The organism is Vibrio sabulosilitoris (assembly GCF_055391395.1).
Window position 1 is genome coordinate 57,672 of the sequence record NZ_AP029599.1, and the last position, 53,229, is coordinate 110,900.

The 53,229-nt window shown below is 48.9% G+C and carries 65 protein-coding genes and 12 tRNA genes (2 of these 77 running past the window's edge); 42 read left to right on the forward strand and 35 right to left on the reverse strand.

The genetic code is table 11. The features are described 5' to 3' along the window. The 15 genes from mutY to ACZ5R2_RS00360 form a co-directional block, all read left to right on the forward strand. Window positions 1-514: the end of an A/G-specific adenine glycosylase gene (mutY, locus tag ACZ5R2_RS00290; RefSeq protein ID WP_464900319.1), read on the forward strand. It extends 554 nt beyond the left edge of the window; only the last 514 of its 1,068 coding nucleotides appear in the window; its start codon lies beyond the left edge, outside the window; its stop codon occupies window positions 512-514. After that, window positions 511-783: an oxidative damage protection protein gene (locus tag ACZ5R2_RS00295; RefSeq protein WP_438460475.1), complete on the forward strand. Its 273-nt coding sequence runs from the start codon at window positions 511-513 to the stop codon at window positions 781-783. The genes mutY and ACZ5R2_RS00295 overlap by 4 nt, the downstream gene beginning before the upstream one ends. Window positions 784-852: 69 nt before the next feature. Then, a complete protein-coding gene (gene mltC, locus ACZ5R2_RS00300; protein WP_464900320.1) occupies window positions 853-1,992 on the forward strand; it encodes a membrane-bound lytic murein transglycosylase MltC in 1,140 nt (379 codons plus the stop codon). A 101-nt stretch (window positions 1,993-2,093) separates the two neighbouring features. After that, window positions 2,094-2,169: transfer RNA gene (locus ACZ5R2_RS00305), tRNA-Phe, on the forward strand. Window positions 2,170-2,225: 56 nt separating this feature from the next. Then, window positions 2,226-2,301, forward strand: a tRNA-Thr gene (locus ACZ5R2_RS00310). A gap of 7 nt (window positions 2,302-2,308) precedes the next feature. After that, window positions 2,309-2,384, forward strand: a tRNA-Phe gene (locus tag ACZ5R2_RS00315). 54 nt (window positions 2,385-2,438) lie between these two features. Then, a tRNA-Asn gene (locus ACZ5R2_RS00320) sits at window positions 2,439-2,514 on the forward strand. 154 nt (window positions 2,515-2,668) lie between these two features. Then, window positions 2,669-2,744: transfer RNA gene (locus ACZ5R2_RS00325), tRNA-Thr, on the forward strand. A 7-nt stretch (window positions 2,745-2,751) separates the two neighbouring features. Next, window positions 2,752-2,827 (forward strand) — tRNA-Phe (locus ACZ5R2_RS00330). Window positions 2,828-2,881: 54 nt separating this feature from the next. Beyond that, window positions 2,882-2,957: transfer RNA gene (locus tag ACZ5R2_RS00335), tRNA-Asn, on the forward strand. Window positions 2,958-3,488: 531 nt separating this feature from the next. After that, window positions 3,489-3,564: transfer RNA gene (locus tag ACZ5R2_RS00340), tRNA-Phe, on the forward strand. A gap of 54 nt (window positions 3,565-3,618) precedes the next feature. Further along, window positions 3,619-3,694: transfer RNA gene (locus tag ACZ5R2_RS00345), tRNA-Thr, on the forward strand. An 8-nt stretch (window positions 3,695-3,702) separates the two neighbouring features. Further along, a tRNA-Asn gene (locus ACZ5R2_RS00350) sits at window positions 3,703-3,778 on the forward strand. Between the two features lie 165 nt (window positions 3,779-3,943). Continuing rightward, window positions 3,944-4,019: transfer RNA gene (locus tag ACZ5R2_RS00355), tRNA-Thr, on the forward strand. Window positions 4,020-4,024: 5 nt separating this feature from the next. Further along, window positions 4,025-4,100, forward strand: a tRNA-Asn gene (locus ACZ5R2_RS00360). Window positions 4,101-4,533: 433 nt separating this feature from the next. Here the strand turns inward: ACZ5R2_RS00360 and ACZ5R2_RS00365 are convergent. The 8 genes from ACZ5R2_RS00365 to ACZ5R2_RS00400 form a co-directional block, all read right to left on the reverse strand. Beyond that, on the reverse strand, window positions 4,534-5,280 hold the full coding sequence (locus ACZ5R2_RS00365) for a 1-acylglycerol-3-phosphate O-acyltransferase (RefSeq protein WP_464900321.1): 747 nt from the start codon (window positions 5,278-5,280) through the stop codon (window positions 4,534-4,536). Between the two features lie 62 nt (window positions 5,281-5,342). Next, the gene (gene murA, locus ACZ5R2_RS00370) at window positions 5,343-6,614 is read right to left on the reverse strand and encodes a UDP-N-acetylglucosamine 1-carboxyvinyltransferase (RefSeq protein WP_464900322.1); all 1,272 of its coding nucleotides are present in this window, start codon (window positions 6,612-6,614) and stop codon (window positions 5,343-5,345) included. Between the two features lie 8 nt (window positions 6,615-6,622). Next, complete coding sequence (gene ibaG / locus ACZ5R2_RS00375) at window positions 6,623-6,877, reverse strand: BolA family iron metabolism protein IbaG (RefSeq protein ID WP_438460479.1); 255 nt, start codon at window positions 6,875-6,877, stop codon at window positions 6,623-6,625. A 16-nt stretch (window positions 6,878-6,893) separates the two neighbouring features. Next, the gene (locus tag ACZ5R2_RS00380) at window positions 6,894-7,193 is read right to left on the reverse strand and encodes an STAS domain-containing protein (protein WP_464900323.1); all 300 of its coding nucleotides are present in this window, start codon (window positions 7,191-7,193) and stop codon (window positions 6,894-6,896) included. Further along, the gene (locus tag ACZ5R2_RS00385) at window positions 7,193-7,825 is read right to left on the reverse strand and encodes an ABC transporter substrate-binding protein (RefSeq protein WP_464900324.1); all 633 of its coding nucleotides are present in this window, start codon (window positions 7,823-7,825) and stop codon (window positions 7,193-7,195) included. Before ACZ5R2_RS00385 ends, ACZ5R2_RS00380 begins: the two co-directional genes overlap by 1 nt. A 12-nt stretch (window positions 7,826-7,837) precedes the next feature. Beyond that, complete coding sequence (gene mlaD, locus ACZ5R2_RS00390; RefSeq protein ID WP_464900325.1) at window positions 7,838-8,311, reverse strand: outer membrane lipid asymmetry maintenance protein MlaD; 474 nt, start codon at window positions 8,309-8,311, stop codon at window positions 7,838-7,840. A 4-nt stretch (window positions 8,312-8,315) separates the two neighbouring features. Beyond that, window positions 8,316-9,107 (reverse strand): lipid asymmetry maintenance ABC transporter permease subunit MlaE, encoded by a 792-nt coding sequence (mlaE, locus tag ACZ5R2_RS00395; RefSeq protein WP_464900326.1) that lies wholly within the window; start codon window positions 9,105-9,107, stop codon window positions 8,316-8,318. Next, complete coding sequence (locus ACZ5R2_RS00400; protein ID WP_464902393.1) at window positions 9,100-9,900, reverse strand: ATP-binding cassette domain-containing protein; 801 nt, start codon at window positions 9,898-9,900, stop codon at window positions 9,100-9,102. Before ACZ5R2_RS00400 ends, mlaE begins: the two co-directional genes overlap by 8 nt. A 189-nt stretch (window positions 9,901-10,089) precedes the next feature. Here ACZ5R2_RS00400 and ACZ5R2_RS00405 point away from each other — a divergent pair, with 189 nt between their 5' ends. From ACZ5R2_RS00405 to mgtE, 12 genes are all read left to right on the forward strand, one after another. Beyond that, entirely contained in the window at window positions 10,090-11,055 is a 966-nt protein-coding gene (locus ACZ5R2_RS00405; protein WP_464900327.1) for a calcium/sodium antiporter, read from the forward strand. A 16-nt stretch (window positions 11,056-11,071) separates the two neighbouring features. Further along, window positions 11,072-12,043: a KpsF/GutQ family sugar-phosphate isomerase gene (locus ACZ5R2_RS00410; protein WP_464900328.1), complete on the forward strand. Its 972-nt coding sequence runs from the start codon at window positions 11,072-11,074 to the stop codon at window positions 12,041-12,043. Beyond that, window positions 12,043-12,600, forward strand: a complete 558-nt coding sequence (kdsC, locus tag ACZ5R2_RS00415) for a 3-deoxy-manno-octulosonate-8-phosphatase KdsC (protein WP_464900329.1) — start codon at window positions 12,043-12,045, stop codon at window positions 12,598-12,600. The genes ACZ5R2_RS00410 and kdsC overlap by 1 nt, the downstream gene beginning before the upstream one ends. Continuing rightward, window positions 12,597-13,160 carry an LPS export ABC transporter periplasmic protein LptC gene (gene lptC, locus ACZ5R2_RS00420; protein ID WP_464900330.1) on the forward strand — a complete coding sequence of 188 codons (564 nt, stop codon included), beginning with the start codon at window positions 12,597-12,599 and terminating at the stop codon, window positions 13,158-13,160. Before kdsC ends, lptC begins: the two co-directional genes overlap by 4 nt. After that, window positions 13,141-13,650, forward strand: a complete 510-nt coding sequence (gene lptA, locus ACZ5R2_RS00425) for a lipopolysaccharide transport periplasmic protein LptA (RefSeq protein ID WP_464900331.1) — start codon at window positions 13,141-13,143, stop codon at window positions 13,648-13,650. Before lptC ends, lptA begins: the two co-directional genes overlap by 20 nt. A 3-nt stretch (window positions 13,651-13,653) precedes the next feature. Continuing rightward, entirely contained in the window at window positions 13,654-14,379 is a 726-nt protein-coding gene (gene lptB, locus ACZ5R2_RS00430; RefSeq protein ID WP_438460489.1) for an LPS export ABC transporter ATP-binding protein, read from the forward strand. Between the two features lie 46 nt (window positions 14,380-14,425). Beyond that, entirely contained in the window at window positions 14,426-15,919 is a 1,494-nt protein-coding gene (locus ACZ5R2_RS00435) for an RNA polymerase factor sigma-54 (RefSeq protein WP_464900332.1), read from the forward strand. Between the two features lie 23 nt (window positions 15,920-15,942). Further along, window positions 15,943-16,230 (forward strand): ribosome hibernation promoting factor, encoded by a 288-nt coding sequence (hpf, locus tag ACZ5R2_RS00440; protein WP_438460490.1) that lies wholly within the window; start codon window positions 15,943-15,945, stop codon window positions 16,228-16,230. Between the two features lie 2 nt (window positions 16,231-16,232). Beyond that, entirely contained in the window at window positions 16,233-16,679 is a 447-nt protein-coding gene (ptsN, locus tag ACZ5R2_RS00445; protein WP_464900333.1) for a PTS IIA-like nitrogen regulatory protein PtsN, read from the forward strand. A 9-nt stretch (window positions 16,680-16,688) separates the two neighbouring features. Next, a complete protein-coding gene (rapZ, locus tag ACZ5R2_RS00450) occupies window positions 16,689-17,549 on the forward strand; it encodes an RNase adapter RapZ (RefSeq protein WP_464900334.1) in 861 nt (286 codons plus the stop codon). Between the two features lie 3 nt (window positions 17,550-17,552). Next, window positions 17,553-17,828: an HPr family phosphocarrier protein gene (locus tag ACZ5R2_RS00455; RefSeq protein ID WP_464900335.1), complete on the forward strand. Its 276-nt coding sequence runs from the start codon at window positions 17,553-17,555 to the stop codon at window positions 17,826-17,828. A gap of 61 nt (window positions 17,829-17,889) precedes the next feature. Next, window positions 17,890-19,245 (forward strand): magnesium transporter, encoded by a 1,356-nt coding sequence (gene mgtE / locus ACZ5R2_RS00460; RefSeq protein WP_464900336.1) that lies wholly within the window; start codon window positions 17,890-17,892, stop codon window positions 19,243-19,245. A gap of 79 nt (window positions 19,246-19,324) precedes the next feature. Here the strand turns inward: mgtE and pmbA are convergent, their stop codons facing one another. Further along, on the reverse strand, window positions 19,325-20,668 hold the full coding sequence (gene pmbA / locus ACZ5R2_RS00465) for a metalloprotease PmbA (protein WP_464900337.1): 1,344 nt from the start codon (window positions 20,666-20,668) through the stop codon (window positions 19,325-19,327). Between the two features lie 107 nt (window positions 20,669-20,775). Between pmbA and yjgA the strand changes: the two genes are divergently transcribed. Next, window positions 20,776-21,303, forward strand: coding sequence for a ribosome biogenesis factor YjgA (gene yjgA, locus ACZ5R2_RS00470; protein WP_438460496.1), 528 nt, complete (start codon window positions 20,776-20,778; stop codon window positions 21,301-21,303). Between the two features lie 205 nt (window positions 21,304-21,508). Here yjgA and ACZ5R2_RS00475 read toward each other — a convergent pair whose 3' ends face one another. Beyond that, on the reverse strand, window positions 21,509-22,144 hold the full coding sequence (locus ACZ5R2_RS00475) for a flavin prenyltransferase UbiX (RefSeq protein ID WP_464900338.1): 636 nt from the start codon (window positions 22,142-22,144) through the stop codon (window positions 21,509-21,511). A gap of 3 nt (window positions 22,145-22,147) precedes the next feature. Continuing rightward, complete coding sequence (mpl, locus tag ACZ5R2_RS00480; protein ID WP_464900339.1) at window positions 22,148-23,506, reverse strand: UDP-N-acetylmuramate:L-alanyl-gamma-D-glutamyl-meso-diaminopimelate ligase; 1,359 nt, start codon at window positions 23,504-23,506, stop codon at window positions 22,148-22,150. A 307-nt stretch (window positions 23,507-23,813) separates the two neighbouring features. Between mpl and fbp the strand changes: the two genes are divergently transcribed. Continuing rightward, a complete protein-coding gene (gene fbp, locus ACZ5R2_RS00485) occupies window positions 23,814-24,827 on the forward strand; it encodes a class 1 fructose-bisphosphatase (protein ID WP_464900340.1) in 1,014 nt (337 codons plus the stop codon). A 160-nt stretch (window positions 24,828-24,987) separates the two neighbouring features. Beyond that, window positions 24,988-25,518 carry an inorganic diphosphatase gene (ppa, locus tag ACZ5R2_RS00490; RefSeq protein WP_464900341.1) on the forward strand — a complete coding sequence of 177 codons (531 nt, stop codon included), beginning with the start codon at window positions 24,988-24,990 and terminating at the stop codon, window positions 25,516-25,518. A 21-nt stretch (window positions 25,519-25,539) separates the two neighbouring features. On the opposite strand, the gene ACZ5R2_RS00495 is transcribed toward ppa, so the two are convergent. The 3 genes from ACZ5R2_RS00495 to tamA form a co-directional block, all read right to left on the reverse strand. Further along, window positions 25,540-25,887, reverse strand: a complete 348-nt coding sequence (locus ACZ5R2_RS00495; RefSeq protein WP_464900342.1) for a gamma-glutamylcyclotransferase family protein — start codon at window positions 25,885-25,887, stop codon at window positions 25,540-25,542. Window positions 25,888-25,981: 94 nt separating this feature from the next. Continuing rightward, a complete protein-coding gene (tamB, locus tag ACZ5R2_RS00500; protein ID WP_464900343.1) occupies window positions 25,982-29,746 on the reverse strand; it encodes an autotransporter assembly complex protein TamB in 3,765 nt (1,254 codons plus the stop codon). Further along, on the reverse strand, window positions 29,743-31,458 hold the full coding sequence (gene tamA, locus ACZ5R2_RS00505; protein ID WP_464900344.1) for an autotransporter assembly complex protein TamA: 1,716 nt from the start codon (window positions 31,456-31,458) through the stop codon (window positions 29,743-29,745). Before tamA ends, tamB begins: the two co-directional genes overlap by 4 nt. Window positions 31,459-31,687: 229 nt before the next feature. Between tamA and msrA the strand changes: the two genes are divergently transcribed. Beyond that, window positions 31,688-32,326, forward strand: coding sequence for a peptide-methionine (S)-S-oxide reductase MsrA (gene msrA / locus ACZ5R2_RS00510; RefSeq protein ID WP_464900345.1), 639 nt, complete (start codon window positions 31,688-31,690; stop codon window positions 32,324-32,326). Between the two features lie 17 nt (window positions 32,327-32,343). On the opposite strand, the gene ACZ5R2_RS00515 is transcribed toward msrA, so the two are convergent. After that, entirely contained in the window at window positions 32,344-32,538 is a 195-nt protein-coding gene (locus ACZ5R2_RS00515) for a DUF1107 family protein (protein ID WP_464902394.1), read from the reverse strand. A 221-nt stretch (window positions 32,539-32,759) separates the two neighbouring features. Between ACZ5R2_RS00515 and ACZ5R2_RS00520 the strand changes: the two genes are divergently transcribed. The 7 genes from ACZ5R2_RS00520 to ACZ5R2_RS00550 all read left to right on the forward strand — a co-directional run bounded on the left by ACZ5R2_RS00520 (window position 32,760) and on the right by ACZ5R2_RS00550 (window position 38,569). After that, window positions 32,760-33,317 carry a YtfJ family protein gene (locus ACZ5R2_RS00520; protein WP_464900346.1) on the forward strand — a complete coding sequence of 186 codons (558 nt, stop codon included), beginning with the start codon at window positions 32,760-32,762 and terminating at the stop codon, window positions 33,315-33,317. A 111-nt stretch (window positions 33,318-33,428) separates the two neighbouring features. Continuing rightward, on the forward strand, window positions 33,429-33,851 hold the full coding sequence (locus ACZ5R2_RS00525; protein ID WP_464900347.1) for a hypothetical protein: 423 nt from the start codon (window positions 33,429-33,431) through the stop codon (window positions 33,849-33,851). A gap of 36 nt (window positions 33,852-33,887) precedes the next feature. Then, window positions 33,888-34,670: a zinc uptake protein ZrgA gene (gene zrgA / locus ACZ5R2_RS00530; RefSeq protein WP_464900348.1), complete on the forward strand. Its 783-nt coding sequence runs from the start codon at window positions 33,888-33,890 to the stop codon at window positions 34,668-34,670. A gap of 67 nt (window positions 34,671-34,737) precedes the next feature. Next, window positions 34,738-35,451, forward strand: coding sequence for an ABC transporter ATP-binding protein (locus ACZ5R2_RS00535; protein ID WP_464900349.1), 714 nt, complete (start codon window positions 34,738-34,740; stop codon window positions 35,449-35,451). After that, window positions 35,448-36,707: an ABC transporter permease gene (locus tag ACZ5R2_RS00540; RefSeq protein ID WP_464900350.1), complete on the forward strand. Its 1,260-nt coding sequence runs from the start codon at window positions 35,448-35,450 to the stop codon at window positions 36,705-36,707. The genes ACZ5R2_RS00535 and ACZ5R2_RS00540 overlap by 4 nt, the downstream gene beginning before the upstream one ends. Window positions 36,708-36,747: 40 nt before the next feature. Then, a complete protein-coding gene (locus ACZ5R2_RS00545) occupies window positions 36,748-37,227 on the forward strand; it encodes a DUF3299 domain-containing protein (protein WP_464902395.1) in 480 nt (159 codons plus the stop codon). Between the two features lie 436 nt (window positions 37,228-37,663). Beyond that, complete coding sequence (locus ACZ5R2_RS00550; RefSeq protein WP_464900351.1) at window positions 37,664-38,569, forward strand: TIGR03899 family protein; 906 nt, start codon at window positions 37,664-37,666, stop codon at window positions 38,567-38,569. Window positions 38,570-38,604: 35 nt separating this feature from the next. Here ACZ5R2_RS00550 and cobA read toward each other — a convergent pair whose 3' ends face one another. Further along, window positions 38,605-39,462, reverse strand: coding sequence for a uroporphyrinogen-III C-methyltransferase (cobA, locus tag ACZ5R2_RS00555; RefSeq protein WP_464900352.1), 858 nt, complete (start codon window positions 39,460-39,462; stop codon window positions 38,605-38,607). A 229-nt stretch (window positions 39,463-39,691) separates the two neighbouring features. Between cobA and ACZ5R2_RS00560 the strand changes: the two genes are divergently transcribed. Both ACZ5R2_RS00560 and ACZ5R2_RS00565 read left to right on the forward strand, forming a co-directional pair. After that, window positions 39,692-41,650 (forward strand): bifunctional 2',3'-cyclic-nucleotide 2'-phosphodiesterase/3'-nucleotidase, encoded by a 1,959-nt coding sequence (locus tag ACZ5R2_RS00560; RefSeq protein ID WP_464900353.1) that lies wholly within the window; start codon window positions 39,692-39,694, stop codon window positions 41,648-41,650. Between the two features lie 84 nt (window positions 41,651-41,734). Further along, window positions 41,735-42,211, forward strand: a complete 477-nt coding sequence (locus ACZ5R2_RS00565) for a GNAT family N-acetyltransferase (protein WP_464900354.1) — start codon at window positions 41,735-41,737, stop codon at window positions 42,209-42,211. A gap of 6 nt (window positions 42,212-42,217) precedes the next feature. Here ACZ5R2_RS00565 and ACZ5R2_RS00570 read toward each other — a convergent pair whose 3' ends face one another. After that, on the reverse strand, window positions 42,218-42,796 hold the full coding sequence (locus ACZ5R2_RS00570; RefSeq protein ID WP_464900355.1) for a LysM-like peptidoglycan-binding domain-containing protein: 579 nt from the start codon (window positions 42,794-42,796) through the stop codon (window positions 42,218-42,220). Between the two features lie 171 nt (window positions 42,797-42,967). Here ACZ5R2_RS00570 and ACZ5R2_RS00575 point away from each other — a divergent pair, with 171 nt between their 5' ends. Further along, a complete protein-coding gene (locus ACZ5R2_RS00575) occupies window positions 42,968-43,588 on the forward strand; it encodes an FKBP-type peptidyl-prolyl cis-trans isomerase (RefSeq protein ID WP_264874013.1) in 621 nt (206 codons plus the stop codon). A 133-nt stretch (window positions 43,589-43,721) separates the two neighbouring features. Then, window positions 43,722-44,201, forward strand: coding sequence for a DUF2780 domain-containing protein (locus tag ACZ5R2_RS00580; RefSeq protein ID WP_464900356.1), 480 nt, complete (start codon window positions 43,722-43,724; stop codon window positions 44,199-44,201). A 77-nt stretch (window positions 44,202-44,278) separates the two neighbouring features. Here ACZ5R2_RS00580 and rplQ read toward each other — a convergent pair whose 3' ends face one another. The 18 genes from rplQ to rpsQ form a co-directional block, all read right to left on the reverse strand. After that, the gene (gene rplQ, locus ACZ5R2_RS00585) at window positions 44,279-44,665 is read right to left on the reverse strand and encodes a 50S ribosomal protein L17 (protein WP_031493230.1); all 387 of its coding nucleotides are present in this window, start codon (window positions 44,663-44,665) and stop codon (window positions 44,279-44,281) included. 26 nt (window positions 44,666-44,691) lie between these two features. Continuing rightward, a complete protein-coding gene (locus ACZ5R2_RS00590; protein WP_164647232.1) occupies window positions 44,692-45,684 on the reverse strand; it encodes a DNA-directed RNA polymerase subunit alpha in 993 nt (330 codons plus the stop codon). Between the two features lie 24 nt (window positions 45,685-45,708). After that, window positions 45,709-46,329: a 30S ribosomal protein S4 gene (gene rpsD, locus ACZ5R2_RS00595; RefSeq protein ID WP_164647231.1), complete on the reverse strand. Its 621-nt coding sequence runs from the start codon at window positions 46,327-46,329 to the stop codon at window positions 45,709-45,711. Window positions 46,330-46,356: 27 nt separating this feature from the next. Next, window positions 46,357-46,746: a 30S ribosomal protein S11 gene (gene rpsK / locus ACZ5R2_RS00600; protein WP_001118870.1), complete on the reverse strand. Its 390-nt coding sequence runs from the start codon at window positions 46,744-46,746 to the stop codon at window positions 46,357-46,359. 18 nt (window positions 46,747-46,764) lie between these two features. Then, complete coding sequence (gene rpsM / locus ACZ5R2_RS00605; RefSeq protein ID WP_438460518.1) at window positions 46,765-47,121, reverse strand: 30S ribosomal protein S13; 357 nt, start codon at window positions 47,119-47,121, stop codon at window positions 46,765-46,767. A gap of 146 nt (window positions 47,122-47,267) precedes the next feature. Then, window positions 47,268-47,381, reverse strand: coding sequence for a 50S ribosomal protein L36 (gene rpmJ, locus ACZ5R2_RS00610; RefSeq protein WP_000868186.1), 114 nt, complete (start codon window positions 47,379-47,381; stop codon window positions 47,268-47,270). A 37-nt stretch (window positions 47,382-47,418) separates the two neighbouring features. Next, the gene (secY, locus tag ACZ5R2_RS00615; RefSeq protein ID WP_438460519.1) at window positions 47,419-48,753 is read right to left on the reverse strand and encodes a preprotein translocase subunit SecY; all 1,335 of its coding nucleotides are present in this window, start codon (window positions 48,751-48,753) and stop codon (window positions 47,419-47,421) included. Window positions 48,754-48,773: 20 nt separating this feature from the next. Next, a complete protein-coding gene (rplO, locus tag ACZ5R2_RS00620) occupies window positions 48,774-49,208 on the reverse strand; it encodes a 50S ribosomal protein L15 (RefSeq protein ID WP_438460520.1) in 435 nt (144 codons plus the stop codon). A gap of 5 nt (window positions 49,209-49,213) precedes the next feature. Beyond that, window positions 49,214-49,390, reverse strand: coding sequence for a 50S ribosomal protein L30 (gene rpmD, locus ACZ5R2_RS00625; protein WP_004410429.1), 177 nt, complete (start codon window positions 49,388-49,390; stop codon window positions 49,214-49,216). A 7-nt stretch (window positions 49,391-49,397) separates the two neighbouring features. Continuing rightward, window positions 49,398-49,901, reverse strand: coding sequence for a 30S ribosomal protein S5 (rpsE, locus tag ACZ5R2_RS00630; protein WP_004745894.1), 504 nt, complete (start codon window positions 49,899-49,901; stop codon window positions 49,398-49,400). 14 nt (window positions 49,902-49,915) lie between these two features. Then, on the reverse strand, window positions 49,916-50,269 hold the full coding sequence (gene rplR / locus ACZ5R2_RS00635) for a 50S ribosomal protein L18 (RefSeq protein WP_164647227.1): 354 nt from the start codon (window positions 50,267-50,269) through the stop codon (window positions 49,916-49,918). A gap of 9 nt (window positions 50,270-50,278) precedes the next feature. Further along, window positions 50,279-50,812: a 50S ribosomal protein L6 gene (rplF, locus tag ACZ5R2_RS00640; RefSeq protein ID WP_464900357.1), complete on the reverse strand. Its 534-nt coding sequence runs from the start codon at window positions 50,810-50,812 to the stop codon at window positions 50,279-50,281. Between the two features lie 12 nt (window positions 50,813-50,824). Continuing rightward, on the reverse strand, window positions 50,825-51,217 hold the full coding sequence (gene rpsH / locus ACZ5R2_RS00645) for a 30S ribosomal protein S8 (protein ID WP_464900358.1): 393 nt from the start codon (window positions 51,215-51,217) through the stop codon (window positions 50,825-50,827). A 29-nt stretch (window positions 51,218-51,246) separates the two neighbouring features. After that, window positions 51,247-51,552 (reverse strand): 30S ribosomal protein S14, encoded by a 306-nt coding sequence (gene rpsN / locus ACZ5R2_RS00650; RefSeq protein WP_464900359.1) that lies wholly within the window; start codon window positions 51,550-51,552, stop codon window positions 51,247-51,249. A 17-nt stretch (window positions 51,553-51,569) separates the two neighbouring features. Beyond that, window positions 51,570-52,109 (reverse strand): 50S ribosomal protein L5, encoded by a 540-nt coding sequence (gene rplE, locus ACZ5R2_RS00655; RefSeq protein WP_464900360.1) that lies wholly within the window; start codon window positions 52,107-52,109, stop codon window positions 51,570-51,572. A gap of 26 nt (window positions 52,110-52,135) precedes the next feature. Further along, window positions 52,136-52,453, reverse strand: a complete 318-nt coding sequence (gene rplX / locus ACZ5R2_RS00660) for a 50S ribosomal protein L24 (RefSeq protein ID WP_438460524.1) — start codon at window positions 52,451-52,453, stop codon at window positions 52,136-52,138. An 11-nt stretch (window positions 52,454-52,464) separates the two neighbouring features. Then, window positions 52,465-52,836 (reverse strand): 50S ribosomal protein L14, encoded by a 372-nt coding sequence (rplN, locus tag ACZ5R2_RS00665; protein WP_006075569.1) that lies wholly within the window; start codon window positions 52,834-52,836, stop codon window positions 52,465-52,467. Window positions 52,837-52,997: 161 nt separating this feature from the next. Continuing rightward, on the reverse strand, window positions 52,998-53,229 hold the 3' portion of the coding sequence (rpsQ, locus tag ACZ5R2_RS00670) for a 30S ribosomal protein S17 (protein WP_464900361.1). It continues 23 nt past the right edge of the window; 232 of the gene's 255 nt are visible here — the last part of the coding sequence; the start codon falls outside the window, past its right edge — the gene reads right to left on this strand; the stop codon is at window positions 52,998-53,000.

Here is a 53,229-nt window from a genome sequence, read left to right on the forward strand (position 1 = left end):
GGGGGCAATGGTTTGCACCCGCTCAAAACCAAAATGCGGCCTGTGTCCGATTGCAAATTTATGTAAGGCCAACGCTCAGGGCAGCCCACTGGATTATCCAGGCAAAAAACCGAAAAAAGACAAGCCCGTCAAACAGACTTGGTTTGTGATGATCCATTATAAAAACCAAGTCTGGCTAGAGCAGCGCCCACAAAGTGGTATTTGGGGCGGGCTGTTTTGCTTCCCTCAATCAGAGACAGCTGAGACAGAGACAACCCTTGATCGCCTAGCGGTAAGATCAAAACAGATTGTCTCGCAACAAACCTTGATCGCCTTTCGCCACACGTTTAGCCATTATCACCTCGATATTACCCCTGTGTTGATAGAGATCGACCAGCCACCGAGTATGATCATGGAAGCCGAGCTTGGTCTTTGGTATAACTTATCTCAACCACCACAAATTGGTTTGGCCGCGCCAGTAAAGCAGTTACTTGAGAGCCTGCCATATGAACTGACTAACAAGGAGTCACTATGAGCCGCACTGTTTTTTGTGCTCGACTAAAGCAAGAACTGGAAGGAATGGACTTTCAACTCTATCCAGGAGAGCTTGGAAAGCGCATCTTTGACAACATTTCCAAGCAAGCGTGGGGCGAGTGGCAGAGCAAGCAGACCATGCTAATCAACGAAAAAAAACTCAACATGATGGATCCTGAACATCGTAAACTGCTCGAGACTGAGATGGTCAACTTCTTGTTTGAGGGTAAGGACGTGCATATTGAGGGTTACACCCCGCCATCGGAATAAATCAATTTAAATTGATTGTTTTCAATGACATCATGTTGCAAGACTGATGTCATTGTTGTTTAGAGAGCTATGAAAAAGACCGCTGTTTTCCTGCTTGCCCTGTTATCGGCTGGCTGTAGTCGTGAGTTTATCGAGAGCCTGTATGAGGTTAACTACGAGCCAACCAATCGCTTTGCCATCAATTTGGCCGAGCTGCCAGGTCAGTTTGAAAAAGACACCCGCGCACTCGATGTACTGATTTCGAGCTTTTCCGGCAATATCGAAAAGCGCTGGGGGCGCAATGAGGTCAAATACGCCGGTAAGAGTAACTACGTCAAATACATCGACAACTACCTCAGTCGCGCCGAAGTCAACTTTGACCGCGGCACAATTATTATCGAGACGGTGTCACCCAAAGAGCCCGAGCAACACCTAAAAAACGCTATCATTACCACCCTGCTGACCCCGGATGATCCCGCGAGTGTCGACCTGTTCTCATCACGAGAGATCAAACTCGAGGGCCAGCCCTTTCTTTACCGTCAGGTGCTTGACCACGAGGGTCAGGCAATCCAGTGGAACTGGCGAGCCAATCGCTTTGCCGATTACTTGATCGCCAATCAGATGAAAACCAAGCAGGTGGACTTTAAGAAAGCCCACTACGTTGAGATCCCGATGGTAGAGAACCAGGTTGAGATCCGCAGCTACAAGTATGCTGATATTGTTCGTCGCGCCTCGAACAAATACGACATACCGGAAGACCTGATCTACGCCATTATCAAGACGGAAAGCAGCTTTAACCCATACGCGGTCAGTTGGGCTAATGCCTATGGCCTGATGCAGGTGGTTCCCAAAACGGCTGGGCGAGATGTGTTTAACCTAGTGAAAAAGAAGCCCGGCGACCCAAGTCCGGAGTATTTATTTGACCCAGAGAAGAACATTGATACCGGTACTGCTTATTTCTATCTATTAAAAAACCGCTACCTAAAGGATGTTAAGCACCCACTATCGCTCGAGTACAGCATGATCTCGGCTTACAACGGTGGTACTGGTGGTGTTTTGAACACCTTTGACCGCAACAGTCGCTCCAATGCGATGAGACAACTCAACTCTCTGCAACCCAATCAGGTTTATTGGGCATTAACCAATAACCACTCCAATGCAGAAGCGCGTAGATACCTAGAAAAAGTGACAAATTTCAAAAAGGAATTTAACGCCGGTAAAAACATTTAGTCACACGCCGCTGTTTTTTTATCCAAAAGCACACTTTTTTCAGATTTATTGAAAAAAGTGGTTGACGCAAAGCAGCAAAATCCGTTTAATAGCGCTCCGTCGCCCGGATAGCTCAGTTGGTAGAGCAGCGGATTGAAAATCCGCGTGTCGGTGGTTCGACTCCGCCTCCGGGCACCACAGTTTATTAATTGTTGGTGCTCAGCATGGACAATTTAGTTAAAAAGATATAGTGTGCCGACTTAGCTCAGTAGGTAGAGCAACTGACTTGTAATCAGTAGGTCACCAGTTCGATTCCGGTAGTCGGCACCATTCTTTTGCCTCGATAGCTCAGTTGGTAGAGCAGCGGATTGAAAATCCGCGTGTCGGTGGTTCGACTCCGCCTCGAGGCACCATTATTTGGTGTTTACAAATAATGGTCGTTAAGACCAGTTGTTATCACAAATAATTCCCCCTTAGTTCAGTTGGTAGAACGGCGGACTGTTAATCCGTATGTCGCAGGTTCGAGTCCCGCAGGGGGAGCCACTTTTAAAAAGAGTGATAGTAAGTCATTCTTTATTGTTCCTCCGTGAACGGTGATATGTCACAGCCGGATGGCCGGCCCGTTACAAGTCCCGCAGGGGGAGCCACTTTACAATGAATAGCTTTTTAGCTGTTCTATATTAAAAAGATATAGTGTGCCGACTTAGCTCAGTAGGTAGAGCAACTGACTTGTAATCAGTAGGTCACCAGTTCGATTCCGGTAGTCGGCACCATTCTTTTGCCTCGATAGCTCAGTTGGTAGAGCAGCGGATTGAAAATCCGCGTGTCGGTGGTTCGACTCCGCCTCGAGGCACCATTATTTGGTGTTTACAAATAATGGTCATTAAGACCAGTTGTTAACACAAATAATTCCCCCTTAGTTCAGTTGGTAGAACGGCGGACTGTTAATCCGTATGTCGCAGGTTCGAGTCCCGCAGGGGGAGCCACTTTCAGAGAAAGCCGTGTCCTTGGACGCGGCTTTTTCGTATCTGATTGATAATCCTTACTCCCTTCTAGCTCCGTGAACGGTAGATATGTCACAGCCGGATGGTTGGGTGGCACACCGTCGGCCCGATCGAGTCCCGCAGGGGGCGGGCGGCGAGCTGAGCCACTTTCAGAGAAAGCCGTGTCTTAGGACGCGGCTTTTTCGTATCTGTCCTTCACTGAACACCGTACTTTCCTCTAGACTCTATCTCTAGTGAGCTTTAGAAGCAAAATATCCCTAGCGTAAGCCTCACCTCCAAACTGGAATTAATTTCACATCTATATAAGAAAAAAGCCCAAATCATAGCGAAGTAAAATGTACTTTTTCTTACCTAGTTTGTGGCTTCACCCCTTACCAACAAAACGACCCTTGAGCACTTTTAGGTACAAAATGACTAAAAATGACCCTCTAAGTACACTTATTCATCAAACGAGACTTTTTTTGCATTTTGTTGTTGACCTGATGCGCTAAAATTCGTTTAATACACCCCGTCGCCCGGATAGCTCAGTTGGTAGAGCAGCGGATTGAAAATCCGCGTGTCGGTGGTTCGACTCCGCCTCCGGGCACCACAGTTATATAATTGTTGGTGCCTAGCACAGACAATTTATTAAAGAATAAAGCGTGCCGACTTAGCTCAGTAGGTAGAGCAACTGACTTGTAATCAGTAGGTCACCAGTTCGATTCCGGTAGTCGGCACCATTCTTTGTTCCCCCTTAGTTCAGTTGGTAGAACGGCGGACTGTTAATCCGTATGTCGCAGGTTCGAGTCCCGCAGGGGGAGCCACTTTTAAGAAGAGTGATATTGAATCATTCTTTATTGTTCCTCCGTGAACGGTGATATGTCACAGCCGGTTGGCCGGCCGCTACAAGTCCCGCATGGGGAGCCATTATTTAGAGATAAGACGTAATCTTGTTTCAACATCATAAGCGTAACTGCTTATAACAAGGCGCCGACTTAGCTCAGTAGGTAGAGCAACTGACTTGTAATCAGTAGGTCACCAGTTCGACTCCGGTAGTCGGCACCATTTATTCCCCCTTAGTTCAGTTGGTAGAACGGCGGACTGTTAATCCGTATGTCGCAGGTTCGAGTCCCGCAGGGGGAGCCACTTTCAGAGAAAGCCGTGTCTTAGGACGCGGCTTTTTCGTTTCTGAACTAAACTGATATTCCCTTCTAACTCAGTGAACGGTGAATATGTCACAGCCGGATGGCTGGGCGGCATTCCGTCGGCCCGATCGAGTCCCGCAGGGGGCGGGCGGCTAGCTGAGCCACATTTTGAGAAAGCCGTGTCCTTGGACGCGGCTTTTTCGTATCCAGGCACCATCCCAGCTCAATCAGAGTCCTGTCCAAACCTTATCAATGCTGACTCGATACGCTCTGCAACCACTTATAAGCCATCAAACAAGTCATTGTAGATATCACTTGTATAGTTTAACTAACACGCCTCTACAGGGCGCACAGCGAATTTCATGACTTTGATTAGGCACAAAAAAAGCAGAAGTTTCCACTTCTGCTTTTTGATGCTTGTTTAGCTGATTGGCTTAAGCGTTGGCTTTAACACCTTCCGCTTTATTACGCTGAGCAACCTCTGTATTTAGCGCTTCAAGCTTCGCTTCCATCTCATCGCGACACATCGTTGCGAGCTGGCGAATTGACTCTTTACCGTAAGCCTCTGTGCTGATCGGGTCCAGCATCTCGACAATCACATGGCCATTGTTCCAGCGGTTAAGTTTAATACCCTGGGTTGAGCTACACACAATAGGGATAATCGGCAGCTTGGCGCCAATTGCCGCATGAAACGCACCAGTCTTAAACGGCAGTAAACCTCGGCCGCGTGAACGCGTCCCCTCTGGGAACATCCACACTGAGACATCACTGCCCTTCATTTTTTCGACCACCTGATCAATAGTGCTCATCGCCTTCGAGCGGTTAAAGCGGTCAATCAGAATATTACCACTTAGCCAGTAAAGCTGACCAAATAGCGGCATCCACGCAATACTCTTCTTACCTACCGTCACAACCTTGGGAGTTACCGCTGAAGAAACCGTAAACATATCCCAGTTATTCTGATGGTTAGCAATATAGATATGCTGGCCTCGCTCATACGCATCGGCGGGTAGACGCAACTCTAGTTTGATACCAAAAATGGGCGCCATCTTATGGAACAGACGCCCAACCTTAAACACATTTTTTGGGTTACGTGGACTAAGTAGGCAGTAGCCACAACCAAAAATAAACATAACCACCGCGAAAACAAATACGGCGATAATCCGAAATAGTGCGACCATTTTTCTCTCCAGGCACAACACAAAGAAGCCGAAACAGAGTTTCGGCTTCTTCATCCAACAATTTATGCGCTAGCGCTGCTCGCTACGCGGGTAATATTTGCACCAAGTGCTGATAGCTTATCTTCGATCTTCTCATAGCCGCGATCGATATGGTAAATGCGATCCACCAAGGTCTCACCCCTAGCGATACAGCCTGCAATAACTAGACTGGCGGAGGCACGTAAGTCTGTCGCCATCACCTGAGCGCCACTCAAGCTTGGAGTATCACCGCAGACTACCGTATTCCCCTCTATCTCAGCCTTGGCACCCATACGCATAAGCTCAGGTACGTGCATAAAGCGATTTTCGAAGATCGTCTCGGTGATGATGCCACTGCCCTGCGCCATCATGTTGAGCAGGGTAAACTGAGCCTGCATATCGGTAGGAAAGCCTGGGTGTGGGGCTGTGCGGACGGTTACGGCTTTAAGCTCGCGACCCGTCATATCGACACTGATCCAGTCATCACCGGTTTCCACCAGTGCGCCTGCCTCTTCTAATTTGGCCAACACTGCCTCGAGCAAGTGGGCATGAGTTTTGTGACACACCACTTTACCGCCAGAGACAGCTGCAGCGACAAGGAAGGTGCCGGTCTCGATACGGTCGGGTACCACCGAGTGTTTACCGCCAGCTAGGCGCTCAACCCCTTCAATAGTGATCGTGTCGGTACCTGCGCCGCTCACTTTTGCTCCAAGCGCATTTAGGAAGTCAGCAGTATCAACAATTTCTGGCTCACGAGCAGCGTTATCCAGCACGGTAGTGCCCTCAGCCAGCGTAGCGGCGCACATCACAGTGATTGTCGCACCAACGCTCACCTTGTCCATCACAACGTGAGCACCTTTCAGGCGCCCATCAACGCTCGCCTTGACGTAGCCATCTTCAAGGACAATTTTTGCCCCCAACTGCTCAAGACCATGGATATGTAGGTCGACAGGACGGGCACCAATTGCACAACCGCCCGGTAGAGAGACCTGACCTTGACCAAAGCGCGCCACCAATGGACCCAGAGCCCAGATGGATGCACGCATAGTCTTAACCAAATCGTAAGGTGCGCAGTATTCATTGATACCACTCGCATCAACATGAACAGAGCCATTACGACGCACTTTGGCGCCAAGGCGTGATAGCAACTCCATGGTGGTATCGATATCACGCAGCTTAGGTACGTTTGCAACCTCGACAGGCTCTTCCGCGAGGATGGAGGCAAATAAAATAGGCAGCGCAGCATTCTTTGCGCCAGAAATGGTCACGTCACCACTAAGTGGTTGCTCGGACCCTACAACTCGAAACTTTTCCATTCTAAACCTTATAGTGACATCAACTTCTTATCACGCGCCCACTCAGCTGGAGTGTACGCCTTGATAGAGACCGCATGAATGTCATTGCGTTGGATATATTCCATTAGAGGTCCGTAGATAAGCTGCTGCTTCTTAACTCGACTCATACCGTCGAAGCAGGCGTCAACAGCAATAACTTCGTAGTGACTCCCCTCACCTTTTACATGCACTTCCTCTAGTTGCAACGCGTTCTCTAATAGCTGTTGTACCTTTGCACTATCCACAAACTCACCTCTAAATCTAATTCTTTATATGTTCCGCGAGCAGTGACTCAACATTGCTCAAGCGGAAAAGCGTGCCCAACTCATCAGGCACGAAACACAGCATTATATGGCAATTTTCGCTTTTTGCATGCTCTATTAAGTGGATTAACATCACCATCCCGGCCGAATCTATACGTTCAACCTCGCTAAGGTCGAGCCAATGCTGCTCACGGGCTGGTTTCCATGCTGATAACTGCTGCCACAATGCTGGAACCGTATCGCGATCGATCGGTCCAGAAAGGTGGATATCTTGTCCATTGAGCTTTATGGCGCTCATTAGTTGCCGTCCGTTTTTTTAATCGGCAACTGCGCAAGACGCTGCAACTCTTGTGTCACCGAGCTTAGCCCTTTACGTCGGAGCTCACCTCGCCACTCAGACTGCTTACTTGACAATAAGCTGACCCCTTCGGCAATGATATCGAAGGCGGCCCAACTGCCATCTTTCTCCTTGCGCAGTTTAAACTCTAGGCGAATATTTGGATTTGGGGTATCGATGATCGTTACGGCCACACCAGCAATTCTATCGCTTTCACTCAGCCTTGGCGCCGGACCAAATTGTATCTGCTGCTCATCATATTGCGTCAACACCTGGGCGTAAGAGGCAACCAGATAATCTCGAAAGGCATCAATGAAGGCCAATACATCCGCTCGTGGGTTGTTCTTCGCTTCAGGACCAAGCACCTTAAGTGCCGCGTAGCGGTAATTGGTATAAGGCAAGAGCTCTTGCTCGACCACGGTTTTCAAATGATTAGGGTCTTGATTGATCAGATCTTTATCTCGCTTGAGGCGCTCAAATGAGATTTCCGCAACACCGACCGCCATCTCATAAGGGTCACTACGATCGAGCTCCTCAGCTATTAGACTAAAACTGCTTACCAAGCTCGCCAAAAAAACCAACAATAATCTCATTGTTCAACTCCCTTACGACTCATCACCTACACGGTAGATCATCTGCCCGATTAGATCCTCAAGTACCAACGCCGATTTGGTATCCTCAATCACATCACCATCACCCAGCATCTCTTCATCCTCAAAGATAAAACCGGGTGTAAGGCTTAAGTACTGCTCACCAATCAAGCCCGATGTTAGCACCTGAATGCTTGAGGTTTCCGGAAATTGGTTATATCGACCATCAATACTCATAGTGACTATCGGTATCAAGCTCGCCGGGTCCAGGTCTATCGCGGAGATCCGGCCAATAGAGACACCACCAACTTTGACGGGTGCGCGCACCTTTAAGCTGCCAATATTGTCAAACTTCGCCTTGAGAACATAAGTATCGCCTTGACCCAAGCTTTTTACGTCAGCAATTTGAAAGATTAATACCAAAATTGCCACAATCGCAGCCAACACAAAACACCCTACCGTCAGCTCTACTTTTTTTGTATTTCGCATACCATCAACCACCAAACATCAAAGCTGTTAACACAAAGTCTAGTCCCAGAACCACCAGCGACGCATTGACCACGGTTTTGGTCGTCGCTTGACTGATACCCTCTGAAGTTGGAACCGCATCAAAACCATTGAATAGCGCAATCCAAGTCACCGCAAACGCAAACACCAACGACTTGATAAGCCCATTGCCAATATCGTAACCAAGTTGTACCGACGACTGCATCGCCGCCCAGAAACTACCACGATCAATGCCTTTCCAATCGACACCAACCACTTCGCCACCCCAAATACCAACCACAATAAAAATGGTCGCCAACATCGGCATAACGATCACGCCAGCCCAGAAGCGCGGTGCAATCACGCGGCGCAGCGGGTCCACTGCCATCATCTCCATGCTCGATAGCTGTTCCGTGGCTTTCATTAAACCGATTTCAGCGGTCAACGCCGAGCCAGCTCGACCAGCAAACAGCAATGCCGTCACCACAGGTCCAAGTTCACGCATTAAGGACAACGCCACCATTTGTCCTAAGTTAGTTTCTGCGCCGTAGTCCACCAGCACAACATAGCCTTGTAGGCTTAACACCATGCCGATAAAAAGCCCAGAGACGACGATAATGGCCATCGACTGAACGCCAAGGTTGTAGATCTGTTTTACCAGCAGAGGAAAGTTCTTAACAGGTTGTGGCTTGGCCAAGAGTACTTGCATCAACATGACCGCGCTGCGACCCAATGTGGAGAGATTATCTAAGGTGGCACGTCCAAGCTTGGTTATTGACGCTATTATTTGGCTACTCATAGCGAAGATCCTCGCTCAGGGCTGGGGCTGGATAGGCAAAGGGCACTGGGCCGTCCGCCGCACCATCGAGAAATTGGCGCACCTTGGGATCTTGGCTGCTGGATAAAGCCTCTGGTGTCCCTTGCGCAATTACCTTGCCGTCAGCGAGAATGTAGGCATAATCGGCGATGGCAAATACCTCAGGAACGTCGTGAGAAACAATGATTGAGGTCAGGCCAAGTGTGCGATTGAGCTTCCCAATCAGCTCAACCAGTACCCCTTTGGTCATTGGGTCTTGGCCGACAAAGGGCTCATCGTACATCACCAGCTCAGGGTCGAGGGCAATCGCTCGCGCTAGCGCAACGCGCCGCGCCATACCACCAGACAACTCACTTGGCATCAAGTGCACCGCACCGCGCAGCCCAACAGCTTCAAGCTTGAGTAGCACCAAGCTACGTATCAGAGACTCTTCAAGCTGAGTGTGCTCGCGAATTGGAAAGGCGACATTATCGAAGACCGAGAGGTCGGTAAATAGAGCGCCAGACTGGAACAGCATCCCCATCCTCGAGCGCAGCTGATACAGCTCACCTCGCCTTAAGCGATTGATATCGCTACCAGCAACCATGATCGTTCCCGCATCTGGCTGTAGCTGTCCACCGATCAACTTGAGAAGGGTGGTTTTTCCAATCCCTGACGGCCCCAAGATAGCAGTCACCCGACCCGTTTCGATCTCAAGGTCGAGGCTATCAAAGATCACTCGCTCTGCTCGGGTAAAGTATAAATCCGCTATCGAGACGTAGGACTCCCCCATCATGGTCACCTGCTCTCCTTGACTAACATTCTGATAACTTATCTTATACTGATTTCTCAGCTTTGGCTCATCTAATATTCAATGATTTACCTATGCTAAAGACAGTGCAAATTAATTCGCATGGCTGCTTCACTTTTGCCCGACAAACGTTCAAAATTGTGCGCCATAACTGTAACAAAATTAGGGAACCCCATGATTGAAGCGATTGCTTTCCTTATCCTAGGACTAATTTTTTTGGTTTGGAGTGCGGATAAGCTGGTCTTCGGCGCGGCTGCGTTAGCACGAAACTTTGGCATTTCGCCCTTAGTCATCGGCATGACCATCTTGGCAATGGGCTCATCAGCACCAGAAATGATGGTCTCAGCTACAGCGGCCCTAGAGGGGCGCTCAGATACTGCTGTGGGTAATGTCATTGGCTCCAACATCGCTAACATCGCCCTTATCTTGGGTATTACCGCCTTAGTCAAACCACTCTCAATCAGCTCCGGGGTGCTCAAACGTGAGCTACCATTGATGATCGTTGTGACCCTGATCTGCGGTGCCTTGGTATGGGATGGCTATCTGGGTTTTTATGAAGGCACCCTGCTGGTGGTTTTATTTGCCTTGTTTATCCTCACCATGCTGTATATCAGCCGCAAAGAGCAGGCCAAGGGTGACGTCTTTCTGGAAGAGCAGGAATCTGAGATACCCCAGGGCGTAAGTAACGGCAAAGCCGCAATGTGGGTTGTTGTCGGGTTGTTAATCCTGCCATTTTCGGCCGATACCCTGGTGAATAATGCCGTAATCATTGCCACCTACTTTGGTATGAGCGACCTGGTCATTGGCTTGACCATCATTGCCGTTGGCACCAGCTTACCTGAACTTGCCGCCTCACTGGCTGGTGTCATGAAAGGCGAAGATGATATGGCCGTCGGTAACATCATTGGCTCGAACGTGTTTAACATCCTTGCCGTCATGGGCATACCTGGCCTGCTTAACCCCTCCCTAGTGAGCGAGCTAGTAATGGAGCGTGACTATTGGGTCATGCTGTTTATTAGTCTTGTCCTCGTGGTCATGGCACTGGGCAAATCTCGCAGCATCAATCGCTTCGAGGGCGCGTTGCTGTTCCTATTTTTTGTTGGCTATCAAGCCTACCTCGTAATGAATATAACCGCATAATTTGGTGATTAACTCTATGTCTCAATTTGATTATAAATCAGTAGCTAACCAGGTCATTGATATCGAGATCGATGCTATTGAGCACCTAAAAAAACATATAAATGATGACTTTAGCGCTGCTTGCGAGATGATATTAGCTTGCAAGCGCAAAGTCGTTGTAATGGGAATGGGTAAGTCTGGCCATATCGGCAACAAGATTGCGGCAAGCTTTGCCAGTACCGGCACCTCGGCGTTTTTTGTGCATCCCGGTGAGGCAGCGCACGGTGATCTGGGTATGATCGAGCCCGGCGATGTGGTACTTGCCATCTCCAACTCGGGTGAATCAAGTGAGATCTTAGCACTTTTCCCTGTGTTAAAACGCTTGGGCAACCAAATCATCTCTATGACAGGAAAGCCAAGTTCAACCATGGCAACACTCGCCGACATTCACCTGCAGATCACTGTGCCAAAGGAGGCATGTCCACTGGGTCTTGCCCCAACCTCGAGTACCACCGCAACGCTAGTGCTTGGCGATGCCCTGGCAGTGGCGCTACTTGAAGCTCGCGGCTTTACAGCGCAAGACTTTGCCCTGTCGCATCCAGGTGGTGCACTGGGGAGAAAACTCTTATTAAAAATGTCTGACATTATGCACACTGGTGAAAATCTCCCACGCGTTTATGCCGACACTATGATCCGCGACGCCCTGCTGGAGATCAGCCAAAAAGGCTTGGGCATGACAGCAGTCATCGATGAAAACAACAAGCTGACGGGTATTTTCACCGATGGGGACTTGCGCCGTATCCTCGATAAGCGCGTCGATATTCATAACACAGCGATAGGACAAGTGATGATCCCAAGTCCAACCTCCGTCTCACCTGACATGCTAGCTGCAGAAGGAGTGAATATCATGCAAGAAAAATCAATTAACGGTTTGCTACTATGTAACGAGGATGGCGAGCTAGTTGGTGCGCTTAACATGCTCGATATGTTGCGAGCGGGAGTAATGTGATGACTCTCCAAATAGAAACTCTTTATGGCCCAGTCAACACCCAGGTATTTAATATTGCTCGCCAAATCAAATTGCTGATCTGTGACGTTGATGGTGTTTTCTCCGATGGGCTAGTGTATATGGGTAACGATGGAGAAGAGCTTAAAACTTTCCACACCCGCGATGGCTACGGTGTAAAAGCACTCATGAGTGCCGGGGTTGAGATAGCTATCATCACCGGTCGTCAGTCAAAAATTGTCGAAAACCGCATGGCTGCACTTGGGATCAAACTAATTTATCAGGGGCAAGACGACAAGATTAAGGCTTACCAAGACATCTGTCGTCAGCTCAACATTGCCCCTGAGTACACTGGTTACATTGGTGACGATCTTATCGACTGGCCAGTGATGGAACAAGTAGCGCTTAAGGTCTGTGTCGCTGATGGTCACCCATTGCTGGTACAACGTGCCAACTACGTGACCAAAATCAAAGGTGGTCACGGCGCAGTTCGTGAGGTCAGTGACCTTATCTTGCAAGCCAAGGGAGAGCTTGAGATGCACAAAGGGCTGAGTATATGACCCTGTCGCGCCTTGGTCACGGGTTTCTAGTCGCTGTCTGCCTATTATGCGGCTACTACCTGCTCCAAAATGACGAAGGCTATGACATCCAAGTTAGTCCAAATGAGGAGTTGCCCCTTTTCAGCGGTACAAACATGTCTAACATCTCATATGATAGCCGCGGCATACGCAGCTATGAGATCACATCGAGCCATCTTGAGTACTACGCCGCGAGTGGTGATACCGTGTTTGAGCAGCCTATCCTACGCATCTATAAAGATGGTAACCTGCTCGAGTGGGAGATCAGTGCGCGCAAAGCAAGGCTCGATGATAAGCAAGTTTTGGTTCTGTCTGACAAGGTGATTGCAAAGAACTTGCTACCAACCTCTAGCTTTGACACTATGATGACAGAACAATTGAACATTCAGTTAGATAAGCGGGAGTTTTGGGCCGATCAAACCGTCAGACTCAATGGACCTCAGTTTGTAACACGAGGTCAAGCGATGAAGGGGAGCTTCAAAGACAACACCGCAACACTATACCAACACGTACAGGGTAGATATGAAACTCTCACACCTTAGCTCTATGGCGGGCTTGCTGACCTGCCTGATGGCTTCAGCGCCAGTATTGGCTCTATCTACTGATACCGAGCAACCCATTTACATTGACTCTGACAGCCAGCAACTGGATATGCAGAGCAATCAGGTGACCTTTGCCGGTGATGTAAAACTCAAACAAGGCAGCATCAACATTAGCGCAGACAAAATAGTAGTCACCCGTGACCCTGTAGATGGTGCGATCAAACAGATTGAGGCCTACGGCCAACCAAGTACTTTCTCTCAACTCACCGACGACGGTAACACCCTTGCAGGTGAAGCGGAGGAGTTATACTACAACATGGCCGCCGACGAACTACTGATGCTCCGACGCGCAACGTTGGCACAAGATGGCAGTAAAATTAGCGGCGATAAGATCCGCTATAAGATCTCAGAACAAAAACTGGTCGCGGATGGTGCACAGACTGGTGGCCGAGTCTCGACTGTGCTTCAGCCACCAGCAAAAAGTGAGTAGTAAATGGCAGTATTAAAAGCAGAACACCTGGCAAAGAGCTATAAAGCACGCAAGGTGGTTTCTGATGTAAGTTTGCAGGTTGAATCAGGCCAAATCGTTGGCCTACTGGGCCCCAATGGTGCGGGTAAAACCACCTCGTTTTACATGATCGTTGGCCTAGTTGCTCGCGATGAGGGCAAGATCTCAATTGATGATAAAGACATCAGCATCTTGCCAATGCATAGCCGCTCACGTATGGGGATCGGCTACTTGCCACAAGAGGCCTCTATCTTTCGTAAGTTGTCGGTAGAAGACAACATCATGGCGGTACTGGAAACCCGCGATGAACTCTCCCGAGAGGAGCGCCAAGACAAACTCGAAGATTTGCTAGAAGAGTTTCACATCCAACACATTCGCAAGAGTGCCGGTATGGCTCTGTCTGGTGGTGAGCGCCGCCGCGTCGAAATCGCGCGTGCACTCGCTGCCAACCCGCAATTCATCTTACTCGATGAACCCTTTGCTGGGGTCGACCCGATCTCGGTTATCGATATCAAAAAAATCATTGAACACCTCAAAGAGCGTGGCCTGGGAGTCTTGATCACCGACCACAACGTGCGAGAGACGCTTGATGTGTGTGAAAAAGCCTACATTGTGAGCCAAGGACGCCTAATCGCAGAGGGAACACCAGAGCAAGTTCTGAATGACAGCGAGGTCAAACAGGTTTATCTTGGTGAGCAATTCCGTCTATGATTACGGAGAAGGGAAATAAAAAATACAATAAGGTGAGCACGACTGAATGAAACCTTCATTACAACTCAAGCTAGGTCAACAATTAGCCATGACCCCCCAACTACAGCAAGCGATCCGCCTGCTGCAGTTGTCAACGCTCGATCTGCAACAAGAGATTCAAGAAGCACTCGATTCGAACCCACTCCTTGAGGTTGAGGAGGTCACTGGCGATGAAAACACGGAAAATAGTGCGTCCGAAAATACCACCACGGAAAGCTCAGAGGTTAAAGCCAATGGCGAAGAGCACGACAGTGTCGACGTGGCCGAGCCTGAGCTGAAGGACAGCTCAGACCTTATTGAAAAGTCGGATCTAAGCAACGATTTAGAGATCGATACCACTTGGGATGACGTCTACAGCGCGAACACGGGGAATACTGGCATTGCGCTGGACGATGATGCCCCTATTTATCAAGGTGAAACAACCGAATCACTGCAAGATTATCTGCTGTGGCAGTTAGACCTGACGCCCTTTTCTGACAACGACCGCTCAATCGCACTCGCGATCATCGAAGCCATTGATGATTATGGTTACCTGACTCTCTCCCCTCAAGAAATCCTAGACAGTTTTGATAACGAAGAACTTGAGCTCGACGAGGTTGAGGCGGTAAGAAAACGTATCCAACGCTTTGATCCTCTCGGTGTCGGCTCGCACAATCTTCAAGAATGCTTGCTGCTGCAGTTATCCGTGCTACCTGAAGACACGCCCTGGCTGGAAGAAGCAAAATTGGTGCTCGCTAATCATGTTGATCAACTAGGTAATCGTGACTACAAGTTGATTATTAAGGAAACTCGCCTTAAAGAGCCGCAGTTGCGCGAGGTGTTAGGCCTTATCCAACGACTTGACCCTCGCCCAGGCAGCCGTATCACTCAAACCCACGCAGAGTATGTGATACCGGATGTCTCAGTGTTTAAAGATCACGGCAAATGGCTGGTCACCATCAACCCGGACAGCGCCCCTCGCCTCAAAGTGAATCAGCAATATGCTAATCTTGCTAGAGGCAATAATGCTGATAGTCAGTACATTCGCAGTAATCTGCAAGAAGCCAAGTGGCTAATCAAAAGCCTCGAGAGTCGCAATGAGACTCTACTCAAAGTTGCCAAGTGCATTGTTGAGCACCAGCGTGATTTCTTTGAGTATGGTGAAGAGGCAATGAAACCTATGGTGCTAAATGATGTCGCCCTCGCGGTTGATATGCATGAATCGACGATTTCTCGGGTCACAACCCAGAAGTACATGCACACACCAAGGGGCATATTTGAATTGAAATACTTCTTCTCCAGTCACGTTAGCACGGACAACGGAGGAGAGTGCTCATCGACTGCAATCCGCGCACTGATCAAGAAATTGGTTGCTGCCGAGAACCCAGTGAAACCACTGAGTGACAGTAAGATTGCAGCCCTACTCGCTGACCAAGGAATTCAGGTCGCAAGACGTACGATCGCTAAATACCGTGAGTCACTCGGTATTGCCCCTTCAAGTCAGCGAAAACGCCTGCTTTAGGCCCTAACCGAGAAGGAAAGTCTATGCAAATCAATCTAAATGGCCATCACGTTGATCTAACCGATTCAATGCAAGACTATGTGAACACTAAGTTTGAGAAGCTGGAGCGATTTTTTGACCACATAAATAACGTTCATGTGGTTTTACGTGTTGAAAAAATGCGCCAGATCGCAGAAGCTACCCTTCACGTAAACCAAGGTGATATCCATGCGACAGCAGAAGACGACAGTATGTATGCGGCCATTGACGCCTTGGTTGATAAACTAGTAAGACAATTGAACAAGCATAAAGAAAAGCTAAGTAGCCATTAAATATGCAATTAAGCGAAGTACTCACAGTGGACTGCACCAAAAGTGCAGTCCCTTGCACGAGTAAAAAACGTGCACTTGAAATCATCAGTGAACTGGTGGCGGATCAAACCGGCATCAGCTCAACCGAACTGTTTGAGAATATGTTGAGCCGAGAAAAAATGGGCAGTACTGGCATTGGAAATGGGATAGCCATTCCCCATGCTCGTATGAAATCGAGCGAACATGCCGTGGCAGTATTACTCCAATGCCAAGACCCCATTGAATTCGATGCCATCGACAATAGACCCGTGGATATTCTCTTCGCTCTGCTTGTCCCTGACGCACAATGTAAAGAACATTTAAAGACATTGTCATCCATGGCAGAGCGTTTAAATGATAAACAGGTACTAAAACAACTCCGTAACGCTCGTAACGACCAAGAGCTTTACAACATAATGATCGGCGGTTAAGCAGACATAATGAGACTGATTATCGTAAGTGGCTACTCTGGAGCCGGTAAAAGCATCACTTTGCGGGTTCTAGAAGACATTGGATACTACTGTGTCGACAACCTGCCCGTTGATTTATTGGCCTCATTCGTTGAGTCTGTGCGTGGCAGTAAGCAGAACGTCGCGGTGAGTATCGATATCCGCAATTTACCTGAGAATACGGCCGACCTGGAGCTGCAGATTAGCCAATTTAAAGGCAATAGCGACCTAAGCATTCTATTCCTCGACGCAGCAAAAAGCACTCTACTCAAGCGCTACAGCGAAACCCGCCGCTTGCACCCACTTTCTCAGCGCGATAGCCGCCTGTCACTTGATCAGGCGATAGAGCAGGAAAAAAACATTCTCACGCCGCTAAAAGAAATGGCCGATCTGGTTATCGATAGTAGCGAGAAGTCACTGCATGAACTGAGTGAGACTGTGCGCCTGCGCATCGAAGGGCGTGAGCATAAAGAGTTAGTGATGGTGTTTGAGTCATTTGGCTTTAAGTATGGCCTGCCCTCGGATGCCGACTACGTCTTTGACGTACGCTTCTTACCCAACCCACACTGGGTACCCGAGCTAAGACCCATGACAGGTCTCGACTCACCGATCCGCTCTTTTCTCGAGCAGCACCAAGATGTGCTCGAGTTAAAGCAGCAAATCCAAAGCTTTGTCGAGCGATGGCTGCCTGCCCTTGAGCTCAACAACCGCAGCTATGTCACCGTGGCGATAGGTTGTACCGGAGGGAAACACCGCTCTGTGTATCTGACTCAGCAAATCGGCGAATACTTTCAACAACTGGGCAAAACCGTCCAGATCCGTCATACATCACTAGAGAAGAATAAAGATTAGGTTATGACCCACTCACAAACTGTTGTTATTGAAAATCGTCTTGGGCTACACGCGCGTGCAGCAATGAAATTGGTTGAACTGGCGCAGTCCTACGCCGCTACAATTACCGTCCGTAACCCAGAGGGCAAAGAAGCGATGGCCGACAGCATCATGGGATTATTGATGCTCGAGTCAGCTCAGGGACAAGAAATTACTGTTCTGGCCGAAGGGGAGCAAAGCCAAGAGGCACTCGCCGCCGTCTGTCACCTGATCCAAGATAAGTTTGAAGAAGACGATTAACTCTGTCACAAATTTAAGCTAATATTCAACAAATTATCAATTCATTAGTTAGGGGGAATCTATGAGCGAGCAAATAGAATTCGACCAAGCTCATCAAACCCTCCAAGAAATTTCCGACGCATTAGAGTCTGGCCGTTTTGTTCATGTAAGACGCCAACTCCAGGATATGGAGCCAGAAGATATTGCCCATCTTCTTGAGGCCTCTCCACGCAAAAGCCGCGACGTTCTGTGGCAGTTGACCGACCCAGAAGACTACGGTGAAATCCTTGACGAGCTGAGTGAAGACGTCAAGGATGCCTTGGTGTCAAAGATGGCACCCGAAAAGCTCGCGGAAGCCACCGAGGGGATGGACACCGATGATGTCGCTTATGTCTTGCGTAGCTTGCCGCAGAATATCTCGCGGGAAGTCCTCGATCAGATGGACACCGCGGACAGACTACGGGTCGAGACCGCCCTCTCCTACCCAGAAGACACCGCTGGTGGGCTGATGAACACTGACTTTATCACCATCCGAGGCGATGTGGATGTCGATGTTGTGCTGCGCTACCTGCGCATGAAAGGCGAGCTGCCAGAGGCGACCGATACGCTTTACGTTATCGATGAAGACAGTCAGCTGATTGGTAACCTTGCCCTCACCAGCCTACTTACTACTCAACCAGATACCCCGGTTACTGAGGTTATGGATGACGCCGATGAAGCCATTTCCGTTAACACCAGCGCCACAGATGTCGCCAGCCTGTTTGAGCGTCGCGACTGGGTATCAGCGCCGGTGATTGATGAGAATCTTCACCTGGTTGGGCGCATCACCATTGATGATGTGGTCGATGTGATCCGTGAGGATGCCGAACACTCAATGATGAGCTTAGCGGGCCTAGATGATGATGAGGATACCTTCGCACCCGTGGTGAAATCTGCGCGTCGACGCAGCGTTTGGCTTGGGGTCAATGTTCTTGCAGCACTTGCAGCAGCTTCGGTGTCCAACGTCTTCGAGGCGACGCTGGAGCAAATGGCGGCGATTGCGGTTCTGATGACGATTGTGCCATCAATGGGCGGGGTTGCTGGTAACCAAACCGTTGCTCTGGTGATCCGCGGACTTGCTCTGGGTCATATCGGTGATGCCAATAAGCGTGAGCTGCTGATCAAAGAGGCCTTGATTGGCCTACTTAATGGCGTCTTGTGGGCGCTGATCATTGGTGTGATTGTCGTGGTGTGGAAGGGTGACTGGATGCTCGGCGGAATCATCTCCGCAGCTATGCTGGCCAACCTGTTCGTCGCGGGCGTTGCTGGGGTGAGTATTCCGATCTTGCTCAAGAAGATTAATATTGATCCTGCACTTGCTGGTGGTATGGCATTGACCACCGTCACGGATGTAATTGGCTTGTCGGTGTTCCTTGGACTAGCCACTATCTTTATCTGATGATGGTCATTCAGAAATAACAAAGCCCCTGCACTGCAGGGGCTTTCTCGCTATTAACAATAATAACTACAACGAGGGGTTAATCACCCGCGACTTTCATCGACTCAATCAGCATTGAGCCCGTCTGGATCTGTGAGCGAGTCTCAACATCCGTGCCGACAGCCACGATACGCTGGAACATCTCTTTGAGGTTGCCTGCAATCGTGATCTCCGAAACCGGATACTGGATTTTGCCATTCTCAACCCAGAAGCCAGCAGCGCCGCGAGAGTAGTCACCCGTCACGGTATTAACGCCCTGTCCCATCACTTCTGTAACCAATAGACCCGTCCCCAGCTCATTGAGCATTTGTTGATAATCTTGGCCTGTCGATTTCACATACCAGTTGTGGATGCCACCAGCATGACCGGTTGGCTGCATATTCATCTTACGCGCCGCATAGCTGGTCAGCAGATAGGTGGCCAGAACACCATCGGTGATGATCTCGCGGTCTTGAGTCACCACACCCTCGCTGTCAAATGGGCTCGATGCAAGGCCACGCAACACGTGGGGCTTCTCTTCAATATTGAACCAATCTGGGAGGATCTTTTCACCGAGGTGATCAAGCAAGAACGAGGCTTTACGGTACAGGTTACCACCACTGATCGCCATGGTAAGGTGGCCCATCAGCCCGGTCGCAACATCGGCGGCAAACATCACCGGATACTCTCCCGTTGGCACGCGACGCGGATCAAGGCGACTGACCGTCTGCTCTGCTGCAAGACGACCGACCTTTTCCGCGCTCCACAAATCGTCTTTGTGACGCGCAACCGTGTAACTGTAATCGCGCTCCATATCCCCGTCATCGCTCTGACCAATCACGCAACAGCTAATGCTGTGACGACTGCTCGGGTAGCTGGCCAGCAAGCCGTGACTGTTACCATAAACCTTAATGCCATAGTGGCTGTCGTAGCTAGCACCATCGCTTTGCTTGATCTTGCTATCAAACGACAACGCAACCTGCTCAGCCTCAATGGCAATCTTGGCTGCGTAGTCTGGATCTGGGGTTTCTGGATGGAAAAGATCCAAATCTGGAATATCTTTCACCATCAGCTCCTTGTCTGCAGGACCTGCACAAGGGTCTTCCGAGGTATACTGGGCGATATCAAGCGCCGCCAGCACCGTCTGCTGAATAGCCTGCTCACTCAGATCTGAAGTGGATGCGCTGCCCTTGCGCTGGCCACGATAAACCGTGATCCCAAGCGCGCCATCGCTGTTAAACTCGACGTTCTCAACCTCACAGCCTCGGGTAGAGACACTGAGGCCAGTCGACTTACTGATCGCAACTTCAGCAGCATCCGACTGCTTGCCAGCCAACTCGAGCGCCTTGGCAACTGCGTGTTCCAATTCTTTTCGTTGCTCAGCAACTTGCTGTTTTACATCCATCTTCACTTCATCGGTTTAGGGTTATTGATCAAGAATAACAAGAATTTCGCTTTCTCCCCATGATTGTTGTTAAAATAAGCCTATAGATCGATAAAAAAGGCAAAAACATGGCCCGTAAGAATCAAAAAGCGCCCTGGGAACCGGAAGAAGAGATCATCTGGGTGAGTAAAACCGAGTTGAAGCGTGACATGGAAGAGTTGCAAAAACTGGGTGAAGAGCTGGTGAGTCTAAAACCATCCGTTTTAGAAAAGTTTCCACTTAGCGATGACCTACGTGACGCAATCAAAGATGCACAGCGTTTTACTAAAGAAGCACGCCGTCGTCAGCTTCAGTACATTGGCAAGATCATGCGTAATGAAGACACGGAACCATTGCAGGCAGCACTGGATAAAGTGCGCAATAAGCACTCTCAAGCAACGGCAGAGCTGCATAAGCTTGAACAGCTGCGTGATCGCGTAGTGGAAGAGGGCGATAGCGCTATCGCTGATGTGATGACGATGTTCCCGGATGCGGACCGTCAACGCCTGCGACAGCTTGCTCGCCAAGCGGCAAAAGAGAAAAAAGCTGGCAAGCCTGCCAAGGCCTTCCGCGAAATCTTCCAAGTGCTCAAAGAGCTCAACGACGAAGAAATCTAATCCAATCCCCGCACGAGTGCGGGGATTTTTTTAGCTTTCCACTCTTTTGGGTTGCCATGATCCAAAAGCTATTTAAACCTAAAAACAGGTGGGCGAGGTTCGGGGACGGGCTTTGCCCTACGAGGAGCGAGGGGTTTAACACACCCAACTTACCCCTCGATACCCGGAACGAAGTGTAACTCGAACCTCGCCCCTTGAGCAGAGCCTATTTTTTCCGAGAATCATATCCCCAGCGTGGAACTAGCCCTTGTTCGATACCTAGGTGATCGAGCACTCGCGCAACAATAAAGTCGACCAAATCATCGATGCTTTGGGGCTGGTGGTAGAAGCCTGGTGAGGCAGGCATGATCGTTACGCCCATCTGCGAGAGCTTATGCATGTTCTCAAGGTGCAGGGTTGAAAACGGCGTCTCTCTGACCACCAGCATCAATTGACCGCGCTCCTTGAGTGCCACATCGGCGGCCCGTTCAATCAAATTATCCGACATACCGTGCGCAATCGCTGCGATACTGCCGGCTGAGCAGGGGCAGATTACCATTTGCTTAGGCGCAGCTGACCCGGAGGCAACCGGTGAAAACCAGTCTTCTTTACCGCAGACAATCAACTTATCGGCCTGGCAACCCAGATATTCGACCAACGCTTTGTGCATCGCTTCTGGGCCGCTGGGCAGCTTTAATCCCTCTTCGGTCGCCAGTACCACCCTCGCGGCAGACGAGACTAAGAGATACACTTGATAATCTGCTGCCAGCAAGCACTCAAGTAGACGCAAACCATAAGGCGCGCCAGACGCACCAGTAAAGGCAAGGGTAATTGCTTTCTGGCTGGTTGTGTTCTGCTTCATTGTTTACTTCGCTTCCAACGCTTGCATCAGTTTACTGTGAATGCCCTCAAACCCGCCATTGCTCATCACCAGAACGTGATTGCCAGGCTGCGCCAGCACAACGATCTCTGTAACCAACTTATCGATATCAGCGGTGGCATAGGCCTCTTGCTGGTGGCATTGTTCAATCACATCAGAAACTTGCCAGTCAATGTTGGCGGGTTGATAGAGAAAGACACTGTCTGCGGCACTTAATGACTCCGCTAGGGTATCTTTATGCACTCCTCGCTTCATCGTCGCTGAGCGCGGCTCAAGCACGGCAATAATCTTGTCATCGCCAACCTTGTTGCGCAGCCCCTCCAAGGTCAGCTTGATCGCGGTTGGATGGTGAGCGAAGTCATCATAGACCTTAACCGAAGCTGCTTCGCCTTTAAGCTCTAGACGACGTTTAGTGTTAATAAACCGCGCCAGCGCCTCACACGCATGCTTGGGTTCAACCCCGACATGACGCGCAGCGGCAATCGCCATCAGCGCATTATTGACGTTATGATCGCCAACAAGATCCCAGCGGACCTGACCGACTACCATACCTCGGTGCAATACATCAAAATGGCTGCCATCACGACTGACAAGCTGAGATTGCCACTCACCGTCTTGACCTGAGAACTCAGTCTCACTCCAGCAGCCACGTGCCAAAGTGTCCTCAATCGCAGGCTCACCCAATGGCGAGAGGATCCGGCCGTTTCCTGGTACGGTTCGGATCAAGTGGTGAAACTGCCTTTTGATCGCCTCAAGATCATCAAAAATATCCGCATGATCAAACTCAAGGTTATTAATGATCAAAGTGCGTGGGTGATAATGGACAAATTTCGAACGTTTATCAAAGAACGCACTATCATACTCATCCGCCTCAACGACAAAAAACATGCTCTCGCCCAAGCACGCAGACAAGCCAAAGTTACCCAAAACGCCGCCAACCAAAAAGCCCGGCTGATAACCACACTCTTCTAAAATCCAGACCAGCATACTGGCGGTCGTGGTCTTACCATGGGTACCTGATACCGCGAGGACCCAGCGCTCATGGAGAAGGAACTCTTGCAACCATTGTGGCCCAGAGGTGTAGCGCAGATTGCGATTAAGCACATACTCTACGCAAGGATTTCCTCGGCTCATGGCATTGCCAATCACCACCAAATCAGGAGCAGGTTCAAGCTGGGCTGGGTCATAGCCCTCAATGATCTCAATTCCGTGCTGCTTGAGCATGGTGCTCATCGGCGGATAAACATTGGCATCTGAGCCCGTCACTTTATGGCCAAGTTGACGCGCCAGCATCGCAGCCCCACCCATAAAGGTGCCACAAATCCCCAAAATATGAATGTGCATGATCGCCACCCCTGTCGAATTAATCAGTTAACGCCAATTATACCTAAGTCACTCCAAGATGCATTGCGACGATTTTTTACCACAAAATACTGGAATCAAAGCTACAATTTGAACGAGACAAACGATTAAATGTATGAAAATTGTGCACTTAACCGCAATAATCATACAAATAAACGCTTTAAGCATTTTATTCAATTCACGTAATAAAGTTTAAACTTTAGTATAGGTCGGTGAGCAAGATTCCCCATAAAGAGGCGATACAAGCTCACCCATCTCCCCCCAAAATTTATAGAGTTAAGGACTTAACATGTCAGGATTACGCACATTAGGCGAATTCATAGTTGAGAAACAGGCAGACTTTCCCCATGCCAGCGGTGATCTATCATCTCTTCTATCGTCGATCCGTCTTGCTGCAAAAATTGTTAACCGTGAAATCAACAAAGCCGGTCTGGTTGATATCACAGGTGCAGTCGGTACTGAGAACGTTCAAGGCGAAGCTCAACAAAAACTCGACCTGTACGCGAACGAAAAATTCAAAGCGGCTCTAGAAGCTCGTGACCAAGTTTGTGGTGTAGCGAGTGAAGAGGAAGATGAAGCAGTTAGCTTTGACCGTGATAAAAATCAACACGCTAAGTACGTGGTGTTGATGGACCCACTCGATGGCTCTTCAAACATCGATGTTAACGTATCGGTTGGCACCATCTTCTCGATCTACCGCCGCGTCTCGCCAGTGGGCACTCCGCCAACGATGGAAGACTTCCTTCAACCTGGTCACAAGCAGGTTGCTGCTGGCTATGTGATCTACGGATCGTCAACCATGCTGGTTTACACCACAGGCGCTGGCGTGAATGGCTTTACCTACGATCCATCACTGGGTACCTTCTGCCTATCACATGAGAACATGATGATCCCGCAAGAGGGTAAGATTTACTCAATCAACGAAGGCAACTACATCCGCTTCCCTCAAGGCGTTAAGAAGTACATTAAATACTGCCAAGAGAATGTGCCTGAGGATGGTCGCCCATACACCTCTCGCTACATCGGCTCTCTGGTCTCAGACTTCCACCGTAACCTGCTTCATGGTGGCATCTATATGTACCCAAGCACCCATAGCCACCCAAATGGCAAACTGCGACTACTTTATGAGTGCAACCCAATGGCATTCCTAGTTGAGCAAGCGGGTGGTAGTGCATCTGATGGCTATACACGTGTGATGGATATCCAGCCAAAAGAGCTACACGAGCGTGTTCCATTCTTCTGTGGTTCGAAAAAAATGGTCGACAAGGTCGAGGAATTTCTTGAGGAATACCCTGGGCAATAACTTGGCGATTATTGACAACAAGAGCACTCACTAGAGTGCTCTTGTTATTTGCCACAGAGCCAACTCGAAATTTGCTGTTTGAGAAAAAGATCACCTATAACTAAGTGAGTAGCTAAAACTATCTAAGTATCTAATCAAGCAAAGAAAAAGGATCCTTTCTATGAGTCTCAATCACGTGCCTGCCGGTAAATCTCTCCCCGATGATATCTATGTCATTATCGAAATCCCTGCCAATGCTGACCCGATAAAATATGAGGTCGATAAAGACTCTGGAGCGGTGTTTGTCGACCGTTTTATGTCGGCACCGATGTTCTATCCCTGTAATTACGGCTATATCAATGAGACGCTATCACTCGATGGTGATCCGGTTGATGTACTCGTCCCTACCCCCTTCCCATTAATGCCTGGTGCCGTGATTCGTTGTCGTCCGGTCGGTGTGCTGAAGATGACTGATGAGTCTGGAGAGGATGCGAAAGTGCTCGCGGTACCACACAGTAAGTTATCTAAAGAGTACCAGCATATTCATGATGTCGATGACATCCCTGAGCTTCTAAAGGCGCAGATCACCCACTTCTTCGAGCGCTACAAAGAGTTGGAGGAGGGTAAGTGGGTCAAAGTCGACGGGTGGGCTGATGTAGAAGCCGCAAAGCAAGAGATCCTCACCTCATTTGAACGAGCAAAAAGCAGTTAAAGGCAACACTATAACTTGCGTTCAGACGCGCTGTAACCAATCCCCAGAGGCAATCTCGACATCGAGCTCTACGGTTTGCTGATAAAGATAGATCCACGCTAACCCAAATGGGGTCGGCGTGGTTTCACGACGATATTCAACTGGTACATCTTCAAGGATATCCAGTTGTGCCAAGGTATCATCACTCACCCAATAGACCTCACCTTGAATACTTTTTTGCCCCGGGATCACCGCTGGGTATGGGCCAAGGTCGAACAGCGCGAACTCAGGCGTACTCTCGCACGTGCCTAGTAGTTCACTATCTTTCAGGTAATGATGATAGCACTCGCCTTGACGCAGGGTGCCATAAACAAAGACTAACTGCTGCATAGTATCGAACCTATTTGCCAACGACTTGTTCTAATCAAACTGTAGTTCATAAACGCGCCTCCATGCCCAAGAAACCTAATTTAAGCCAAGCCAACTAATCAAACTCAAACTGATAAAGCAGATCAACCGCGCTATCCAAGCCAGAGACAACCTCAAGATACAGATCCTTCATCAAGCGATAGCGCACGGTAAACTCGCCCACCGAGTCGAAAATCCCGACGCCATATTTCACCTGCAGACCGGGCAAGATATAGCCACTGACCGTCACCTGCGAGTCATCGCCACTCCCGGCAGTGTCCAACTGGAGATCTTGCACCCCAAAGGCCTCTCCAATCTCGCCAACCAGTTTACCGCTGCGTGCTAGACTTAGGCCAATCAGGGTCGTCGTAATGGCATTGCCCCCCGACTCCGCATCAATATCCTGCCCTCTAAGCAGGTAAGACAATGCATTCGCCTGAGGCATGGCTGGCTCGGAGAAGATCTCTACCTCAGGCTCATCCGCAGGACCTGTCACTCGAATACCCGCGACTACATCATCTTGGGTGTTGTCTGGATTACGGATCGCGGTGATCACAATATAGGGCTGATCAACCGGTCCATTCATCAGGATCTTGCCCTCATCGATCAATAGATCTTGGCCAAATGAGCGATATTGACCATTAAGGATATTGACCTCACCACTGACGATCGGTCCGCGATCTCTCTGAGCAACGTTCAGGCTGCCGACTAAACTACCATCCAGACCAAATGCAGAGAGCCTAAAGTCATTGCCGATATGGATCTTAACGTCAGTCTCTAACGCAAACGGAATCGGATCGTCTTCTTCAATCGGCTGTAAATCATCGCCAAGAATCACTTGATCGTTGGAGATACCGATCGCCGACTCCGGCAGGCTTTGAACATCAATTCTAGCCCAAGGCAAACGAATATCACCCGTGACTTTCGCCTGCTTTGGTGACATGGAAATGGTCATGTCCGGCACAACCCTGACCTTAACCATCGGCGGGATATCCACCAGCAAGCCATCGGCAAACACACGTACATCACCGCGCCAGTCTGCCAAGTCTTGCCAGTCGGCGTCACCTTTGATGTTCAAGTCTCCCTCCGGGGTCTTGATCAGAGCATTAAGGTCGGCTTGATAACCATTGAGATCCAAGGACATCTTACCTTGATCAATATCCAGTGGGGTGATTTCACCACGTAACAGCAATTGCTCTATCGCCACAAAGCCCCGCGCCCTTGGTTGCATCAGTGGACCACTCAGCGCAATATCGGCAGTGATACGCCCATCTAACTCGCTGTAAGCACCAACCAAGGGCGCCATAAAGTCAAGATTAAAAGGGGAAAGGCGCAATTGGGCATCGATTTGTCGATCTTCTGCTGTAACATCAGGGATCACCACCTCGCCAGTCAACTCACCGTTGTCCTTAAAATCGAATCGCCACTGACCCTCAACCCGATTGTCGGCGAAGTTCGCGGCCAAAGTAGACTGATTCCAGGCTATTTTGAGCGGTTGGTCTAACTGTTGGGTCACCGCACCCGGTGCCAGCACTACATTGAGCTTAACCTGAGGCAATGTCTCACTACCTTGCCACTCGGCATTGAGGTTAGCATCAATAAGCCCCTCAACTTGCGTTTGCTCCGGCACAAATTGCTTGATCTGCTCAAAATCAAACTGATTGATGCTCAGAGCTAAGCCCCCTTGCTGCGGCGAGACCTGAGCATCTTGATCGAGACAGACACTCGCCTGTGCTTGTTGCCAGCAGTGTGCGCCCACTTGCGCTTGACTCGCATCGATATCGACATCGATCTCAATTGTCTGCTGAGTACGCCATATCCCTTGCTCGGTAGTGACCTTGATGGTGTTCAGAGCCCCCTGCCAGGTGTTGGCTTGCTGACGATAGTCTCCTGCCAACGACAGGCTAAAGTCGACAAGATCGGAGTCTAGGTTCACATCCAATACATGGTCAGTTAAAGTGCCATCCAACTCGATAGCAACTGCCGCAGCATTGTAATCCTCGTAGCGAAGTCGATTGGCGGCCACACTGAGCGATACCCTAGGGTCTTTGGCAGGAACTACACTCCCTCGCACGTTCAAACGCTCGAGCTGGGCTTGCTGCTGCCATTGAATATCACGGGCACGTAAGTTAAGACGCACCTCAGGCTGCTCCAAGTCGCCACGCAGACGCACTTTACCGCTGGCTGAGCCTGACAGCTCTGGCAGTGATTGAGCAAAATCTGGCAGTTGCACGGTCAAGTCCATTTGCCAGATTTCATCCACTCGTCCCTCGATAGCCACCTCATTCGGTCCGTGCGCGAGCAAGATACCGTCGGTCTCGAGTTGATACTCTCCGTTACCCTGTCTGTCCGATGCGCTGAGATTTCCCGCCAGATCGAGTGGATAGTCTCTGAAGATGCCGCGAACATCTAGCGTTGGCAGTTCAACATACCAGCCCCCAGACTCGGTTAAGCCCCCACTTGTAACTATGCGGCCCGATAGATTCCCCTCGGCCTGTGGCCAATACAGACCAGGCTGAACCGAGTCCAGAGTCACATCCGCTTGCCAGGTCACCTGCTGACTCCAACGACTAGCGACCTGCCCCTGCAAATGCCCTCCCAAGGCATCAATCTTAAGCTGACTGAGACTGATCTGTTCGAGATCCCCTTGCCCCTCCAACTCAATATCAAGGTCTGGTATTCCAGTCCCTACCACACTACCGGTCAAATCTACTTGGTAACCTTCAAGAGAACCTTTTCCATGTAAGTGAGTAACCACTACGCCGTAGTCTTTTTCACCGACCAGTGGCCACTGCACTGAGGAGTCACTAAGCTCAACACTAAAAGGCAAGCTCGCCTGGAGCGGCTCTAATTGACCAGTAAGGTTAAGTTTATTGACGCCTTCGACGGAGAGCTGGAGCGCGAGATCCGCCACACTACCAGAGAGGTCTAAACTTAATTGCTCACCTTTAGCGATGGCATGCTTAATCTCTGCAGTCAGCGTTGCCTCAAGCGGGTAGTCGCCCGTTAAATCGACTTTTGCAGCCAAAGCTGCGTTTGCGTCATCAATATCTATCGCCAAACGGTCAATCCCCACCCTATGCCCACCAGCTCGGCCTGCTAAACCAAGGTGATGCAGCACAAAGGGTGTCTCTTGACGTAAGGTGAAATTGTCTATGTCGATTTGTTCTATCACGACATCCAACGGAACCCACACCTCAGGCAAGGTAATCGGCTCACTCTGGGAGGGATCGGCAGTAGAGGACTCCGGCGCGGTTGACTCACTATCCGCTTGAGCAAGCTGCAGGTAAGAGTCATGCAATACGGTCGGACTCAGCGTTAAAGTATCATCGATAAAGCTCGCTGCAGTGGTCAGTTCCAGCCAACCTACTTGGGTTCCGTATACATCCAGCTTGATGTCAGTAAGTGCTAACTTATTCAGTTCAATGGGGACAGGAGTAGCGATAGAGTGAACGGGTGGTGTTGGTTCATCATTAGGGGTATCCGTACTCTCAACGGGTAACAGCACAAGACTCAGTTCATCGGCACTGATCTCATCCACACACACCTTAGGCGTAAAAAAGCAGCGGTGATTAATCGCCAGCGTCACCTGTTTGGCATCAAAGTCAACGCCAAGCTCTGGTGCATTAAAGGCGACATCATACAGTGTAAGCTTGGGAAAGAGCGCGCCGTCAGTACGCCCAACCTGCAACTGTGGCAAGGCCTTCTCAGCCCCCCAAAGCACCAGATTGAGTCCAGAGTTGGTGAAGATCGTCCAACTCAAAGTCGCTGCAATTAAGGCGATTAGGGCAAACAGTGATAAGGCCAACCACTTGGTGAAGCCCAACGCATAACGGATCATAGCTCAGGCCCCAAAGTGAAATGAATACGGAAATTATCACTCGCAGGTTCATCAAGCCCCCAGGCAACATCGAAACGGATCGGCCCAACGGGAGAAGCCCAGCGAACCCCGACCCCAGTACTGTCTCGCCAACGCGGCTCATCATTAAATGCGTCACCAATATCGTAGAACACTGCCGCCCACCAGTTGCCTTTGACACGATAGTGGTACTCAAGCGAGCTCGTAAGCAGATATTGAGCACCAGTTAGAGCACCACTCTCGTCTCGTGGAGAGATTGATTCATAACCGTAGCCACGGATACTGTTATCACCGCCAGCGAAAAAGCGCAGTGATGGCGGTAAGCTCTCAAAATCATCAGGGAAGTTCGCCCCGCCATCGACGCGCAACAGCCAGCGGTGATTGTTACTCTCTGCACTACGTATCCAAGCGGTGCTTGCCAGTAAGCGCACAACCCTAGTTTCTGAGAGCAGCGCAGGATCGCCGTATTCTACTGTGATCGACTGACGGTCTCCCCAGCGAGGCATCGTGCCGCCTCGGGCACGTGTGCGACTGTAAGTCACACCGGGCAGCAAAAACTGACTAATATCACTCTGCACGCCCTGTTCAAAATTCTCATATAAGTAACGCAGATAGGCCGTACGGTGCCAGCCCCCATCGAGTAGCCAGTGACGCTCTACCGCCAGGTTAGTCTCAACGCTTCGAGTATCACGATTATCCAAGATCTTCATCCCAAATTGGATCCGATAGTAATCGTTAAGCACATCCTCAAGCGGAATGTTATAACCTGCAGTGACGGTTTGCTCCGGTAACGATAAAGAGATACTGGAATCAAAGCTGTTACCGCGCGAGTTCACCCAGGGACGTTTCCACTTGAGCGATCCCCTCACACCAACGTCGGTGGAATAGCCGAGACCAGTTTCAAGCTGGTGTCTTGCCTGAGGGGCAAGAGTCACCTTCATCGGTAGTTCACGCTGCTGGCCAAGCTTAGTCAGGTCGGGTTCGACTAGCACAGAAGAGAACCAATCAGTGTTGGATAAATTTTGGTTGAAAGCACCAACTTGCGAGGCAAGGTAGGGCTTATTTTCCTCATAAGGCTGCAAAGAAAGCACGCGCTCAAGCTTAATTTGGCTGCCCCAAACACTGGTGGGGCCAAAGTGATAACGGATCCCACTGTCGAAATGTAGGCGAACAAAAGCAATATTTTGACTCGGTGCTACCTCAAGTCGACTAAGGGTATAGTCACCGTCAAAATACCCCTTCTGCAACGCAAGATTCCGCAAGGCGGATTTGAGTGCATCGTAGTCGCCATGGTTGAGCCTCGCCCCGACGCGCAGTGGTGATTCTTGGATGGTGGTTAAAAAGTCTTTGTCTTGGTTGGCCTCACCCTGGATCTGAATATCTACTTCCTGAATGCGCACGGGCGCGCCCTTATCGATGGTGATAACTAACTCATCCTCATCTGCCAAAGCCTGTGTTTCGATCAAAGGATTGTAGTACCCAATAGCGCTAAGCGCTTCTGATACTAGGCCCTCAACGCGTGCCTGAAAGCGCAGATCGAGAGAATAATCTTCCGGCTCAATAGAGCTGAGATAGACCTCAACATTGGCAAGTGACTCCCCCTCGAGCCCCTCAATTAACAGGTCGATGGCCCAAGTGGAAAATGAAGCAAATTGCAGGGCGAAAAAACACAACAATAATCTGGGCGATGACATCCTGTTTAGCCTTGAAAGCGAAGAAACCACACAAAAAAACGGCTGGGGAACCCAGCAAGACACAACCCGCATATTGTACTTATATTTGAAACTCACGGGCGTAATACTCGTAACAATAATTGAACCCAAGATTCACGCCACGAGTTGCACAAAGTGCATGGTATAGTATCGTCTATATCTAATAAAGTCTGTAGCAAGCTGAGCGGATAATTTGACAAAGGAGCGCTTAATGTCTGACAAACAAACCATGATTAGCCCGGAGAAGGCCCTGCCTGGTCGCTCAACCCCTCTGGTTGTCGAAGACATCCACTACGTTAATCAAACCAGTTTAACGGCCCCTCTCTCCCCCGACCAAGCTGAAATCTTGATCGGTATGGGCTGCTTCTGGGGTGCTGAGCGCCTATTCTGGGCCCTAGAGGGCGTCATTTCCACCTCGGTTGGATACAGCGGCGGTTATACGCCCAACCCAACCTATGAAGAAGTCTGTAGTGCTCAAACTGGCCATGCTGAAGTGGTCAGGGTTGTCTATCAGCCAGCAAAACTCCCTCTCGCTGGCCTCCTTGCCCACTTTTGGGAAAAGCATGACCCAACACAGGGCATGCGCCAAGGCAATGACATTGGCACCCAATATCGCAGTGCACTGTTTGTCTTTGACCAACAGCAGATGAATGCGGCGTGTGATAGCAAGGATCAATATCAAGCGCTACTGGGTGACGGTGTTGAAAAACGGATTACGACGGAAATACTGCCTGCTGGTGAGTACTACCTTGCAGAAAGCTACCATCAACAATACCTAGCCAAAAACCCTAACGGCTATTGTGGCCTAGGTGGCACAGGCGTTTGCTTCCCGCCAAGCTTACAAGCTTAATGTCCCTCATGGGATGATTACATATTCGCGATCATCCCGTTAATTTCCTTGTAGACAGCGAGCTTGTGAGGGTCACTGACATCGGGTAGCAGTATCTTGCCGTTGTCAAACTCAAAACACCCAATCCCTTTAATAGTAAAATTCCCTTTAAACAAGGTCTTGACGAACTTTGCGACCTGTACAGGTCGATACTTTGCAAATTCGCGCAACATCACTACCCCCAATCTCCCTTTGCCACTGCACTTTCCCTGCGCAGATGATCCGACCATTGAAACTCCTAAAGACTTCCCCGAGGGGAAGTGTCAAACTAGCCCAAAATTGCTGCATTAATGATGCCAGCTTTCGTATATCTACTAGGTTTTACGTTGGCAATGGTGAAAACGCCACTATGGTTTATCGATACTCAGCATTTTATCAGTTAAGGAAACATATAATGAAAATCAAATTTTTACTCTCTGCTCTTATGCTTACCGCACCACTAATGACCTCGGCTCACAACCTTCAACTTGAGGCCACGCTACCTCAAGTAACAATAAATAAGGTCGGCGAACTGACTCTCGAGCAAGATAAAATCAACTACCAAAGCTGGAACTCAGAGCAAATGCTCGGCAAGGTTCGAGTGATTCAAGCAATTGCCGGGCGCGGCGCAGCAAAAGAAATGAACGCTCCCCTGATGGCGGCTATCACCGCTGCGGACTTCCCTCAACAAGACTATCAGACCACAACCATCATCAATCAAGATGATGCACTATGGGGTACGGGATCATTTGTCAAATCCTCAGCAGAGGACAGCAAAAAGGAGTTCCCTTGGTCTTCAATGGTGCTCGATTCTGATGGCGTCGCGTTCGATACTTGGCAACTAGCAGGAAAATCGTCTGCTATCATCGTTCAAGACAAGCAAGGCAAGATCCTATTTATTAAAGAGGGGGCATTAAGCGAGGCCGAAATCAACCAAGTCTTGAGCCTAATTCAAGACAGTATCAATGGTTAAATAACCGACTAACGGAATAAAAATACTAAAACTCCTGCCTAAGTCATCTTATTGAAAAATTGGTAGCGTTATAATATAACGTTACCAATTCTATGTTTGAGATGATTGACCATGTTGCACCCACATTTTGGCACTTTGCATACAAAGCTGCTCATTTCGCTGTGCATCACGCTCATCTTGGGCTTAAACGCCGTCTATATTGACCATCTCACTCATGACCACCATGCTCATAGGACTCACGCCCACGAGCATCATACTGACCAATACCTGTTTCAGTACTATCTAAAGCGTATTGATAGCAGCTGTGGCGGTCACCATCAAATCCAATACGACGACCTACATGACCATCACAATTGTGAGTTGGTCAACTGTGTTAAAAATATCGTCACCACTTGCATGCCGACATTGAGTTCGCAGCGATTTAGTGCTGCATTCCAGGCAGTGATTAAGCCAAGCACCCTCCTCTCACTCCCTGAGGTTGTGGCGCGCGCCCCACCGGTGTTAACGGCTTATTTCGACACACTAACTCATTGAACTTTTTTGTAAGTAACACTTTGGAATTTGACCAACATGAAAAACCTAAAACTAAATACTCTTGCTCTTTCAACAGTGGCAGCTTTCGGCCTAGCAACAACCCCGGCATTCGCTGAATCAGAGTTTCGTCAACACGGTGCCCACGTGCACGGTGAAGTGGAATTCAATGTTGCACAAGACGGCAACGAGCTACTGATTGAGATCGAAGCGCCAGGTGCAGATGTAGTGGGCTTCGAGCACGCGCCTAAAACAGAGCAAGAAAAAACGGCACTGAAGCAAGCTATCGCTAAGCTTGAGCAACCAACCTCTCTGTTTACGCTTACCGCCAACGCTAACTGTGCTATTGAGCACGTCTCCGTGACTCACACGCTTGGCGAAGATAGCCATGATGAGCATAAGCACGATGACCACGGTCATGTCGAGCACAAGCACCATGACCACGGCCATGACGAGCATAAGCACGACGACCACGGCCATGACGAGCACAAGCACGACGACCACGGCCATGACGAGCACAAGCACGACGACCACGGCCATGACGAGCACAAGCACGACGACCACGGCCATGACAAGCACAAGCACGACGACCACGGTCATGACGAGCACAAGCACCATGACCACGACCATGATCATGGCGGACACGGTGAGTTTGTTGTGGAGTACCATTTCAGCTGTGAAAACATGGATAAGCTGACTCAAGTCGAGACGCAATGGTTCAACAACTTTGAACAAACAGAGAAAATCTCGGTCAATATCCTTACTGATCGCGTGCAAGGTAGCGCGACGCTAGATGCCAATAACACCCGTTTCGGGCTGTAATTAATCAATCAAATAAAAAGGGTGGCGATACGCCACCCTTATTCAATAGAGCGTTAAACAACACATCATGTCTACTCAACACACTGTGAATCATCACGTTATTGATCTTGAGGGGGTAACTTTTCGTTGGACAGCAGACAGCCAACCCACTCTCGAGATAGCACAGCTCAAAATCCCCTCGGGTCAACACACCTTTATCAAAGGGCCGAGTGGCTGTGGTAAATCCACCCTCCTGTCCCTATTAACCGGCATCAACCAAGCTGAATCTGGACAGGTCAGCGTATTGGGAAATGATCTGACTACCCTCTCATCACGCGCACGCGATCGCTTTAGAGCCGATGAGATTGGCTACATTTTCCAGCAATTTAACCTGCTGCCCTACCTAAGCGTGATTGAGAATGTCCTCCTTCCATGTCAGTTTTCATCCCTGCGCAGACAAAACGTCGAGGGCAAACTAGAAGATAAAGCGCGTGAGCTTTTAGAACGCCTGCGCCTACCCAGCGAGCTACTCAATAAACCAGTGATCGAGCTGAGTATCGGTCAGCAACAACGTGTGGCAGCAGCACGCGCTTTAATTGGCAATCCGAAGCTGATTATTGCTGATGAACCGACCTCCGCTCTCGATTTTGACAACCGCACCGCCTTTATCGAGTTGTTGATGGAGCAAGCCAATGCCGCGCAATCAACGCTGATCTTTGTCAGCCACGACCCTACGCTAGAGCCACTGTTTCAGTGCTCATTGCAACTGCAAGAGATCAATACCGCGGGAGGTCTGTCATGATCGCGATTACAAATTTAGCCTGGAAAAGCCTGAAAAACCGCAAGGCCACGGCGCTTTTGACCGTACTCACCGTGGCCATCTCAGTGATTTTGCTTATGGGTGTTGAGCGCATCCGCACACAAGCTAAGACCAGTTTTGCCAACACTATCTCAGGCACAGATTTGATTGTTGGCGGTCGCTCCGGGCAGGTCAACCTCTTGCTCTACTCGGTGTTTCGCATTGGCAATGCCACCAACAACATCGATTGGCGCAGCTATGAGGAGTTTAGCCAGCATCGTGCCGTCGACTGGAGCATTCCTATCTCTCTTGGGGACTCTCACCGCGGCTTTCGTGTGATGGGCACCAACGAAAGCTACTTTGAGCACTACCAATATGGCACTCGTCAACACCTAGCTCTCGCTCAAGGCCATCAATTTAACGGACTATTTGAGGCGGTTCTAGGGGCAGATGTGGCCCGCACGCTAGGCTATGAGCTCGGTGATGAGATCATCATTGCCCATGGCCTCAGTGATGTTGCTTTTAGTCGTCACGATACGTTGCCCTTTGAGATCGTCGGCATCTTTGAGCCAACAGGTACGCCGGTGGATAAGACCATTCACGTTTCACTTGAGTCGATTGAGGCGATCCACGTCGGCTGGGAGAGTGGCGCACTGCTTGGACCGGCACCAACCAAAGAGCAGATCGAAAACATCGATTTTCGCCCAGCACAGATCACGGCGATGCTAGTAGGCCTAAAGTCACGCATCCAAACCTTTGCGTTGCAGCGTGAGATCAACACCTATACTAAAGAACCACTCAGTGCCATTATGCCTGGCGTCGCACTGCATGAGTTGTGGGGAATGATGTCTGTAGCCGAGCAAGCATTAATGGTAGTATCGGTATTTGTCGTCGTCGCAGGCCTGCTTGGCATGCTCAGCAGCTTGCTGACTAGTTTACAAGAGCGCCGCCGAGAGATGGCAATTTTGCGTGCCATGGGCGCACGTCCGCGACACATCCTATTGCTTTTAGTCAGTGAGGCGAGTGTACTGACGTTTATTGGTATCTGCGTCGGCCTGGGAGGCCTATATGGTTTACTCGCGATCGCCGGCCCTATCATTCAGCAGCAGTATGGTATTGCGATTTCGCTGACCATGATCTCAAGCTACGAGTGGATGTTACTTGGATTTGTTCAACTGGCTGGTGTGATAATAGGTTTCATTCCTGCCATACGTGCTTACCGCCAGTCATTGAGTGACGGTATGACAATTAAGGTATAGAAAGATGTACAAACAACTCTCCGCTATATTGATAGCATTTATGCTGCTCGTCTCTCCGAGCTATGCATCTGACTCGAGCGCTGATGAGGCCCTGACGCTGGATTGGTTAGACTTAGTCCCTGAGGAAGAGCGTGAGCAATTTGCTAATATGGGCATGCCACTGCCGACTCATGATGAGTCATCAACCTTAGCCGCGCAGCAATCGAAGATTGGTAGTGTGCGCACTGAGCTAAACGGCAGTCAGGTACGCCTGCCTGGGTTTGTGATCCCACTCGAAGGGGATGCGCACAAGGTGACTGAGTTTCTTTTGGTGCCCTACTTTGGCGCGTGTATTCACGTACCGCCACCGCCACCGAATCAAATTGTCTATGTGAAGTTCCCTGAGGGCGCTCCGATTCAGCAATTGTGGGATGTCATCTATGTGGTCGGTGAGCTCAAGACAGAAACACTCAACCACGAGCTTGCAGAAACGGGCTACCTAATCGAAGGCATTGCGATTGAAGAGTATGATGATTGGTAAAGCGCCACGTTAACCTGAATAAAAAAACCTGCACCTCTAGTGCAGGTTTTTTTACTTAGTGACTAGCCTATCGAACAAAACCTCGAGTTACGACGACGCGCTTGGGATCACTTGGGCCGCTTCCTTGCTTCTCTCGCGTAGAATTGGGCCTTATTTAGCGTTGATAGACGTAATAGTAGAGAAAAGACAAAATAAAAATGTATCCAACTATTATAAACACTACTGACATAGAGCGTCGCACCCGGTGTGCTAATGGTAAAGTCATATCGCCCCCCTAATTTTCACTGCGATTTAACAATATTTTAGCATCTATTTCAAGCTCTAAAGATTTAATCTCATTGTTTGCCACATGATCACACTGTGTTCAACGTTGCTCGCTAACTTAGCAAATTCGGTATAAAGTCACCGCACTATGTCGTGCCAAACGAGAGTCGTCATGAAACAAGAGCCCCAATCAGCCCCCGTGGTCACCAAGGATGTACAGCCTCATCCCAACACCTCGTACTCCAAGCAAAAAAGCTATGTTAAAGAGAGTGCTAGTCAGATAAAAGCGATTGCGATAGAGCATGGATTGGATGCCTTGATCAATGACCATGCAGAGCAAAGCTCGCCTTTCGATCGGGCTCTGGAGCGTGAACGCAGGCGCCGTGAGTCACGACAACACAACCTAGAGACCATCATCAAACTAGCTTACAAAAGCTGTAATAAAGAGAGTGCCGGTCAGCCGGATATCGATTGGCAACAGCGCTTTTTCGATATGGCGCAAGAGATCCACAACCCATTAATGCAAAAGCTTTGGGCTCAGGTCCTTAAGCGTGAGGTGACCAACCCAGGCTCAACCTCACTAAAGGCGCTCAAGGTATTACATGAAATGAGTCCAAAGGAAGCACAAACCCTGCAGCGAGCGGCCTCATTAGCGGTCAGTTTTGGCACCGACAGCAGTAAGAAATTACTCGTCGCAACCAAAACCACCGCAGGTTGGTTGAAATTGGGCAGTCGTATCTCAACCCAGAGCTTGAACTTAGGCTCTTACCAACTGCCCTACTCTAGCCTTTTGGTACTCATGGAACTTGGGGTGCTGCACACAAGTGAGCTGGAGTCTGGACAAATTCAGCCAGAGCCGCCAGTCCTTTTGACTTATCAGGAAGAGACCATCACGCTACGAGCGCAGGGGACTGGCACGAGCTTGCTCTACTATCGCTTTACGCCAACAGGTAACGAGCTGTGCCGTTTACTGGGCAACAAATCCAATCCAGATTACTGGCAACAAACCCTCGCCGCTTTGCAGCAGAGCTTCAATTTGCACAGCGATTCACCCAGCGCAATCAAGCACAGTGTCTAAGCTCGCGGGCAGCAGGCACTGCCCGTTGAGTACCTCTAGATATTGACTGAAACTGGGCGCTCCATGCGGGTACTTGAGGAAAACCAAGCCAGCTTGTCGGCGAGCTTAACCACTTCACCAATGACGATCAGAGCCGGTGACTCGGCTAACAAAGCTACTTGGGACAACTCACTGAGGCTGGCGGTCCATACCTTCTGGTCGGGTTGAGTACCGCGCTCAATAATCGCAATTGGGGTATCCGCCGCACGACCATGCTCTATCAACTGCTGGGCGATATGGTCTGATTTGGTCAGCCCCATGTAGATCACCAAGGTCTGATTGCCTCTAGCCAAGGTTGACCAATCTAGGTTGTCGGCTTCCGCTTTCAAATGACCGGTAATGAACATCGCCGATTGTGCGTAGTCACGATGCGTCAATGGGATCCCGGCGTACGCTGTTGCACCAGCGGCGGCGGTCACACCGGGTATAACTTGAAATCGTACCCCTGCATCGGCCAGCACCTCTAACTCCTCTCCTCCGCGACCAAACACGAAAGGGTCACCACCTTTGATCCGCACCACGCGATAATCTTGCTTGGCAAAATCGACCAACAGTTGGTTAGTTTTCTCTTGTGGAACACTGTGATGCCCAGCTCTTTTACCGACACAAACCAAAATAGAATCATCGGGAACTAGAGCCATAATGGCATCTGAGACTAAATAGTCATACAGAACGACATCGGCTTGCTGCAACAGGTTAATCGCCTTGAGCGTCAGCAGCTCTGGGTCACCCGGCCCTGCGCCAATCAAAGCGACTTCACCCTTGGCAAGCTGAGTCGGCTTAAGCCTGGGTCGATTGTGATTTGTCACCAGCTTGAGAGTGCTGGTGGAATGGGATGCAAATTCCGTTGCCATAATTCATGTTCCAGTCGAGGTTGTGGCTCTATTATGGCGATCACTTGTTATGACTTGAAATTCTAAAATCTAATTTTTTATACATAAAAATGCTAAGTAGCCCAACTGATAACACCGCCCTTGGAGGAATTGTGTTTCTCAGTGACAAATAATCCCGCTACTGATGGATATCCACACTAGTATTTATACGTGAATCCCCCATAACAATACAAAGCACTCGGAGAGAACCATGAGATCTGCTGCCCCCTCAGTTAACATGCTGCTTTTGTCTGCCACCTTTTTTACCCCAACTATACTCGCCGACACAATAGAGCTGCGCATCATAGAAACCACCGATATCCACACCTACATAATGGACTATGACTATTACCGTGACACCCCATCACCTCAGGTTGGCTTTACCCGCACTGCTACCTTGGTCAAGCAAGCTCAACAAGAAGTCAAGAATAGCGTGTTGGTCGATAATGGCGACCTGATCCAAGGCAGCCCTATGGGGGACTATATGGCGGCTAGAGGGATCAAGGCTGGTGAAGTCCACCCTGTATATAAAGCGATGAATCAGATGGGCTACGAGGTGGGTAACATCGGCAACCATGAGTTTAACTTTGGTTTGGACTTTTTGATGACTAGCCTAGAGGGAGCAAATTTTCCCTATATCAGTGCCAATGTGTATGACCTTGAGTCCGGTGAGCACCTTTTCACACCGTATCTGATCAAGTCCTATCAGTTTGTCGATAGCCAAGGCGTGTCTCAAATCGTGCGCATCGGCTATATCGGCTTTGTTCCACCACAGATAATGGTGTGGGACAAGGCACATCTCGAAGGAAAAGTCCGTGCTCAAGATATTGTTGAGAGTGCCAAGCAGCTTGTCCCTGAGATGAAAGCGCGTGGCGCCGATGTGATTGTCGCTATTCCGCATTCAGGCATCTCAACCGACCCATACCAATCCGGTGAAGAGAATGCGACCTTTATGCTGTCCAAAGTCGAGGGTATTGATGCGATTGCCTTTGGCCACACTCATGCCGTTTTCCCGAGCGCCGACTTTGAGGATATTCAAGGGGTCGACGTTGAGAAGGGTCAGATCAATGGCGTGACCTCCGTCATGCCAGGGCGCTGGGGTAGCCACGTTGGGATCATGGATCTTACTCTTAAGCTCGTCGACGGAAGATGGAAAGTTGTCGATGGAATAGCCCAAACCCGCGCCATCTACGACAACAGTGAACAGCGCTCCCTCGCTGAGGCTGACCAAGCCATCGTCGATGCAGTTAAGCAAGATCACATCGAAACGCGCGAGTTCGTCAATCAACCCATAGGTAAAGCCAGTGATGTCATGTACAGTTTTCTTGCACTGGTTCAAGATGATCCAACCATCCAGATCGTCAATTTGGCTCAAACCGCCTATGTCGAGCGAATGATCCAAGGGGATCCGGATCTTGATGGACTCCCAGTCCTCTCTGCCGCAGCGCCATTTAAGGTCGGCGGACGTAAAAATGATCCCAACAATTTTACTGAAGTTGAGGCGGGACAACTGACGTTTCGCAACGCTGCTGACTTGTATCTCTACCCTAACACCCTGGTAGCGCTTAAGGTCAGTGGTAATGAGGTCAAAGAGTGGCTTGAGTGCAGCGCGGGCCAATTCAATACCATAGATGCGAGCTCACCAAAGCCGCAAAGCTTAATTAACTGGGAGAGTTTTCGCACCTATAACTTTGATGTCATCGATGGTGTTGAATATCAAATTGATGTCACCCAGCCAGCACGTTATGACGCTGACTGTAACTTACTCAATCCCGACTCCAGCCGTATTGTTAATCTAAACTTCAAGGGTGAGCCTATCGATCTTAAGCAGCCGTTTATTATCGCCACCAATAACTACCGTGCATTCAGCAATGCCTTTCCCGGCACCGGCGAGGAGTTTATCGCCTTTGAGGCACCGGATGAGAATCGCAATGTGTTGGCAAACTATATCTCTCGAGTCAGCAGTGAGAAGGGACAAGTGGTGCCCAGTGCCGACGATAACTGGTCGTTTGCACCAATCGATAGTGAGGTGGCGCTGGATATCCGCTTTGAAACCTCACCAAGTGAAAAAGCCAGCCAGTTTATTAAGGCCAACAGCGTTTACCCAATCAAGCAAGTAGACAATGATGAGATTGGGTTTGCCATCTACAGTATTGATCTGCGCAAATAACAACTAGTCAAAAAACCGCGCTTTTTCGGCGCGGTTTTTTTTATTATCCTTATGTGCAAAGATTCGCACGAGTAGTCCCATCCCATGAAACCCAACCCAAGTATCGAGTGGCATTCTTATCACTTTGATCAACTTAGCACTCAACTGCTTTACCAGATCCTTAAGCTGCGCGTGGATGTGTTTGTCGTTGAGCAAAATTGCCCCTACCCAGAGCTCGATGATAAAGACACCCAAGCAGAGAGCATCCATCTGGTGGGGCTGGTTGATGGCGAGCTTGCAGCCTATTGTCGCGTCTTAGCCGCCAATATCAGCTACGGTTCGCCGAGCATAGGAAGGGTCGTTGTCAGTCAAGCGGCGCGACAGATGAAGCTCGGTCATCAATTGATTGAGCGGGCCGTGCAGCTTTGTGAGCAGAGCTGGCCCGGCGTCAAGACAATTGAGATTGGTGCCCAGCAACACCTGGAGCACTTCTACGCACAGCATGGCTTTATCGCCAGTAGTGAGATGTATCTAGAGGATGGCATCCCACATATTGATATGCTGCGGCGCCACCCTGTGTAGCGGTGGTTATTTACTCCGACCAAAGCCACCATCAGATAAGCGAAAAAACATCACCGCACCTTGAGCTGAGTCGAGTTGGATGATATCCAGTTCTCCGTCGGGGGTGCGCTTAAAACGGACTAACTGGCCTGTTTTGAGTCGACTCAACGGCTTGTCGTCACCCTCAATTCGCACCAAGGCATTGAGATCGGCCATTGAAAAGCCTTGGTTACGGAACACCTTCGACAAAGTGTCACCTTGCTGGATCGTATAGTTTTGCCAACGCTCCTCCTCGGTTTTAACTGGCGTATTTGCTTGCTCGCGCGTACTTAAACTCTGGGTATTGATGGCAACTTCCATGCGGCTTGAGGTCGCCTCTGGTTCGGGTTGCGCCGATTGGTCGCGCGTTGGGATCAACAGCAAGATCACCACCACAGGCACCAAAATCATCAGTAACTTGCGATGCAGCGGTGGTAGTCTTAAGAGAAGAGCCTCGATTTGAGCCTTTAGGTGGTGAAATACCTTGGCAAAATCCACTTGCTGCAACTTGTGCTTTACTGTCGCGAATGGATCGGATTGTTGGCGCTTTTTACGACGACGATTCATTTCATCTTTCCCTAAATACCGTCAAACCTCATCGGTTTATATACCGTCAGTATATCCAAAGACAATCACCAAAGTCACCTATGATAGTTTGAACTTGGCCCTGTTTCACGCTTGATTGCAGCAATAGACCTGTTATCCTTTCTGGTTCAACTAACAAAGAGAGACGACAGAATGTCTGAAGTTAAATTTGAAACTGTAGAGCAAAAAGCAAGCTACGGTATCGGTCTACAAATGGGCCAACAACTAGCAGGTTCAGGTCTAGAAGGCCTTAACGTTGACGCAATCGCTGCAGGTATCGCAACAGCACTAACTGGTGACATGCCAGCTATCGAAGTTGACGAAATCAACAATGCTCTTCAAGAGCTTCACACTCGCGTAGAAGCAGCACGTCAAGAAGCAGCAAAAGCAGCAGCGGCTGACGGCGAAGCGTTCCTAAAAGATAACGCACTACGTTCAGAGGTGACTGTACTTGAGTCTGGTCTACAGTACGAGATCATCACTGAAGGTACTGGTGAGATCCCTACTTCTGACAAGCAAGTTCGCGTTCACTACCACGGTGAGCTAACTGACGGTACTGTATTTGACAGCTCAGTATCTCGTGGTCAACCAGCTGAGTTCCCAGTAACTGGCGTAATCAAAGGTTGGGTTGAAGCACTACAACTAATGCCTGTAGGCTCTAAGTGGAAACTATACATCCCACAAGACCTAGCTTACGGTGAGCGTGGCGCAGGCGCTGCTATCCCACCATTCGCAGCACTAGTATTCGAAGTTGAGCTACTAGACATCCTTTAATCAAAAGGATAACTTCTTCCAAAACGACGCCACGGCGTCGTTTTTTTTTGTCTAAACTTTACAGATAACCGCAGATAATCAACCATCTAGCCGTTGGTCATCGTCTGCAGCAAGCCCAAGACAAGGAGAGACTATGAAAAAAACACTAACCATCCTATGCTCAACATTACTGGTTATCTCAACCAGTAGTTATGCCTTTCTAAGCTTAGGGGGGGACGATGATGATAGCTCTGGTGGGCTAATGGATATGGCTAGCGATATGATGTCGGGCGCGGAGTCATCGCCACTCACCGACCTATTGTCTAGTCAACTCTCTGTAACGCCTGAGCAAGCGGTGTCGGGTTCAGGGGCGCTACTGTCACTGGCGCAGAGTCAGCTATCTTCCGAAAATAGCAGCGAATTAGCCTCCCTTATCCCAGGAATGTCAGAGCTTAGTAGCGCGACAAGCCTACTTGGCTCGATAGAGGACATTAGCGCTGTCACCAGTGCATTTGAGGCGGTTGGGCTAGATGCTTCGATGGTCAGTCAATTTGCACCGGTTATCTTGAGCTATCTCACTGATCAGGGCGCAAGCAGTGGCTTGCTCAGTGCTCTGGGAGGGATTTGGCAGTAAAGCGAATAACGGCCTAAATTCAGATACAAAAAAGCCGAGCATTAGATGCTCGGCTTTTTAGTTAAACGAAACTGAGATTACTCAGCAGCTGCTTCTTCAGATGCTTCTGGGCGATCTACAAGCTCAATGTAAGCCATTGGAGCTTTGTCACCAGCACGGAAGCCAGCTTTTAGGATACGAGTGTAACCGCCCTGACGAGCAGCAAAACGTGGACCTAGTTCGTTAAATAGTTTTGCAACTACTTCGTTATCACGAGTACGTGCAAATGCTAGACGACGGTTAGCAACACTGTCAGTCTTAGCTAGTGTAATCAAAGGCTCAACTACGCGACGTAGCTCTTTTGCTTTTGGCAAAGTAGTCTTGATAACTTCATGACGTACTAGAGAGCTAGCCATGTTGCTGAACATCGCTTTGCGATGTGAGCTGTTGCGGTTGAGTTGACGACCACTCTTACGATGGCGCATGACCTAATCCTTCTAACTAGTATCGATTAATCTTCAGCGATAGACGCTGGTGGCCAGTTTTCTAGGCGCATGCCCAGAGAAAGACCACGTGATGCAAGTACGTCTTTAATCTCAGTAAGAGATTTTTTACCCAGGTTAGGCGTTTTAAGTAGCTCAACCTCAGTACGCTGTACAAGATCACCGATGTAGTGAATCGCTTCTGCTTTCAGACAGTTAGCAGAGCGAACTGTTAGTTCAAGATCGTCTACAGGACGCAGTAGGATCGGATCGAATTCTGGCTTCTCTTCCTTCTCCTCAGGTACACGTACATCACGAAGATCTACGAACGCATCCAATTGCTCAGCAAGAATAGTTGCTGCGCGACGGATTGCTTCCTCAGGTTCTAGAGTACCGTTCGTTTCCATATCGATAACAAGCTTGTCCAGGTCAGTACGCTGTTCAACACGAGCTGCTTCAACCGCGTAGGCAATTTTGTCTACTGGGCTGTAAGTCGCGTCAACTAGCAAACGACCGATTGGACGCTCATCTTCTTCAGTATGGATACGAGCAGAAGCTGGAACGTAACCACGACCACGTTCTACTTTGATACGCATAGCGATCTCAGCGTTGTCATCAGTTAGATGACAAATTACGTGTTCAGGGTTTACGATCTCTACATCACCGTCATGGGTGATGTCACCTGCAACCACAGGGCCTGAGCCTGATTTGTTCAACGTAATAAACACTTCATCTTTGCCTTCGGCAACGCGAACAGCCAAACCTTTAAGGTTAAGAAGAACTTCAAGAATATCTTCCTGAACACCTTCTTTAGTGCTGTATTCGTGTAGAACGCCTTCAATCTCTACTTCAGTGACAGCACAACCTGGCATTGAAGATAGTAGAATACGGCGAAGTGCATTACCAAGAGTATGGCCGAAACCACGCTCTAATGGCTCAAGAGTTACTTTGGCGTGAGTCGTGCTGATTTGTTCGATATCAACAAGACGTGGCTTAAGAAATTCTGTTACAGAACCCTGCATTGTGTCCTCTCTTTAGTTTAAACCTTACTTAGAGTAAAGCTCGACGATCAATTGTTCGTTGATGTCAGCAGATAGATCTGAACGCTCAGGCATACGCTTGAATGTACCTTCCATCTTACCAGCATCTACTTCAATCCAAGTTGGTTTTTCACGTTGTTCAGCAACTTCTAGAGCCGCTTTAACACGAGCTTGCTTTTTAGCTTTCTCGCGAATAGATACAACGTCGTTAGCCGCAACTTTGAAAGAAGGAACATTTACAACGTTACCGTTAACTAGGATAGCTTTGTGGCTAACTAGCTGACGAGATTCAGCGCGAGTAGCACCAAAGCCCATACGGTAAACTACGTTGTCTAGACGACCTTCTAGAAGCTGAAGTAGGTTTTCACCAGTGTTGCCTTTAAGGCGAGCTGCTTCTTTGTAGTAGTTACGGAATTGTTTTTCTAGAACGCCGTAGATACGACGAACTTTTTGCTTCTCACGAAGCTGAACGCCATACTCAGATAGACGACCGCGACGAGCGCCGTGTACACCTGGTGCGTTATCAATTTTACACTTGGTATCGATCGCACGAACACCAGACTTAAGGAACAAGTCAGTGCCTTCACGACGGCTAAGCTTCAGCTTAGGACCCAAATATCTTGCCATGATTCTTCTCCAGTAATCTAAGAAACGTTATACGCGACGTTTCTTAGGTGGACGACAACCGTTATGAGGGATTGGTGTAGCATCAACGATGTTTGTGATGCGGAAACCAGCAGCGTTCAGTGCGCGAACAGTAGATTCACGACCTGGACCTGGACCCTTAACCATAACTTCCAAGTTCTTAAGACCGTACTCTTTAGCCATTTCAGCACAACGCTCAGCAGCAACCTGTGCAGCGAACGGAGTAGACTTACGAGAGCCACGGAAACCTGAACCACCTGCAGTAGCCCAAGCTAGTGCGTTACCTTGACGGTCAGTAATGGTTACGATTGTGTTGTTAAAAGAAGCATGGATGTGCGCAACGCCATCTGCAACTTGCTTGCGAACGCGCTTACGCGCGCGAGTTGGTTGTTTAGCCATTGTACTCTACCTTCCCGATTATTTCTTGATCGGCTTACGCGGACCCTTACGGGTGCGAGCGTTGGTTTTAGTACGCTGTCCACGTAGTGGTAGACTGCGACGATGACGAAGACCACGGTAACAGCCAAGGTCCATAAGACGCTTGATGTTCATTGATACTTCACGACGTAGATCACCCTCTACAGTGTACTTAGCTACACCATCACGCAGTTGATCGATCTGCTCTTCAGATAGTTCACTGATCTTAACATCTTCAGCAATACCTACTTCAGCTAGAATAGCTTGAGAGCGGGTTTTACCGATACCGTAGATCGCTGTTAGAGCGATTACAGCATGTTTCTGATCAGGAATGTTAATGCCTGCTATACGGGCCATTATTCACTCCTAGTGTTTCGAAAAAAAATAGCCGCAGCAAAGCCCGTTATGGATACGCTGCGGGGTACTACTTCTTTTGCACGCAAAAGGTAGGGCGAGGAATATACTCGACACTACCTTATATTTCAAGTAAAAATTTCTGCTAATTAGCCTTGGCGCTGTTTGTGCTTTGGCTCACTGCAAATCACGCGAACAACACCGTTGCGCTTGATTACTTTACAGTTACGGCAGATTTTTTTAACGGAAGCACGAACTTTCATTGCTAAACTCCGTAATTGAACTGAGACAACCGCCGAATTAACGACCGTAGCCTTTCAGATTCGCTTTTTTCAACACAGAATCATATTGTTGTGACATCATATGAGTCTGTACCTGTGCCATAAAGTCCATAATTACAACCACTACGATAAGTAGTGATGTACCGCCGAAGTAGAAACGTACGTTCCACGCGACCATCATGAACTCTGGGATCAGACAGATAAAGGTAATGTACAGGGCGCCCGCTAGGGTTAGTCGTGTCATCACTTTATCGATATATTTCGCTGTCTGCTCACCTGGGCGGATACCGGGTACGAATGCACCTGACTTCTTCAAGTTATCGGCTGTCTCACGCGGGTTGAAAACCAACGCCGTGTAGAAGAAACAGAAGAAGATAATCGCTGCTGCATAAAGCATAACATACAACGGTTGACCCGGGCTTAGAGCCAAAGACACGTCGGTTAACCAACCGAACATGCTGCTCTCGCCGTTCTGACCAAACCATTGAGCCAATGTTCCTGGGAACAAAATAATGCTCGATGCGAAGATTGCAGGAATTACACCAGCCATATTAATTTTCAATGGCAAGTGAGTGCTTTGTGCTGCAAATACCTTACGACCTTGCTGACGCTTTGCGTAATTGACAACGATACGACGTTGACCACGCTCCATGAAAACAACGAAGTAGATAACAGCAAAAGCAAGTACCGCAATCAACAGCAGAAGAAGTACATGCAGTTCACCTTGACGCGCCTGCTCGATTGTTTGACCGATTGCCGAAGGCAATCCAGCAACAATACCTGCAAAGATCAGTATCGAGATACCGTTACCGATCCCACGCTCTGTAATTTGTTCACCTAACCACATCAAGAACATGGTACCGGTTACTAAACTTACGGTAGCAATTAGCGTAAACATGGTTTGGTTGATAACAACCAGATTGTCGACCATGTTTGGTAGGCCAGTTGCAATACCTATAGCCTGGAATGTTGCAAGTACAAGCGTGCCATAGCGTGTGTATTGGCTAATCTTACGACGGCCAGCTTCACCCTCTTTCTTGAGTTCAGCTAGCGCCGGATGAACTACAGTAAGCAGTTGGACAACAATCGAAGCCGAAATATACGGCATGATGCCCAACGCAAATATAGATGCACGCTCAAGAGCACCACCGGAGAACATGTTAAACATCTCTACGATGGTACCTTTTTGCTGTTCGAACAAATCGGCAAGTACAGCCGCATCAATACCAGGTAGAGGTACGAATGAACCGGCACGGAATACTATTAGAGCCCCTAATACGAAGAGAAGACGCGACTTCAATTCCGCTAATCCGTTATTCGCACTACTAAAATCTTGTCCTGGTTTTTTAGCCATCTGTACCTTTCCTACGAAGATTAATCTTCGATTTTACCGCCTGCAGCTTCGATTGCAGCTTTAGCGCCTTTAGTTACGCGAAGACCTTTAACCGTAACAGCTTTGTTGATCTCGCCAGAAAGAACAACTTTAACAAATTCGATGTTCTTTGTAACGATGTTAGCTGCTTTTAGGCTGTTTAGGTCTACTACGTCACCAGTTACCTTCGCTAGCTCAGCTAGACGAACTTCAGCAGACACTAGGCTCTTACGAGAAGTGAAACCGAATTTAGGTAGACGTTGTTTCAGAGGCATTTGACCGCCTTCAAAACCTGGACGTACGCTGCCGCCAGAGCGAGACTTTTGACCTTTGTGGCCACGGCCACCTGTTTTACCAAGGCCAGAACCGATACCACGACCTACGCGCTTCTTAGAAGGCTTAGAACCCGCAGCCGGTGATAGAGTATTCAAACGCATTCTGATTACTCCTCAACTTTAACCATGTAGTAAACCTTGTTGATCATACCGCGAACGCACGGAGTATCTTCAAGTTCTACTGTGTGGTTGATTTTACGAAGGCCAAGACCTTTCAAGCACGCTTTGTGCTTAGGTAGGCGACCAATTGAGCTTTTAGTTTGAGTTACTTTAATAGTTGCCATGGTGTTCTTACTCCGAAATAGATTCAACAGTTAGACCACGTTTAGCAGCAACCATTTCTGGCGACTTCATGCTACCTAGTGCATCGATCGTTGCACGAACGATGTTGATAGGGTTCGTAGAACCGTATGCTTTAGATAGTACGTTGTGTACGCCAGCAACTTCTAGTACTGCACGCATCGCACCACCTGCGATAACACCAGTACCTTCTGCAGCAGGCTGCATGTAAACTTTAGAGCCCGAGTGGCGACCTTTCACCGGGTGGTGAAGAGTGCCTTCGTTAAGCGCGATCGTAGTCATGTTACGACGTGCTTTTTCCATTGCTTTTTGAATCGCTGCAGGTACTTCACGAGCTTTGCCGTAACCGAAACCTACGCGACCGTTACCGTCACCAACTACAGTTAGTGCAGTAAAGCTCATGATTCGACCACCTTTAACCGTTTTAGAAACGCGGTTAACTGCGATTAGCTTTTCTTGCAAATCATTCGCTTGAACTTGTTGTTCTTTAGCCATCTTCCAACCCTACCTTAGAATTTCAGACCAGCTTCGCGAGCAGCTTCTGCTAGCGCAGCCACACGGCCGTGGTATTGGAAACCAGAACGATCGAATGCAACAGCAGAAACGCCTTTTTCAAGAGCGCGCTCAGCAACAGCTTTACCTACTGCTTTAGCTGCGTCGATGTTACCAGTGTATTTCACTTGCTCACGGATCGCTTTTTCTACAGTAGAAGCAGCTGCGATAACCTCAGAGCCGTTTGCCGCGATAACTTGTGCGTAAACGTGGCGAGGAGTACGGTGTACTACCAGGCGAGTTGCACCAAGTTCGGCAATCTTACGACGTGCACGTGTAGCACGACGGATGCGAGATGCTTTCTTATCCATAGTGTTACCTTACTTCTTCTTAGCTTCTTTAGTACGCACATTTTCATCTGCGTAACGAACACCTTTACCTTTGTAAGGCTCAGGCTCACGGTAAGAACGAATGTCAGCCGCAACTTGACCTACTAGTTGCTTGTCACAACCAGTAATAACGATTTCAGTTTGGCTTGGACACTCTGCTTTGATACCTTCCGGAAGTTCGTGCTCAACAGGGTGTGAGAAGCCAAGAGTTAGACCTACAGCGTTGCCTTTGATAGCAGCACGGTAACCTACACCCTTAAGAGTTAGCTTCTTAGTGAACCCTTGAGTAACACCAACAACCATGTTGTTAACTAGAGCGCGAGCAGTACCTGCTTGAGCCCATGCGTTAGCAACACCTTCTTTAGGACCAAAAGTAAGGTTGTTTTCTTCCTGAGCGATAACAACCGCGTCATTAAGAACGCGAGTTAGTTCGCCTTTAGCACCTTTTACAGTAACTTCTTGGCCGTTTAGTTTCACCTCTACGCCAGCTGGAATAGCGACAGGTGCTTTAGCAACACGAGACATATTCTACTCCTATTAAGCTACGTAGCAGATGATTTCACCACCAAGACCTGCTTTACGCGCAGCACGGTCTGACATAAGACCCTTGGAAGTTGAAACTACAGCAACACCTAGGCCGCCCATTACAGAAGGAAGTTGATCTTTCTTCTTGTAAACGCGAAGGCCTGGACGAGAAACACGCTTAAGTTGCTCGATAACTGGTTTAGCTTGGAAGTACTTAAGAGTAACTTCTAGCTCAGGTTTAACTCCGCTTTCAACAGCGAAGTCTACGATGTAACCTTCAGCTTTAAGTAGTGCAGCAATTGCAACTTTAAGCTTTGAAGAAGGCATTTTAACAGCAACTTTGTTTGCTGCCTGACCGTTACGAATACGGGTCAGCATATCCGAAATCGGATCTTGCATGCTCATATGATTTACTCCAAATGATTAAGTGGCAATTACCAGCTAGCCTTACGAAGTCCAGGAATCTCGCCTTTCATGCAAGCTTCGCGAACTTTGATACGGCTTAGACCGAACTTACGTAGGTAACCGTGTGGACGACCAGTTTGGTTACAACGGTTGCGCTGACGTGACGCACTTGAATCACGTGGAAGAGATTGCAGTGTAAGAACCGCATTCCAACGATCTTCTTCTGATGCATTTACATCGCTGATGATAGCTTTAAGAGCTGCACGCTTCTCAGCGTACTTAGCTACAAGCTTTGCACGTTTTTCTTCACGTGCCTTCATAGAATTTTTAGCCATAACAGTAACCCTTCACCTTACTTGCGGAATGGGAAGTTAAAGGCAGCCAGCAGAGCACGGCCTTCCTCATCAGTACCAGCAGACGTCGTTACAGTGATGTCTAGACCGCGTACTCGATCAACTTTATCAAAGTCGATTTCCGGGAAGATGATTTGCTCGCGAACGCCCATGCTGTAGTTACCGCGTCCGTCAAAAGACTTAGCGCTAACACCACGGAAGTCACGTACACGTGGAAGAGCGATGTTAATCAAACGCTCAAGAAAATCCCACATACGTTCGCCACGCAAGGTTACTTTACAACCGATTGGGTAGCCTTCACGAATTTTGAAACCTGCAACAGATTTACGCGCTTTAGTGATAAGTGGCTTTTGACCAGAGATCGTTGCCATATCCGCAGCTGCGTTTTCTAGAAGTTTCTTATCGTTGATTGCTTCACCCACACCCATGTTAAGGGTGATCTTTTCGATTCTAGGGACTTGCATGACGCTTGAGTAGTTGAACTGTTTGGTCAGTTCAGCGACTACAGACGACTTGTAGTAATCATGCAGTTTCGCCATAGTAGAACTCCAAATTACTTCTATAATTAATTAGAAATGGTTTCGCCGTTAGACTTAAAGAAACGAACTTTCTTACCGTCTTCAATACGGAAACCAACACGGTCAGCTTTACCAGTAGCTGCGTTGAAGATAGCCACGTTAGAAGCGTCGATTGCTGCTTCCTGCTCTACGATACCGCCTTGGATACCCATAGCTGGAACAGGTTTCTGGTGCTTCTTAACTAGGTTGATACCTTCTACGATAACTTTACCAGTTGCTAGAACCTTAGTTACTTTACCTTTCTTGCCTTTATCTTTACCAGCAAGAACGATTACTTCGTCATCACGACGGATTTTAGCTGCCATCTGAGTGCTCCTTATAGTACTTCTGGAGCCAGTGAAACAATCTTCATGAATTTCGCATTACGAAGTTCACGAGTCACTGGGCCAAAGATACGAGTGCCGACTGGTTGCTCAGTAGTGTCGTTCAACAATACACAAGCATTACGGTCGAAGCGAATGACAGAACCGTCTGGACGACGTACGCCTTTACGGGTGCGAACTACTACCGCCTTCAGTACATCACCTTTTTTAACTTTACCGCGAGGAATTGCTTCTTTCACAGTAACTTTGATGATGTCGCCGATGTGTGCGTAACGACGGTGTGAGCCACCCAGAACCTTAATACACATTACCTTGCGCGCGCCAGAGTTATCTGCAGCGTCAAGTGTACTTTGCATTTGGATCATTGTTAGTGCTCCGCTAAATATTAAAACTAGACCCTCTCGGGTCGGGCTGCCTCTTTAAAAGGGACGCGAATTGTACCACCCTTTTTTGAGATTGGGTAGACAAAAAATAAGCGGCCCCAAAAAAATTTTGGAGCCGCTTTAAAATCATAGAATTAGCTTGATTAAATCTTAGCCTTTTCTACAACTTTTACCAAAGTCCAAGACTTAGTCTTAGACAGTGGACGACATTCACGGATCTCAACAGTATCGCCTAGGCCACACTCGTTGTTCTCGTCATGTGCATGCAGTTTAGTCGTGCGCTTTACGTATTTACCGTAAATTGGGTGCTTAACCATGCGCTCAATAGCAACAACGATAGACTTGTCAGCCTTGTTGCTAATTACACGACCAAAT

Bases quoted from the DNA above. Each gene is read 5' to 3' on its own strand.
- ACZ5R2_RS00295 (WP_438460475.1), top strand. From the start codon at position 511: ATGAGCCGCACTGTTTTTTGTGCTCGACTAAAGCAAGAACTGGAAGGA.
- mltC (WP_464900320.1), top strand. From the start codon at position 853: ATGAAAAAGACCGCTGTTTTCCTGCTTGCCCTGTTATCGGCTGGCTGT.
- ACZ5R2_RS00365 (WP_464900321.1), bottom strand. From the start codon at position 5,280: ATGGTCGCACTATTTCGGATTATCGCCGTATTTGTTTTCGCGGTGGTT.
- murA (WP_464900322.1), bottom strand. From the start codon at position 6,614: ATGGAAAAGTTTCGAGTTGTAGGGTCCGAGCAACCACTTAGTGGTGAC.
- ACZ5R2_RS00380 (WP_464900323.1), bottom strand. From the start codon at position 7,193: ATGAGCGCCATAAAGCTCAATGGACAAGATATCCACCTTTCTGGACCG.
- ACZ5R2_RS00385 (WP_464900324.1), bottom strand. From the start codon at position 7,825: ATGAGATTATTGTTGGTTTTTTTGGCGAGCTTGGTAAGCAGTTTTAGT.
- mlaD (WP_464900325.1), bottom strand. From the start codon at position 8,311: ATGCGAAATACAAAAAAAGTAGAGCTGACGGTAGGGTGTTTTGTGTTG.
- mlaE (WP_464900326.1), bottom strand. From the start codon at position 9,107: ATGAGTAGCCAAATAATAGCGTCAATAACCAAGCTTGGACGTGCCACC.
- ACZ5R2_RS00400 (WP_464902393.1), bottom strand. From the start codon at position 9,900: ATGATGGGGGAGTCCTACGTCTCGATAGCGGATTTATACTTTACCCGA.
- ACZ5R2_RS00405 (WP_464900327.1), top strand. From the start codon at position 10,090: ATGATTGAAGCGATTGCTTTCCTTATCCTAGGACTAATTTTTTTGGTT.
- ACZ5R2_RS00410 (WP_464900328.1), top strand. From the start codon at position 11,072: ATGTCTCAATTTGATTATAAATCAGTAGCTAACCAGGTCATTGATATC.
- kdsC (WP_464900329.1), top strand. From the start codon at position 12,043: ATGACTCTCCAAATAGAAACTCTTTATGGCCCAGTCAACACCCAGGTA.
- lptC (WP_464900330.1), top strand. From the start codon at position 12,597: ATGACCCTGTCGCGCCTTGGTCACGGGTTTCTAGTCGCTGTCTGCCTA.
- lptA (WP_464900331.1), top strand. From the start codon at position 13,141: ATGAAACTCTCACACCTTAGCTCTATGGCGGGCTTGCTGACCTGCCTG.
- lptB (WP_438460489.1), top strand. From the start codon at position 13,654: ATGGCAGTATTAAAAGCAGAACACCTGGCAAAGAGCTATAAAGCACGC.
- ACZ5R2_RS00435 (WP_464900332.1), top strand. From the start codon at position 14,426: ATGAAACCTTCATTACAACTCAAGCTAGGTCAACAATTAGCCATGACC.
- hpf (WP_438460490.1), top strand. From the start codon at position 15,943: ATGCAAATCAATCTAAATGGCCATCACGTTGATCTAACCGATTCAATG.
- ptsN (WP_464900333.1), top strand. From the start codon at position 16,233: ATGCAATTAAGCGAAGTACTCACAGTGGACTGCACCAAAAGTGCAGTC.
- rapZ (WP_464900334.1), top strand. From the start codon at position 16,689: ATGAGACTGATTATCGTAAGTGGCTACTCTGGAGCCGGTAAAAGCATC.
- ACZ5R2_RS00455 (WP_464900335.1), top strand. From the start codon at position 17,553: ATGACCCACTCACAAACTGTTGTTATTGAAAATCGTCTTGGGCTACAC.
- mgtE (WP_464900336.1), top strand. From the start codon at position 17,890: ATGAGCGAGCAAATAGAATTCGACCAAGCTCATCAAACCCTCCAAGAA.
- pmbA (WP_464900337.1), bottom strand. From the start codon at position 20,668: ATGGATGTAAAACAGCAAGTTGCTGAGCAACGAAAAGAATTGGAACAC.
- yjgA (WP_438460496.1), top strand. From the start codon at position 20,776: ATGGCCCGTAAGAATCAAAAAGCGCCCTGGGAACCGGAAGAAGAGATC.
- ACZ5R2_RS00475 (WP_464900338.1), bottom strand. From the start codon at position 22,144: ATGAAGCAGAACACAACCAGCCAGAAAGCAATTACCCTTGCCTTTACT.
- mpl (WP_464900339.1), bottom strand. From the start codon at position 23,506: ATGCACATTCATATTTTGGGGATTTGTGGCACCTTTATGGGTGGGGCT.
- fbp (WP_464900340.1), top strand. From the start codon at position 23,814: ATGTCAGGATTACGCACATTAGGCGAATTCATAGTTGAGAAACAGGCA.
- ppa (WP_464900341.1), top strand. From the start codon at position 24,988: ATGAGTCTCAATCACGTGCCTGCCGGTAAATCTCTCCCCGATGATATC.
- ACZ5R2_RS00495 (WP_464900342.1), bottom strand. From the start codon at position 25,887: ATGCAGCAGTTAGTCTTTGTTTATGGCACCCTGCGTCAAGGCGAGTGC.
- tamB (WP_464900343.1), bottom strand. From the start codon at position 29,746: ATGATCCGTTATGCGTTGGGCTTCACCAAGTGGTTGGCCTTATCACTG.
- tamA (WP_464900344.1), bottom strand. From the start codon at position 31,458: ATGTCATCGCCCAGATTATTGTTGTGTTTTTTCGCCCTGCAATTTGCT.
- msrA (WP_464900345.1), top strand. From the start codon at position 31,688: ATGTCTGACAAACAAACCATGATTAGCCCGGAGAAGGCCCTGCCTGGT.
- ACZ5R2_RS00515 (WP_464902394.1), bottom strand. From the start codon at position 32,538: ATGTTGCGCGAATTTGCAAAGTATCGACCTGTACAGGTCGCAAAGTTC.
- ACZ5R2_RS00520 (WP_464900346.1), top strand. From the start codon at position 32,760: ATGAAAATCAAATTTTTACTCTCTGCTCTTATGCTTACCGCACCACTA.
- ACZ5R2_RS00525 (WP_464900347.1), top strand. From the start codon at position 33,429: ATGTTGCACCCACATTTTGGCACTTTGCATACAAAGCTGCTCATTTCG.
- zrgA (WP_464900348.1), top strand. From the start codon at position 33,888: ATGAAAAACCTAAAACTAAATACTCTTGCTCTTTCAACAGTGGCAGCT.
- ACZ5R2_RS00535 (WP_464900349.1), top strand. From the start codon at position 34,738: ATGTCTACTCAACACACTGTGAATCATCACGTTATTGATCTTGAGGGG.
- ACZ5R2_RS00540 (WP_464900350.1), top strand. From the start codon at position 35,448: ATGATCGCGATTACAAATTTAGCCTGGAAAAGCCTGAAAAACCGCAAG.
- ACZ5R2_RS00545 (WP_464902395.1), top strand. From the start codon at position 36,748: ATGCTGCTCGTCTCTCCGAGCTATGCATCTGACTCGAGCGCTGATGAG.
- ACZ5R2_RS00550 (WP_464900351.1), top strand. From the start codon at position 37,664: ATGAAACAAGAGCCCCAATCAGCCCCCGTGGTCACCAAGGATGTACAG.
- cobA (WP_464900352.1), bottom strand. From the start codon at position 39,462: ATGGCAACGGAATTTGCATCCCATTCCACCAGCACTCTCAAGCTGGTG.
- ACZ5R2_RS00560 (WP_464900353.1), top strand. From the start codon at position 39,692: ATGAGATCTGCTGCCCCCTCAGTTAACATGCTGCTTTTGTCTGCCACC.
- ACZ5R2_RS00565 (WP_464900354.1), top strand. From the start codon at position 41,735: ATGAAACCCAACCCAAGTATCGAGTGGCATTCTTATCACTTTGATCAA.
- ACZ5R2_RS00570 (WP_464900355.1), bottom strand. From the start codon at position 42,796: ATGAATCGTCGTCGTAAAAAGCGCCAACAATCCGATCCATTCGCGACA.
- ACZ5R2_RS00575 (WP_264874013.1), top strand. From the start codon at position 42,968: ATGTCTGAAGTTAAATTTGAAACTGTAGAGCAAAAAGCAAGCTACGGT.
- ACZ5R2_RS00580 (WP_464900356.1), top strand. From the start codon at position 43,722: ATGAAAAAAACACTAACCATCCTATGCTCAACATTACTGGTTATCTCA.
- rplQ (WP_031493230.1), bottom strand. From the start codon at position 44,665: ATGCGCCATCGTAAGAGTGGTCGTCAACTCAACCGCAACAGCTCACAT.
- ACZ5R2_RS00590 (WP_164647232.1), bottom strand. From the start codon at position 45,684: ATGCAGGGTTCTGTAACAGAATTTCTTAAGCCACGTCTTGTTGATATC.
- rpsD (WP_164647231.1), bottom strand. From the start codon at position 46,329: ATGGCAAGATATTTGGGTCCTAAGCTGAAGCTTAGCCGTCGTGAAGGC.
- rpsK (WP_001118870.1), bottom strand. From the start codon at position 46,746: ATGGCTAAACAACCAACTCGCGCGCGTAAGCGCGTTCGCAAGCAAGTT.
- rpsM (WP_438460518.1), bottom strand. From the start codon at position 47,121: ATGGCCCGTATAGCAGGCATTAACATTCCTGATCAGAAACATGCTGTA.
- rpmJ (WP_000868186.1), bottom strand. From the start codon at position 47,381: ATGAAAGTTCGTGCTTCCGTTAAAAAAATCTGCCGTAACTGTAAAGTA.
- secY (WP_438460519.1), bottom strand. From the start codon at position 48,753: ATGGCTAAAAAACCAGGACAAGATTTTAGTAGTGCGAATAACGGATTA.
- rplO (WP_438460520.1), bottom strand. From the start codon at position 49,208: ATGCGTTTGAATACTCTATCACCGGCTGCGGGTTCTAAGCCTTCTAAG.
- rpmD (WP_004410429.1), bottom strand. From the start codon at position 49,390: ATGGCAACTATTAAAGTAACTCAAACTAAAAGCTCAATTGGTCGCCTA.
- rpsE (WP_004745894.1), bottom strand. From the start codon at position 49,901: ATGGCTAAAGAACAACAAGTTCAAGCGAATGATTTGCAAGAAAAGCTA.
- rplR (WP_164647227.1), bottom strand. From the start codon at position 50,269: ATGGATAAGAAAGCATCTCGCATCCGTCGTGCTACACGTGCACGTCGT.
- rplF (WP_464900357.1), bottom strand. From the start codon at position 50,812: ATGTCTCGTGTTGCTAAAGCACCTGTCGCTATTCCAGCTGGCGTAGAG.
- rpsH (WP_464900358.1), bottom strand. From the start codon at position 51,217: ATGAGCATGCAAGATCCGATTTCGGATATGCTGACCCGTATTCGTAAC.
- rpsN (WP_464900359.1), bottom strand. From the start codon at position 51,552: ATGGCTAAAAATTCTATGAAGGCACGTGAAGAAAAACGTGCAAAGCTT.
- rplE (WP_464900360.1), bottom strand. From the start codon at position 52,109: ATGGCGAAACTGCATGATTACTACAAGTCGTCTGTAGTCGCTGAACTG.
- rplX (WP_438460524.1), bottom strand. From the start codon at position 52,453: ATGGCAGCTAAAATCCGTCGTGATGACGAAGTAATCGTTCTTGCTGGT.
- rplN (WP_006075569.1), bottom strand. From the start codon at position 52,836: ATGATCCAAATGCAAAGTACACTTGACGCTGCAGATAACTCTGGCGCG.